General features: G+C 57.4%; 33 protein-coding genes, 1 tRNA gene and 1 pseudogene. 18 read left to right on the forward strand and 17 right to left on the reverse strand.

Features of this window, described 5'->3' with window-relative positions:
• The coding region (gene crgA, locus Tam1G_RS10370; RefSeq protein WP_101626458.1) for a cell division protein CrgA at nucleotides 1-412 on the reverse strand (412 nt) is incomplete at its 3' end.
• A gap of 89 nt (nucleotides 413-501) precedes the next feature.
• On the opposite strand from crgA, the gene Tam1G_RS10375 reads away from it, so the two are divergent.
• From Tam1G_RS10375 to Tam1G_RS10385, 3 genes are read left to right on the forward strand one after another with little or no spacing between them, the layout of a single operon-like run.
• Nucleotides 502-1,299 (forward strand): DUF881 domain-containing protein, encoded by a 798-nt coding sequence (locus Tam1G_RS10375; protein ID WP_101626459.1) that lies wholly within the window; start codon nucleotides 502-504, stop codon nucleotides 1,297-1,299.
• Nucleotides 1,300-1,301: 2 nt separating this feature from the next.
• Entirely contained in the window at nucleotides 1,302-2,540 is a 1,239-nt protein-coding gene (locus Tam1G_RS10380; RefSeq protein WP_101626460.1) for a class E sortase, read from the forward strand.
• A 53-nt stretch (nucleotides 2,541-2,593) separates the two neighbouring features.
• Nucleotides 2,594-3,238 carry an anthranilate synthase component II gene (locus Tam1G_RS10385; protein WP_101626461.1) on the forward strand — a complete coding sequence of 215 codons (645 nt, stop codon included), beginning with the start codon at nucleotides 2,594-2,596 and terminating at the stop codon, nucleotides 3,236-3,238.
• A 201-nt stretch (nucleotides 3,239-3,439) separates the two neighbouring features.
• On the opposite strand, the gene pknB is transcribed toward Tam1G_RS10385, so the two are convergent.
• From pknB to Tam1G_RS10420, 7 genes are read right to left on the reverse strand one after another with little or no spacing between them, the layout of a single operon-like run.
• Nucleotides 3,440-5,467 carry a Stk1 family PASTA domain-containing Ser/Thr kinase gene (pknB, locus tag Tam1G_RS10390; protein ID WP_423220495.1) on the reverse strand — a complete coding sequence of 676 codons (2,028 nt, stop codon included), beginning with the start codon at nucleotides 5,465-5,467 and terminating at the stop codon, nucleotides 3,440-3,442.
• Entirely contained in the window at nucleotides 5,464-6,414 is a 951-nt protein-coding gene (locus Tam1G_RS10395; protein ID WP_101626462.1) for a serine/threonine-protein kinase, read from the reverse strand. Before Tam1G_RS10395 ends, pknB begins: the two co-directional genes overlap by 4 nt.
• Nucleotides 6,411-7,877 (reverse strand): peptidoglycan D,D-transpeptidase FtsI family protein, encoded by a 1,467-nt coding sequence (locus Tam1G_RS10400; RefSeq protein WP_101626463.1) that lies wholly within the window; start codon nucleotides 7,875-7,877, stop codon nucleotides 6,411-6,413. Before Tam1G_RS10400 ends, Tam1G_RS10395 begins: the two co-directional genes overlap by 4 nt.
• Nucleotides 7,874-9,508: an FtsW/RodA/SpoVE family cell cycle protein gene (locus Tam1G_RS10405; protein ID WP_101626464.1), complete on the reverse strand. Its 1,635-nt coding sequence runs from the start codon at nucleotides 9,506-9,508 to the stop codon at nucleotides 7,874-7,876. The genes Tam1G_RS10400 and Tam1G_RS10405 overlap by 4 nt, the downstream gene beginning before the upstream one ends.
• Nucleotides 9,505-11,151 (reverse strand): protein phosphatase 2C domain-containing protein, encoded by a 1,647-nt coding sequence (locus Tam1G_RS10410; protein ID WP_101626465.1) that lies wholly within the window; start codon nucleotides 11,149-11,151, stop codon nucleotides 9,505-9,507. The genes Tam1G_RS10405 and Tam1G_RS10410 overlap by 4 nt, the downstream gene beginning before the upstream one ends.
• 4 nt (nucleotides 11,152-11,155) lie before the next feature.
• Nucleotides 11,156-11,683: an FHA domain-containing protein FhaB/FipA gene (locus Tam1G_RS10415; RefSeq protein WP_033891438.1), complete on the reverse strand. Its 528-nt coding sequence runs from the start codon at nucleotides 11,681-11,683 to the stop codon at nucleotides 11,156-11,158.
• A 29-nt stretch (nucleotides 11,684-11,712) separates the two neighbouring features.
• Nucleotides 11,713-12,414 carry an FhaA domain-containing protein gene (locus Tam1G_RS10420; RefSeq protein ID WP_033891437.1) on the reverse strand — a complete coding sequence of 234 codons (702 nt, stop codon included), beginning with the start codon at nucleotides 12,412-12,414 and terminating at the stop codon, nucleotides 11,713-11,715.
• A gap of 168 nt (nucleotides 12,415-12,582) precedes the next feature.
• Here Tam1G_RS10420 and Tam1G_RS10425 point away from each other — a divergent pair, with 168 nt between their 5' ends.
• The 8 genes and pseudogenes from Tam1G_RS10425 (at nucleotide 12,583) to yddG (ending at nucleotide 23,886) form a co-directional block, all read left to right on the forward strand.
• Complete coding sequence (locus Tam1G_RS10425) at nucleotides 12,583-15,114, forward strand: prolyl oligopeptidase family serine peptidase (RefSeq protein ID WP_101626466.1); 2,532 nt, start codon at nucleotides 12,583-12,585, stop codon at nucleotides 15,112-15,114.
• Nucleotides 15,115-15,137: 23 nt separating this feature from the next.
• On the forward strand, nucleotides 15,138-16,229 hold the full coding sequence (locus Tam1G_RS10430) for an alpha/beta fold hydrolase (protein ID WP_101626467.1): 1,092 nt from the start codon (nucleotides 15,138-15,140) through the stop codon (nucleotides 16,227-16,229).
• Nucleotides 16,230-17,770: 1,541 nt separating this feature from the next.
• Nucleotides 17,771-18,370, forward strand: a pseudogene (locus Tam1G_RS12055) (vWA domain-containing protein); the annotation flags it as partial.
• On the forward strand, nucleotides 18,370-19,170 hold the full coding sequence (locus Tam1G_RS10440) for a hypothetical protein (protein WP_242689689.1): 801 nt from the start codon (nucleotides 18,370-18,372) through the stop codon (nucleotides 19,168-19,170). The pseudogene Tam1G_RS12055 and the gene Tam1G_RS10440, both read left to right, overlap by 1 nt.
• The gene (locus Tam1G_RS10445; RefSeq protein ID WP_033891432.1) at nucleotides 19,167-20,273 is read left to right on the forward strand and encodes a substrate-binding domain-containing protein; all 1,107 of its coding nucleotides are present in this window, start codon (nucleotides 19,167-19,169) and stop codon (nucleotides 20,271-20,273) included. The genes Tam1G_RS10440 and Tam1G_RS10445 overlap by 4 nt, the downstream gene beginning before the upstream one ends.
• Before the next feature lie 48 nt (nucleotides 20,274-20,321).
• Nucleotides 20,322-21,503, forward strand: coding sequence for a toxic anion resistance protein (locus tag Tam1G_RS10450; protein ID WP_237746126.1), 1,182 nt, complete (start codon nucleotides 20,322-20,324; stop codon nucleotides 21,501-21,503).
• A gap of 423 nt (nucleotides 21,504-21,926) precedes the next feature.
• A complete protein-coding gene (locus Tam1G_RS10455) occupies nucleotides 21,927-22,442 on the forward strand; it encodes an Hsp20/alpha crystallin family protein (RefSeq protein WP_101626469.1) in 516 nt (171 codons plus the stop codon).
• 514 nt (nucleotides 22,443-22,956) lie between these two features.
• Nucleotides 22,957-23,886 (forward strand): aromatic amino acid DMT transporter YddG, encoded by a 930-nt coding sequence (yddG, locus tag Tam1G_RS10460; protein ID WP_242689690.1) that lies wholly within the window; start codon nucleotides 22,957-22,959, stop codon nucleotides 23,884-23,886.
• An 8-nt stretch (nucleotides 23,887-23,894) separates the two neighbouring features.
• Here yddG and Tam1G_RS10465 read toward each other — a convergent pair whose 3' ends face one another.
• Nucleotides 23,895-24,233, reverse strand: coding sequence for a hypothetical protein (locus tag Tam1G_RS10465; RefSeq protein ID WP_242689691.1), 339 nt, complete (start codon nucleotides 24,231-24,233; stop codon nucleotides 23,895-23,897).
• A gap of 51 nt (nucleotides 24,234-24,284) precedes the next feature.
• On the opposite strand from Tam1G_RS10465, the gene msrA reads away from it, so the two are divergent.
• Complete coding sequence (gene msrA, locus Tam1G_RS10470; RefSeq protein ID WP_101626470.1) at nucleotides 24,285-25,319, forward strand: peptide-methionine (S)-S-oxide reductase MsrA; 1,035 nt, start codon at nucleotides 24,285-24,287, stop codon at nucleotides 25,317-25,319.
• A 33-nt stretch (nucleotides 25,320-25,352) separates the two neighbouring features.
• Here msrA and Tam1G_RS10475 read toward each other — a convergent pair whose 3' ends face one another.
• The 4 genes from Tam1G_RS10475 to Tam1G_RS10490 all read right to left on the reverse strand — a co-directional run bounded on the left by Tam1G_RS10475 (nucleotide 25,353) and on the right by Tam1G_RS10490 (nucleotide 30,211).
• On the reverse strand, nucleotides 25,353-25,727 hold the full coding sequence (locus Tam1G_RS10475) for a HepT-like ribonuclease domain-containing protein (RefSeq protein WP_101626471.1): 375 nt from the start codon (nucleotides 25,725-25,727) through the stop codon (nucleotides 25,353-25,355).
• Nucleotides 25,727-26,308: a nucleotidyltransferase domain-containing protein gene (locus Tam1G_RS10480; RefSeq protein WP_101626472.1), complete on the reverse strand. Its 582-nt coding sequence runs from the start codon at nucleotides 26,306-26,308 to the stop codon at nucleotides 25,727-25,729. Before Tam1G_RS10480 ends, Tam1G_RS10475 begins: the two co-directional genes overlap by 1 nt.
• Nucleotides 26,309-26,468: 160 nt before the next feature.
• Nucleotides 26,469-29,597: a DUF3427 domain-containing protein gene (locus Tam1G_RS10485; RefSeq protein ID WP_242689716.1), complete on the reverse strand. Its 3,129-nt coding sequence runs from the start codon at nucleotides 29,595-29,597 to the stop codon at nucleotides 26,469-26,471.
• Between the two features lie 188 nt (nucleotides 29,598-29,785).
• Nucleotides 29,786-30,211 carry a (deoxy)nucleoside triphosphate pyrophosphohydrolase gene (locus Tam1G_RS10490; RefSeq protein WP_101626473.1) on the reverse strand — a complete coding sequence of 142 codons (426 nt, stop codon included), beginning with the start codon at nucleotides 30,209-30,211 and terminating at the stop codon, nucleotides 29,786-29,788.
• 154 nt (nucleotides 30,212-30,365) lie between these two features.
• Here Tam1G_RS10490 and Tam1G_RS10495 point away from each other — a divergent pair, with 154 nt between their 5' ends.
• Both Tam1G_RS10495 and Tam1G_RS10500 read left to right on the forward strand, forming a co-directional pair.
• Nucleotides 30,366-30,632 carry a hypothetical protein gene (locus Tam1G_RS10495; protein WP_101626474.1) on the forward strand — a complete coding sequence of 89 codons (267 nt, stop codon included), beginning with the start codon at nucleotides 30,366-30,368 and terminating at the stop codon, nucleotides 30,630-30,632.
• A 509-nt stretch (nucleotides 30,633-31,141) separates the two neighbouring features.
• Complete coding sequence (locus tag Tam1G_RS10500) at nucleotides 31,142-31,474, forward strand: putative heavy metal-binding protein (protein ID WP_101626475.1); 333 nt, start codon at nucleotides 31,142-31,144, stop codon at nucleotides 31,472-31,474.
• Here Tam1G_RS10500 and Tam1G_RS10505 read toward each other — a convergent pair.
• Nucleotides 31,471-31,974: a very short patch repair endonuclease gene (locus tag Tam1G_RS10505; RefSeq protein ID WP_101626485.1), complete on the reverse strand. Its 504-nt coding sequence runs from the start codon at nucleotides 31,972-31,974 to the stop codon at nucleotides 31,471-31,473. The genes Tam1G_RS10500 and Tam1G_RS10505 overlap by 4 nt on opposite strands.
• Nucleotides 31,975-32,192: 218 nt before the next feature.
• Between Tam1G_RS10505 and Tam1G_RS10510 the strand changes: the two genes are divergently transcribed.
• Nucleotides 32,193-32,849: a hypothetical protein gene (locus tag Tam1G_RS10510; RefSeq protein ID WP_133125010.1), complete on the forward strand. Its 657-nt coding sequence runs from the start codon at nucleotides 32,193-32,195 to the stop codon at nucleotides 32,847-32,849.
• Between the two features lie 98 nt (nucleotides 32,850-32,947).
• Here Tam1G_RS10510 and Tam1G_RS10515 read toward each other — a convergent pair.
• Together Tam1G_RS10515 and tgt are read right to left on the reverse strand one after the other, a co-directional pair.
• Nucleotides 32,948-33,033 (reverse strand) — tRNA-Leu (locus Tam1G_RS10515).
• Between the two features lie 213 nt (nucleotides 33,034-33,246).
• Nucleotides 33,247-34,557 carry a tRNA guanosine(34) transglycosylase Tgt gene (gene tgt, locus Tam1G_RS10520; protein ID WP_101626477.1) on the reverse strand — a complete coding sequence of 437 codons (1,311 nt, stop codon included), beginning with the start codon at nucleotides 34,555-34,557 and terminating at the stop codon, nucleotides 33,247-33,249.
• A gap of 206 nt (nucleotides 34,558-34,763) precedes the next feature.
• On the opposite strand from tgt, the gene Tam1G_RS10525 reads away from it, so the two are divergent.
• From Tam1G_RS10525 to Tam1G_RS10535, 3 genes are all read left to right on the forward strand, one after another.
• On the forward strand, nucleotides 34,764-36,773 hold the full coding sequence (locus Tam1G_RS10525; protein ID WP_101626478.1) for a S1C family serine protease: 2,010 nt from the start codon (nucleotides 34,764-34,766) through the stop codon (nucleotides 36,771-36,773).
• A gap of 411 nt (nucleotides 36,774-37,184) precedes the next feature.
• On the forward strand, nucleotides 37,185-39,287 hold the full coding sequence (locus tag Tam1G_RS10530) for a heavy metal translocating P-type ATPase (protein ID WP_101626479.1): 2,103 nt from the start codon (nucleotides 37,185-37,187) through the stop codon (nucleotides 39,285-39,287).
• 597 nt (nucleotides 39,288-39,884) lie between these two features.
• Nucleotides 39,885-41,336, forward strand: coding sequence for an FAD-dependent oxidoreductase (locus Tam1G_RS10535; protein ID WP_101626480.1), 1,452 nt, complete (start codon nucleotides 39,885-39,887; stop codon nucleotides 41,334-41,336).
• On the opposite strand, the gene Tam1G_RS11850 is transcribed toward Tam1G_RS10535, so the two are convergent.
• The coding region (locus Tam1G_RS11850; protein ID WP_207797865.1) for a hypothetical protein at nucleotides 41,309-41,583 on the reverse strand (275 nt) is incomplete at its 5' end. The genes Tam1G_RS10535 and Tam1G_RS11850 overlap by 28 nt on opposite strands.

The raw sequence follows: 41,583 nt of genomic DNA on the forward strand, positions 1-41,583 counted from the left end.
CCAGATTCCAGGCACCGATGTTAGGAATCGGCCAAGCGCCGGAGGGGGAGAGGTAGTACACCACGCACCAGATCAGACCAATGATCATGAATGCGCAGAATACCGGCACAAACCAACGCGGGTTGGACTTGGTGCCCTTAATGGTCTCCTCAACGCGCTTGGTGTTCTCGGCCTGGCGGCTCATCATGCGCTGCATCTGCGGGGTCAGCGTGGCCTTATCGGCGGTAGCGTTCAACACAGCCTGTACCTGGTCCATATCCACGCCGTAGGTGTCGTCTTCTTCGACGGTGCCCTCAGCAGTGTTCTCAGCGGGCTCGGCAGTATCAGCGGCCTTGGCGTCCTTGGACGAGACCTCGCCCTGCCAGTCCTTCTGGTCCTTCGAGTCGTTTTCGTGCAGCTCTTCGTCAGCCATCAGCGTATTCTCCATTCAATAGGCTAAAAGTCATAATAGTGGCTACACTCGAAACTGGTGAACACACCGTGTAAAAAGACGGGATTTTTATGGTCAGGCACCAAGGAAAACATAGCGCGCATCGCTCTCTGCTCAGTGGAGTCGCCGCGTTTGTGCTTATTGCCCTGACCGGCTTCCTGCTCAGCACCAATGTGCGCGTAAACCGCACCACCACAGTCAACAACGACACTGCCGATCTTGTGGAACACAGCGTGGCTGAGGTCTCTCAGCTGCAAAGCGATGTCAATGATCTGCAGAAGCAAGTCAATAATCTGACCGAAGCATTAGGATCCAAAGATCCCTCAGATGATTCAGCGAGCGGCAGCGATGAGAGTAATGCTGCCGATGGTGGTGATTCCAGCCTGATGCTGCCGGCTCTTTCCGGCGAAGGCATTACCGTGACGTTGGATGATTCGCCGCTGTGGGAGAACGCGGTGAACGACAACGGCACAACCGCCAATATCAATGATTACGTGATTCACCAGCAGGATGTGGAATCCGTGGTGAACGCATTATGGGCGGGCGGCGCGGAAGCCATGAAAATCATGGATCAGCGCGTACTGTTTAATTCCGCTGTGATCTGCTCGGGCAATGTGCTGTCCATTCACGGTAAGAAATACGCGCCACCATTCACGATTTCCGCCATCGGCGATCAGGCTTCAATGCGCAAAGCTTTGAACGATTCCAAGGCCATCACCATTCTTAAGCAATACGTCAGTGCATTCGGCATTGGATACAAGGTAGAGAACAAGGATAATCTTCAGTTCGAGGCCACCACGGCGTTGCTGCAGCAATTCAAATATGCCACGGTCGATACGTCGCAGACCAAGGACGAGGAGCAGAATTAGTCATGAGACACAGCAACAGCGATAACACGAAAACTCAGCCTGCGACCAGTCTGGATGATTTTGCGGTTTCCGAAGAATACAGCTCCGCCGAGCCGCGCCGCCGCCGAAGCCGTCACGCCCGCTCATCGTCTGCAGCATATGCGTCCAATGCAGGCACAGTTGCCGCACGCCGTGGCCCATTGTGGCAGGCGCTCGGCATTCTTGCCGAAATACTGCTTACCGCCGCGGCGATTTGCGCACTGTACATCGTCTGGCAAATGTGGTGGACCGGCGTGGAAGCCGAACAGACTCAGAACGAGACCACAAAGTCGGTGAACTGGTCCGATCCTGCAGCCAATGGCGGTGACGTGAAAATCGCCAAAGCTCAGGAAGGTGAGCCGCCAGTACAGCCTGAGAATCCAAAATATGGTGATCTGATTGCCCAAGTCTATATTCCACGTTTCGGCAAGCAATGGCATCGCAACCTGGTGGAAGGCACCACGCTGGAGCAAATTAACCGCCACGGCTTAGGCCATTATCAAAGCTCGCAAATGCCCGGCCAAATCGGCAACTTTGCACTCGCCGGACACCGTAATGGCTATGGCCAGCCGCTCGGCGATGTGGATAAGCTGCAGGAAGGCGACCCCATCATCGTGCGTACGCAGGATTACTGGTACGTCTACCATTACACGCGCTATGAGATAGTGCTGCCTACCGATATCTGGGTGATTGCGCCGAATCCTGAGAATTCCGGCGTGGACCCCACCAAGCGCATGATCACCATGACCACCTGTGAGCCGAAGTATTCCACGCCGACTCACCGTTGGATCAGCTATGGTGAGCTTTCCTACTGGGCCAAAGTCTCTGACGGTGTACCTAAGGAATTGTCCACTACCGATTCTTCCGGCGCGGTGAAATTCGCCATCTCCGAAACCCCGTCAGTGGCTTCGCGCATCGGCTCACTGGATAAAGTCGTGTATATGACGCTGGTGGCATGGGCGATTCTGTTCATCGCCGCCGCTGTGGCTTGGCGTTGGCCGGTAATGCGCGCCATTCGCCTGGGCGAACGCCGCCGCCCGGATGCCAGCATCTACGGCACACTGCTCAGACTCCAGCCCGGCGTGCTGCCGATTCGTTGGCTGCTCCTCATCCTGCTGCTGTTCGCCGCCGCCACGGCACTCTTCCAATGGACGTTCCCGTGGGCCGCTTCGAACATTCCGTTCCTGCGGGAGATGTCAAACTTCGTGGCCGTACCGGAGTAAATCCGGCCGAGCTGAAGTAGTATGGCATGCAAGTCGACTTCAAGGAGAGCAGCATGACCGATTCCGCGCACATTCTGGTGGTGGATAACTACGATTCGTTCGTCTACACGATTGTGGGATATTTGAAGACGCTGGGTGCCACGGTGGACGTGGTACGCAACGATGCCATTGACCCGGCTGCGCCCGGCGTGCTTGATGGATACGATGGCGTTCTGATTTCCCCCGGCCCTGGCGCTCCGGCTGATTCCGGTGCCAGTGAAGACATGATTCGACTGTGCGCAGCCACCGGAATGCCGATGTTCGGCGTATGCCTTGGATTGCAGGCACTCGCTGAAGTGTATGGCTGCACGGTGGACCATGCGCCCACGATCATGCATGGCAAGACCAGTTTGGTTGAGCACATCGATGATGAAATCTTCGAAGGTGTGGCCAATCCGATGACTGCTACGCGCTACCATTCGCTAGCCGTAGAGCCTGATTCGGTGCCGGATACGCTGGTCGTAACCGCATGGACGCAGGGCGATCATATTGTGCAGGGCGTGAAGGTGAAGGATAAGCCGATGTATGCCGTGCAGTTCCACCCTGAGTCCGTAATGACGCAGGATGGCTACCGTTTGCTGGCCAACTGGCTGAAGATCTGCGGTCAGGAGAATGCCGTAGCCAAGTCCGCAGGATTGCAGCCAAAGGTAACGAAGTAACCCAATAGTATTGCTTAAAACCAATAATGCCTTCGGTCAACAGCATTGACTGAAGGCATTATTGGTATTGATTTAGGCTCTGTTCAACCAAGATTGGGAACTACCCCTCAGTCGGCTTCGTCGCCAGCTCCCCTGACAAGGGGAGCCAGAAATAAGAGGCATGTCAATTTTGGTTTAACAGAGTCTTGATTTATTTGCGGCTTACTCTCCGGTATTGCTATTGTTACCGCCGTTATTGCCGCCTGTGCTGGTGCCGGCCTTGGTGGTAATGGTCACTGTAGAGCCCTTATCGACTTGAGAGCCGGCTGCGGGGTCGATGCTTTCCACGACAGTAGTGCTGTCAGTCGGCCCATTGGCGGCAACGGTCAATCCCACAGCTTCCAACTGCAGCTTGGCAGTGGCATAGTCGGTACCTGCGCTAATCGAAGGCACCGTGACCTTTTCCTTACCAGTGGATACCCAGATGGTGATGGTGCTGCCCTGCTCAATGTTGGCACCGGCAACCGGATCGGTACGGGTAATCGAGCCAGCAGCCACCGTGTCTGAGGATTCGGTTTCGACCACGAAGTTGAACTGTCCACTGTACTGCGAAATCACTGCATCCTTAGACTGGCCCACCAAATTCGGCATGCTGGTCATACCGGAAGACACGTAGATGGTAATCGTGGAACCCTTGGCAGTGGGAGAACCCGCAGCCGGGTCGGTACGAGTCACCTTATCTTTCTCGATGTCCGCACTGTCTTCGGTCTTCACGGTGGAGCTCACCTTGAAGCCGGCTTCTTCCAACTCGGCGCGTGCCGCTTCCTGGCTCATATCCTTCACATCCGGCACTGGCACGGACTGTGGGCCTGCAGAGAACCAAACGCTCACCTTGGAGCCCTTGGCCACCTTGGAACCGGCCTTAGGACTCATCTTGGTGCAGGTGCCGGCCGCCTCGGTGGAATCAGTATCCTGCTTTTCCACCATTTCCAAGCCGAGCGCCTTGAGTTTGGCCTCCAAGCCATCCTTCGACGTTGTGGCCGTGCATGCGGGCACTGTTACCGTTTCCACGGCATTCTTCTTGGCATTGTTCATGGCGAACACCACGCCCACCACAATGGCGATAACGGCAATGACGCCAATAATCGAGCCGATGATGATCTGCTTCTTCTTTTTGGCCTTGGCCGCCGCCGCACGCTGCTCGGCACGTGTCTTCAACGCATTCTGTGCAGCAGCATTCGGCGGAATCTGCTCGAACTGGCCGGTCACCGGGTTGAACGCCTGCGTGGTCTGAGACATCGGAACCGTAGGCTGCTCGCGTTCGGCTTCCTTGCGGGCCTTCACATTGGAAAGGTCGGTCAGCGGGTTGAATGCGGCGGCCACCGGCACGCCACCGTTCATGTAGGTCAGAATATCGTTCTTGAATTCACCGGCAGTGGCATAACGGTTCTGGCGGTCCTTCGCCATAGCCTTGGCCACAATGGAATCCCACATCTTCGGCAAACCGGGCACCACAGCACTCGGCGGTGTTGCCACCTCAGACACATGCTGATACGCGATAGCCACCGCGGAATCACCGGTAAACGGTGGGCGGCCGGTGAGCATCTCATAGAGCACGCAGCCTGCGGAATATAGGTCGGAGCGCATATCCACGGTCTCGCCGCGGGCCTGTTCGGGGGAGAGGTATTGCGCGGTACCCACCACGCCCTGAGACTGGGTCATCGTGGCGGCGGAATCATCCAAAGCGCGGGCGATGCCGAAGTCCATGACCTTGACCACGCCCTGCTCGGAAATCATGATGTTACCGGGCTTGATATCACGGTGGATAATGCCCATGCGGTGCGAATAATCAAGAGCGCTCAGCACGCCGAGCATCACCTGCTCGCAGTCGCGCTGGCTCAATGCGCCATTCACCTTGATGATGTCACGCAAGGTTTGACCCTTGACGTATTCCATCACAATGTACGGCAGACGCTCGGTATCGCCGGCATCCGTGGTGATGGTTTCTTCGCCTGAATCGTAGATGTTCACGATGTTCGGGTTGTTCATCTGCGCTACGGAGCGGGCTTCGCGGCGGAAACGGGCAAGGAAGATCTCGTCATTGGCGAGTTCGGCGCGCATGATCTTCACGGCGACGGTACGGCCCAGACGAGTGTCAAGAGCGATACGGACCTCGGCCATGCCGCCGCGTCCGATGAGCTGGCCCAGCTGGTAGCGTCCGCCGGCCAGTGCGTTAGGCATGTTGCTCATTGCTTATTTCCTCCCAATCTTGAGACAGGAGTCTCCAAAACGATGCGTGGCGTGCTCATCACCCTGCGGGGCAGTCGCGTTCCAGAAGTCACCATAGTTTGATCTGCCATTTCAGTCTGCTGATCAAGCAGTCGGCGTTCGATGCGTGCCAGCGTGCGGGATACCACCAGCGCGTCCTTCGGACGGTCGAGTGGATCCTTGGCCAGCATGGACATTACAAATTCACGAAGCTGCACATCCACCGTATCCGGCAGTGGCGGCACTGGATTATTCACATGAGCGGCGGCAATATCCACCGGAGTGGCACCGGTGAACGGGCGGTGCCCGGACAATCCTTCATATGCCACTACACCCAGCGAATAGATATCGGATTGCGGTGTGGCCTGCTTGCCTTGCGCCTGCTCAGGGGAAATGTACTGGGCGGTACCCACTACCATGCCGTCTTGGGTGATCTGGCCCTGACCGGTGGAATAGCTCACACCAAAGTCAGTGATCTTCACTTCGCCAGTGTCCGAAACCATAATGTTGGCTGGCTTCACGTCACGGTGAATCACACCGTGCGAATGGGCGATGAACAGGCCGCGGGCGGTTTGGATGAGAATCGGCAGCAATTCCACCGGGTCCATTGCGCCCTTCTCATGGAACAAATCCGCCAAAGATTTGGATGGCACATATTCCATGATGAGGAAGCCGATGCCGTCATGCTCATAGTATTCGAACAGTGCGGCGATATTCGGATGTGCAAGATTGGCGGAATTATGCGCTTCGGCACGCAAGCGGCGCAATTTGGCCTCCGCATTGGTGGCATCCGAGCGCAATGCCTTGATAGCCACCGGGCGTCCGAGTTGAATATCGTAGCCCTTCCACACTTCGCCCATGCCACCTTGCGCCAGACGAGAGTCGAGGCGGTAGCGGCGATGGATAAGCTGTCCTTCGATAAGTTTCATTGCTGCAGTGCCTCCTGAATCATCGCGCGCATAATCGGGCCAGCTGCGAGCGAACCAAGCAAATCGGTGTTGTGCACCATAACCGCCACGGCAATCTGCGGATCATCCGCAGGAGCGAAACCGATAATCCAGCCATCGATACTGGTATTGCCCACACCAATCTGTGCGGTACCGGTTTTGGCGGCAATCTTGATACCGTCAATCGCCAGCGATGGATTGGCCTCAGTCACCACGCTTTCCATCATGGTGGTGAGCTTATCGGCAGAATCCTTGCTGAATACCTTAGCCATCACCTGTGGAGTGGTCTGATTAATCACCGACAAATCTGAAGCGCGCACGCGATCGACCAGCGTGGGGCGCATAAGTTTGCCGTCGTTGGCGATGGCCTGAGCCACCATAGCCATTTGCAAAGGCGTGGCCTTGGTATCACCCTGGCCGATGGAAGCCAGTGCAAGCTTATCCGGCGTGGTATCCGTGGGGAATGTGGATGCCGTAGCGGTCATCGGCGTACCGGTGGCGGTGGTGCCGTCAATGGTGATTGTGCTGCCGAATCCCAGAGACGTGGCCATATCGCTGACCTTATCCTCGCCAAGGGCCACGCCCAGCTGAGCGAACGCGGTGTTGGACGAGTATGCGATGGCGTTCTGCAAGGTGATCTTGCCATCAGTGCCGTTGGCCTGCCACACGGCGTTCGGCAGCTGCGTAGTGGTGCCGGGCAGCGTGTAGGTGGCGCCTGCGGGGATTTCCGTATCGGTCTGATAGTTGCCGGTTTCCAAGGCTGTGGATGCCACAATGGTTTTGAACGTGGACCCAGGCGGGTACAGCTGCGATGTGGCGCGGTTAATCAGCGGACTGTTTTCGCCTGCTGCCAGATCGTTGTATGCCTTGGCGGCGGCATCGGCATCATGTGTGGCCAACTGGTTCGGGTCATAGCTTGGCGTGCTCACCATTGCCAGAATGCGGCCGGTTTTCACTTCAATGGCCACAGCTGCGCCATCGCGAGAACTGAGCTGATCGTAGGCCACCTGCTGCAGTTTCGGATCGATGGATGTTTCGATGGATGCACCCTGATTGGTGCCACCGGTGAGCATAGCCTTGGCACGCTGCCAAATCAGAGAATCAGCTTCGCCATTGAGCAGCATGCTGCGGGAAGCCTCAAGGCCTCGATCAGCGGTTTGATTGATGGAGAAGAAGCCGGTAACCGGAGCATACAGCGGGCCGTTCGAGTATGTGCGCTGGTATTTAAACGCATCATTCACCGGCTCCGATTGGGCCATTACCGTGCCATCCGAAGCCAAGATCGCGCCGCGATAGGCACCGAGCTGATGATAGAGCGAACGCGCATTACGCGAATCACTATTCAGCGAGTTCGCACGAATCGCCATGATGATGGACGACGACAAGCCAAGCACTACGAACAGGCAGACAACGGCGGTGAACAACTGACGCAAGTACTTATTCATGCGCGTGCACCTCCATGTCTTGGACCGTGATGATTACTGGCGGAATGATGGCCATGTGCTGGCGGAATCGGTGGAACCTGAGGAACCTGCGGCACCTGAGGAGTCGGAGGAACAGGCGGCAACGTGCCGGTTGGAGCGGTGTATTCCGCCGCGGCACCAAACGAGTCCGGCGCATGACGAGTCGTATCCACAATCTCTTCGAACGAGCTGGTGGAACCAGAGCTTGGCGACTGACGGACAATCGGCTCGGTGGCGCGTGCACGCTCCTCGAGTTCCTTGTCACGCAGCACTGCCAGCGCTTCATACTGGAAGGATTCGGATGTGAGCTCAGGCTCCGGCTGATTGGCCGCATCGGAAATCACAATCAGCAAAGCCGCAAGAACATAATTGGCAATCAAACTGGAACCGCCAGCAGCCATGTACGGCAGAGTCAAACCAGTCAGCGGAATCACCAGCGTTACGCCACCCACCACGGTGAACACCTGGAACGCCATAGTGAATACCAGACCAGAGGCCAGCAGCTTGCCGAAACCATCCTTGATTTTCATGGCGGCAATAAAACCGGAAGCAATGATAATCAAGTACAACATCAGAATGGCCAGAACACCGGCCAAACCCAGTTCCTCACCCAAAGCGGTGTAAATGAAATCGGAATTGGCGAACGTCGTCAACGCCGGGTGACCCTGACCCAAGCCAGTGCCCACCATGCCACCGGAAGCCAAGCCGAAGATGCCGGTGACCAACTGCCAGGAACCACCGTATTGCATGTTGTACTGCTCATCGCTGAACGGGTGCAGCCATGCATCAACACGCTGACCCACATGGCTGAATACGCTGGCCGCAGCCACGGCACCCACAGCGAATGCCAGCAAACCAATCACAATCCAGCTTTTACGGCCGGTCGCCGCATACAGCATCGCCACGAACATGGCGAAGAACATCAGCGAAGTACCCAAATCGTGCTGCATAACAAGCACGCCCATCGAGGCTACCCACACCACGATAATCGGGCCCAAATCCTTGATGCGCGGCAACTGCAGGCCGAGCACCTTCTTGCCGCCCACAGCCAGCTGATCGCGATGATCGAACAGGTATGCGGCGAAGAAGAATGCGAGGAACAGCTTGGCGAATTCACCGGGCTGGAACTGGCCAAGACCAGGAACCTTCACCCAAATGCGCGCGCCGTTGACCTCCTGGCCAAGCACCGGCAGCATCGGGGAGAGCAGCAGTACCAGGCCCACCACCATAGACACATAGGAGAAGCGGCGCAGTACGCGGTAATCCTTCAGGAACACGATAATCAGTGCGGAAAGCACCAATGCAATGCACAGCCACATCAATTGCCGCTGCGCCACTCGAGTGCTCATGCTCTGATCGATGCGCGCAATCATCGTGACGCCGATGCCGGTAAGCAAGAGCACGCACGGAATAATCGCCTGACTGGCGTACGGCTGGAAACGCACGGTCAGCGCCCACAGCACAAGGAACAATGCCGCAGCCACACACAATATGACGAGATAGTTCGACGGTATTGAGTTGGTGGTGCGCTCAAACATTTGAATGAAAGCAAGCGCGCTGATGGCCATAGAGATAAGCAGTAGGCCAATCTGACGTAAGCGGGTAGCGATCATTGATTGCCCCCTGTGGCGGCATCATTCGCCGCGCCAATGCTCGGCTGATCGGAGGACGAGCTGGAGTTGTTCGAGTCGCTGGAGCTATTGGAGCTATCGGTGCTGTTGGAATCAGAGGAGCTGTTCGAAGTATCGGTCTTCTTGGATTTCTCCTGCTCCTGCTGCTTCAGGAACTTATTCATTTCGCTGCGAATAATAGACACGTGAGACTGGGCTTCATCCAAAGAATCAACGGTAATGCCCTGATTGATCTGGTCGCGCCAAGTCTGCGGCAATTCAGACAGGGAAATCGTGGTGCTGCTCACCTCGTGGGAAAGTTCCATGCCGAAAATATTGGTGGGTACGCCTTGATAAATCGCAACCTTACCGTTGCTGTTACCCACGTAATAGCGCGTCTGACTCCACAAATACGTGCCGCCGCCCACGCCAAACAGGGCTGCAATAACCACCACGATGGTGAAGATCAGCGCAAGCCTGACCCGACGCTTTTTCACATGCGTGGCCTTGGTTTGCTGCGCCTGCTCCTTGCGAATGGCCTGTGCTACCACAGGATCGTTCGGGTCGGCCGAGATGCGGCCATCAGGGCGCTGCACCACCGGAATCTCACCGGTATCAGGATTTGCTCGTTCGCCGGTTTCCTCACGCACTGAGGATGGCTGCGCCACGCGTGCGCCGGAAGGTTCCGCAGTGGCCGGAGCTGGAGCCTTGTCATGTGCGCTGGCAGGCTGTATTAGTGCGGCAGCACGCTGTGCCGGAGAATTATCCACGCGCAATGCGGGAGCGGTGGCCACCGGTTCGTTGACGATATCGGCGATAGTTTCGAGACTATTGCCGGCAGCGCCACCCACCAATGGCGTCTGGTGGGGCAGGTCGAATGCGTCCGCATCCAAAGCGAGCGTGGCATCGGCAATGACTGCAGTCACATTATCCGTGCTGCCCGCGCGCAAAGCCATTTGCACCAGATTCTGAGCGCATTCACCCTGATCGGAGAGCGCAGTCATGGTCTCTTCGATAGTGGAATCTTCGAGCACGCCACACAAACCATCTGAGCAAAGCAACCAGCGGTCTGCGGGGTGAGCGCGACGAATGGAAATATCAGGATGCGGGTCGATGTCAAAATCGCCGAGCACGCGCATCACCACATTGCGCTGCGGATGGTTCTTGGCTTCGGCCGGAGTAATGCGACCGGTATCGATCAGATGCTGCACATAGCTGTGATCGCTGGTAATGCGGCTCAAATGGCCGTCGCGCAGCAGGTAGGCGCGAGAATCACCGATATGGGCGATGACCCAGTAGCCAGCCACCAAAGCCACGGCGGTTACCGTAGTGCCCATGCCGGCAAGCTTGCGTTCACGCTTGGCTTTGCCCACGATGGCATCATGCGCAGCCATCACGGAGGTTTCCATCATATGCGAGATGGCTTTTACATCACCGCCGGTATCGTCCTGCTCAATATGAGCCAATGAGCGGATGGCGATGGTAGATGCCGTATCGCCGCCCGCATGACCGCCCATGCCATCGCAAATGGCGATCAAATGCTCGCCGGCGAAGGAGGAATCCTGATTATTCGCGCGCACTGTACCCACATCAGACACAGTGGTGGAGTAGAGGAACAACGGTTGTGAAGCGGCGGAATTAGGCATGCGGCTACCTCAGTTCGAAGGTTGTGGCGCCGATGCGCACAGGAATACGGGCAGGAAGAATGGTGGGGCGATTAATGCGCTGCTGGTTCACAACAGTGCCGTTCGTGGAATGCAAATCCTCAATGGCCCACTGGCCGGAAGCGGCATCCAAGTACACGCGAGCATGATGCGAAGAGACGAACTCGTCATCCAACACCACGGTATTGGAAGCGGCGCGGCCCAAAGTAATTTCGGATTCGCCAAGCGGCACCGAGCTGCCGGCAAGAGGACCGTCGATAATCACCAGCAACGTAGGCTGCTGGCTGTGACGGCCCGCCGATGCCGCTGCGGAACTTCGCGCAGCGGCAGCTGGCGCACGCGGCGCCTCGGCCTTCACCTTGTGGGCTTCGCGCTCGCGGCGACGGCGAGAACGCGAAGGGCGCGGGCTGAACGTTTCGATGTCTTGGCGCAGCGAACGGACCGCAAGCCATATAAAAACCCACAGTAAGGCCAGAAAACCATACTTCAGTAGGGCAAAAGTCAATTCGGTCATATGAAGGACCTTTGAGCGGGGACTCGGGGCTACTCCTGCGCCTGTGCCGAGGCCCAGAACAGGATGCGCGTGCGGCCGATGGTAATGGTATTGCCGTCGAGCAGTGTTGCGGCGGGCACCTGATGGCCCTCCACATACGTGCCGTTGGTGGAACCCAGGTCGCGTGCGATAACACCGTTTGCCGTGATGTCAATCTCAAGATGCTTACGGGAGATGCCCGGATCATCAATCACAATGTCGCAGCCGGAGCCGCGGCCGATCACGGTCTTCTCTTTGGTGAGCAGATACTGGTTGCCGTTCACCTCAAGCACCGGGCTGTCCTCGGTTTGCGCATCCGTGGTGACGGGCACAGCATTGCCCTGCACGGATTCGGAAGTGAGGTTGAAATTGCCCTTGGTGAGGTTCAGATCTTCCTCAAAGATCACAACCACGGGGCCAACGAATGCGTAATGCTGGCTCTTGGCGTATTCGGTGAGGTTGTCGGCAAGCTCGTTGGCCAAAGTCTCGCTGCCCCATGCTTCGATACGGTCAAAGTCCGGGGTGCTGAGCTTGAAACGATATTCATTCGGGGCCACCGTGCGGTCGCGGCCCACCGGCATGGCTTCCGCGTCGATCTCACGCTCCAGGGCGCTGGAAAGATCAACAGGCTGCAGGTCTTTGGAGCCAAACTTGGCGAATACTCCGTTGACTGCACCCTCCACGCTTTTTTCAAAACGGTCGAGAACGCTCATAGTCCTCCCTTTCTAATCGTCACCTATCCTACGCGGCCTTGGGAATATGGTGCAAAAAACCGGCCAAATCACCAATTATGAGTGCAGAATTTCCAAAATTTAAGGGTGATTTTAGGGCTGGCGTGGGTGTGGCGCACCATCTCCGCACAACGGCGTAGGTTGTAAGGCATGAATGAAACGATTGATATCAATGATGCCATCAAGGATTTTCCTCGCCGTAAGGCGCGGACGTTGCGGTTCACCAGCGGCTCTCCGCGTTCGGCACGCGTTATAGGAGACGGTTCGACCGCGCTGTTTTTGCGTTCGGACGGTCCGGAAGATTTGGTGACCGCTTTGTGGCTGAGCTGGTTCGATGCGGCTGGGGAGCATCACGAAACCAAGCTCGCCGATCCGCGTGAATTGCTGGGGGCGGATGCGGATAGTGAAAACGTGCCCGCCGAGGAGCGCGCTCGCCGCGAACGCGCTCGTGAAGGCGGCACCGGCATTGTGAATTATTCAGTAGATGGTGCCGGCGATCGTGCGGTCTTTACGATTAATGGCCGTTTGTATCTGACGGAAATTGATTGGCAGGACGCAGTTGAATCGGTGGTTGATGCCGGCGATGCAGCTGCTGAGGAAGAGGAACCCAGTGAGACTGAGGTGGCCATCAAGGTTCCTGTGGCTCGCACCCGCGAGCTGGCCGGCGAATGGTTGGACGGAGATCCGGCAACGTATGCGCCTGTGTTGAATCCGCGCATTGCTCCGGATGGTTCTCATGTGCTGTACACGACTGGCACTTACCTGATGCTGGTGGATATTGGCGACTGGGATGCCGCCTCTACCGATCGCATCACCGCTATTTACGGCGTTAGCGTGGAAGACGAAGACGGCAACCCGGCTGAGAACACATGGAAGATCGGTTTGGCTGAATTCGTAGCCGGCGAGGAAATGAACCGATACGACGGTTTTTGGTGGTCGCCGGATTCCCACCATGTGCTGTTTGAATCCTTTGATACCGCCGACGAGCCGACTTGGTACATCAGCGACCCGGCCGACCCTGAGCACGCGGCTGCCGGTCGTCGTTACCCGCGCGCATTGACCCAAAATGCCGACGTGTATTTGACTGTAATCTCCCTGGCTTTTGATGAGAACAATCGATACGCCGGTATCACCGCAAACGCCGATGTGGACTGGGATCGCGAGGCCTACGAGTACGTTGCTGCCGTGAACTGGGCGGAAGGCCATGATCCACTGGTGCTCGTGCAGAACCGTCGCCAGACAGCCGATCAGGTGCTCGAGGTGGCCGTGGCTACTGCAGACTTGGCAAACGACGACGATGCTCCGCAGCTTGGTGCGACCCGCATACTGGAGGAGCATACGAACGATCAGTGGATCGACTTGGTGCCGGGCACTCCCGCCTATACGCCGAACGGCCATCTGGTGTGCGCACTGAACGATATGGAGACGGACACGAACCGTCTGACCGTGGACGGCCGCCCGTTCACGCCGGCTGGTTGGAATGTGCGCGAAGTACTCAGCGTGGATGATGGCAACGTGATGGCCGTGGTGCAGCGTGAACCTGATTTGGCTCCTGAAGTGCCAGCTGTTTGGTCCGACCGCGGCGGCGAACATGATGCGCGCAGCTTCGACGTGGTGATCTTCGATTATGACGATACCTATGGTGATGATTCTGGTTGCGCCGTGATTCCGGTCACCACACGCCCTGGTGTGTGGACGGCGTCCGCGGGCAAGTGCGGCATGGTGATTACCGGCCGTGACATGGAGCACGCCAAGGTCGAAATGACGCACGTGGTGGCATCAGGTCAAGTGACCGATGCGGTTGCCGATGCTGTATTGCACGGTAAGCTTCCGCAGGCGCATGGCGGTATCGCCAGCATCGCCAACTATGCCGATGAGCCCGGTTTCACGCCGAACGTGCGCTTCACGCGCCTCGGTGAGCATCGCCTTTACACCGCGATCATTGCGCCAAGCGCCGATAGCCCATACGCGAATGCTGCCAACTTGCCCGTGCTAATGAAGCCGTACGGTGGCCCTGGATTCCAGCAGGTTGTGGATGCGCAATCCTTCTATTGGGAAGGCCAATGGTGGGCCGATCAAGGCTTCCTCGTGGTCACGGCGGACGGCCGTGGCACCACCGGACGTGGCCCTGCTTGGGATCGCGCGATTTTCGAAGACATGAAAGACGTGACGCTCGCCGACCAAATTGAGGCTGTCAACGCTTTGCCCGAGGCGATAGCCGAACTCAATGTGGGTGACGATGCTGCTGGCATCCCCGCTCCCGACCTTGACAAAGTCTGCATGATCGGCTGGTCCTACGGCGGATTCCTTTCCGCGCTCGCCGTGCTCGACGCGCCGAACGTGTTCAAGGCCGCTTGCGCCGGTGCTCCGCCTACCGATTGGACGCTGTACGACACCCATTACACCGAACGCTATCTTGGCCTCGATCCGGAGGTGTATCGCCGCAACGGCATCATTCAGGATGCTCCCAAGCTGGAGCGACCGCTGATGCTCATCCACGGCTTTGTCGACGACAACGTCACCATCGCTCACAGTCTGCGCCTCTCCCAGGCGTTGATGGCGGCCGGCCGACCGCACACCTTCTTGCCGCTCACCGGCATCACGCACATGACCAACGATGAAACCGTGGCCGAAAACCTGCTCATTCTCCAGCGCGACTTCCTCAAGGAAGCACTGGCCTGAACGGAGGGTTTTACAATAAGGACATGCAGCTGACGATGATCGACGAAAACAAGTACGCCGAAACCATGCAGAATACCGTGTTGCCGGCACTTGAACAGTGCCGCGACGAAGGTTGGTTCGATCCTTCCGCCGCCGAGCGTGCGGCTGGGCTCGAACCGCTTTCCGGGCTTATGGATACCGGCGGTCGATCCGGTCAGCTGCACTACCTGTGTTATGACGCTGGCAAATTCGATGCCATCCGTGAAGAAGGCGCAACCGCCACATTCCGCGGTGCCATCGTGATTAGCCACGGCTTCACCGAGTTCGCCGAAAAATATGATGAGCTCGTCTGGTACTTCCTCCTCGCTGGCTACTCGGTGTGCGTGCTGGAACATCGTGGCCACGGCAAATCCGCGCGCGATGTGGAAAACCCCTGCATGGTGTGGATTGACGATTGGCGCCGCTACGTGGCTGATTTGGCTGCATTCGCCGAAACCATCGGGCAGCAGTATGCGGCTGGTATGCCACTGAATCTGTTCTGTCATTCAATGGGCGGCGGTATCGGTGCCGCAGTGTTGGAACAATACCCAACCCTGTTTGATAAGGCCGTGCTTTCCGCGCCGATGATTGCTCCCGCTACCGGTATGCCGCTGAATGTGGCTCGTGTGCTGGTCGGCACTTTGTGTGGTCTGGGCTTCAGCAAGAAGCGCGTATTCGGGCAAACCGACTTCACGCCTGAATTTTCAATGAAGGGCAATGAAGGCGCATCCGAAGCGCGCGAACGTTGGTACTTCAAACTGCGCTGTGATAATCCGGAATACCAGACTTATTGTGCGGCATTCGAATGGGTGCGTCAGGCGTTGAAGCTGAATCGTGCAGTGCTGAAACCTTCGGCCTGTGCGGAAGTGGAAACCCCGATTCTATTGTTCCAGTCTGGTCATGATATTTGGGTGCTGAATAAGCCGCAGAACAAGTTCATCCAACTGGTCAAAGATGGTGGCGGCGAAGCCAATCTGGTGCGCTTCCCTGAATCGCGTCACGAGATCTTCTCGATGCCCAATAGCACCTATAAGCCGTATTTGGATAAGATCTTGAGCTTCTACGACGACCCAATGATCGCCAGCGCCTCGTACTAATGGTGTTTCCTTGCGAATATATGGCATTTCCTCGTGGGTATGCCGCAGTGACCACATATCAGCGCAAGAAATTCCGGAAATAACTGGCTACTTCCCGAAATTCTTGCACTGACACTCACTCAGCGCAAGGATTTCCGGAGAATGGCGGTCATTTCCTGAATTTCTTGCACTGACGGTCGTTGAGTGCAAGAAATTTGGGAGGACAAGGGTTCTGACCCGAATTTCTTGCGCTCAGTGTGGCGGTTGTGCTTAATGATGTGGCGGTTGTGTTAATGAGGGATGTCGGTTGTGGTTGGTGACTGATAGATAATGGTTGGGGCTTCGGTGCTGATGCCCTGCGCCCATCGATAACTACGTAGCCGAGTGTAGTTCTTCATTGAGAGTTCATTTTTCTGTCACCTTGAGGTATAGCCCTCTTTATAAGGCGGGAGAAGAATGGAATTATGGGCATTGTCTCTTCTCTTCGTCGCCGCGCCGCAGCGGTTGCGGCACTAGTATGCGCCGGCGCGCTTGCACTGACCGGCTGCTCGATTAATGCTGGGCTGAATTCTAATAATGATTCCGCGGACGCCGCTAACGCAAACACGCAAACATTCACGCCATCGAGCAACAAGTCGACCGCTACGCTGAGCATCGCCTCCGGCTCAGAAAACAAGGAAGTGGCCACCGCCATCCAAAAGGCCGCCGATGAATCAAATGTGGCCATCACCATGCACTACATGGGATCGCTGGAAATCATGAATGCGCTCAAGAATGGCGGCGAGGATTACGACGCCGTCTGGCCTGCCTCCTCCATGTGGATTTCAATGGGCGACACCAAACATATCGTCAAAGACGCCACCAGCACATCCACCACGCCTATCGTGTTCGGCATCGCCAAATCCAAAGCAATCAAACTCGGCTGGGCAGATGACTCCGGGAAAACCAAGCCGGTCTCCACTGCAGACATTCTCTCCGCGGTCAGCAACGGGGATCTCAAATTCTCGATGACTTCCGCCACCCAATCAAATTCAGGCGCCTCCGCTTACCTGGCCTTTATGACCGCATTGCGCGGTGGCGACCAGCCGTTAAGCGAACAGGATTTGAGCAATACTGAGCTTAAGGATTCCGTGACCAAGCTGCTCTCCGGCGTGGACCGCTCCTCCGGTTCTTCAGACTGGCTTAAAGACATGGTGGTCGCCAAGCCTGATCGCTTCGATTCAATGGTCAACTATGAATCTCTGGTGATTCAGGCGGATAAGACACTGACCAAAAATGGTCACGATCCGTTGCTCGCCATCTACCCGTCTGATGGTATAGCCGTTTCGGATTCACCGCTGGGCTACGTGGACCGCGGCCAGAAGCTCAAGGACGCATTCGACTCGTTCGCCAAGGCGCTCAGCTCCAAGGATTCCAAGCTGGAGTTCGAACGTGCTGGTCGCCGTACCGGACTCGGCGGCGCACTCGCCTACGCATCGGATTCCCAAGTGCAGCAATCCTTCCGTGCTGAATGGGGCATCAATACTGATGCCTCCGCGCTTAAAACCATTCCATTGCCTGCAGCCTCGGTTATTAACAGCGCGCTGAACGTGTACCAGACCGTGCTGAGGAAGCCAAGCTGGACCGTGTGGGTGGTTGATTACTCCGGTTCAATGTCTGGCGAAGGCAAGGATGGTGTGGTCAAGGGCCTTAACGCCGCACTGGACCAGAACAAAGCCAAGGCCGCTTATATCGAGCCCGCGGATGGTGATGTGAACATTCTGATTCCGTTTGAATCCGAGGCCCATGATCCGGTTAAGGCCACTGGCACGAACACCGGCAAACTACTGAACGACGCGCAAGTCACCGAAGCCAGCGGCGGCACCGATATTTACGCCGGTCTCGAAGCCGCATTGCAGCAGCTGCCCAGTGAATCAGAAGCCTCCACATACACCACAGCCATTGTGCTGATGACTGATGGCCGTTCAATGACTGACAATCAGAAAGCATTCGAATCCGCATACCAGAGCAGTGGCCGCGATGTGCCGGTCTTCTCCATCATGTTCGGAGACGCCGATTCCAGCCAGCTGAAATCGCTCGCAAAACTCAGCAACGCCAAGGTATTCGATGGCCGCTCTGGTGATCTTGCCTCCGTGTTCCGCCAGGTTAAGGGGTTTAACTGATGCTCCAAGTAATCTGCGGATTCATAGCTGGGTTGGCGCTCGCCGGCTTCGGCTTCTGGCTGGCCGGCGGCGGCGTGGTCGGTGCCGGTGTGGCCGTGGTGCTGGCCGGCCTCGGTTATGTGGCCGTATCCACATTGACCGAGCCCGAGCGGCGCATCGGCAAGATGCTGGCCTCCGCGCTGCCGAATGGGCAGAAGGCCGCTGACGCCATTGACGCTGCCAACGCTCGGCTGCGCTCGATTGCTGCGCTGACCTCCCAAGTGCGCGATGCCTCCGTGCGCGCGGAATCCAACGATTTCATCGTGGCCACGCGCGACCTGGTGAACTACGTGACCCGCGACACCTCCGCCTATCAGACGCTGCGCCACTACATCACTGTGTACGGTGAGCAAACCGAGCAGCTGCTGCGCTCCTATGTGGATGTGGAAAGCTCGGGCGCGCGCGACCAAATCGCCAAAGCGCGCACAGAAACCATCGAGGCACTGCAGGTGCTTGAGCAGACCGCGGCCGGCGAGCTGAGCCGCGCGGTCAGCGCCAAAACCTTGGGCATCGCAGCTGATTCCGATGCAATCCAGCGCTTGGCGCGCATGGATGGGTACGATGCCGCGACGCAGCCGCAATCGCAGCAGAGGCCAGCGCAACGCAATGCACAGTCGCAATTGACGAATCAGCGTGAGCAATCGGATCAATTGGAGCAGTTTGATCGACTGAGCTGGGCGAGCGGGAATCAGCCCCAGCCGGAACCAGTGCGGTCCAAGCCGGCCCAGAAACCGGCAGAAGGGCGGCAGGAGCAGGAATGAAACTATCGAAATCGAAAATCATCGGACTTATCGCGCTGCTCGCAGTAGTGGCAGTGATCTGCGGCACCTTGGTTTGGCGACAAGCCCAGCCGAAGCCCGCGGCCCCTGTGGAACAAGTCAGCGTGAACGGTTACCTGGGCGGCGAAAAAATCGGGCTCTTCGATGATGCCAAATTTAAGGCGCTCGCCGCCGAGCAGGGCCTCAACATCGACTACCGCAAGGCCGGATCGCTGGCCATGATGGACGCCGACACCAAGGGCATGGATTACCTGTTCCCCTCCTCGCGTGCGGCCGTGGAATACGGCAAAGCCAAGGGCGTGAAGGCCGCGCAAAGCGACATCGTCTTCAACTCGCCGATTGTGCTGTACACGCATAAGGCGGTGGCCGAGGGGCTGGTGGCCAGCGGTCTGATTACCAAGGATGATTCCGGTGCGTACCACATGGACATGGCCAAAGCCGTGGACGCGATGGTCAACAACAAGACGTGGACGGACGTGGGCTACGCGAATGGTTACGGACAGTTCCGTATCGACTCCACCGACCCGGTGCAGTCGAACTCAGGCAACGAATACGCGGCGCTGATAGCCACCGTGATGAACGGTGGGCAGCCGGCCACCACGGATTCTGTGGCCCGCGACGGCGAGAAAATCAAGGCGATTTTCGCCAAGTCGGGCTGGATGGAAACCTCTTCGGAAGACGCGTTCAACCAATTCCTGACGCTCGGTGTGGGTTCGAAGCCGATGATGGTGGGCTACGAATCGCAACTGCTGGATTTGGCCGTAAACCAGCCGGACGCATTCAAACAAATCAAGGATGACGTGGTGGTCGTTTATCCCACGCCGACCGTGTGGAGCACGCACACGTTGATGGCGCTGGACGACAAAGGCTCCAAGCTGTTGAGCGTGCTGAAGAGCCAGAAAGTGCAGAAGCTCGCATGGGAGCGTCACGGTTTCCGTGCAGCCAACTTCGCCGGCACCGACTCCATCAAGCGCTTTGGCGTACCCGGTACCCTTGAGCAGGTTCCAGCCGTTTCCGAACTGCCCAACAACGACGCCATGCAGCAGCTCATCTCCACTCTGAAAGGTGTCGATTTACAGCAGTAGCTCTCTTTTGCTCCATCATCAATCGCAGCCGTTACGAAAGGAACCCAAATGACCACACAAATCACCCTCGCAGACCTCGCCAAGGGCAGCACCGCCGCTGTCACCAGCCCAGCGCTGAGCGCTGGTACTGGCGCGGCGAATGGAGTATTAGTGCCTACTGCCGCCGAGGCACAGGCCGCCGCAGCGTTGACCCCGGACCAGCAGATCGCCAAACTGCCGGAAGCAGACCAGCAGCAGGTCACGCAGATGGCCAGCAGCATCGACTTCACGCGCGAAGGCATCGAATCCTCCTACGGCAAGGATGCCCAGCGCGCCACCTCCACATTCGCGGACGAAATCCTGTCTGAAACCCGTTCCAAAGACACAGGCGAGGCGGGCGAGCTGCTCAACACCATGCTCGTGACCATCGATGAGGCCGAGCTCGGCGGCTTCCGTAAGATTCCGATTTTGGGACAGGTCGCCGTCTCCATTGATAAGCTGCGCCGCCGTTACCAGAAGGTTGATGCGCAGATCGACGAGATTATCGTCAAGCTTGAGGCCGCACAGTCGCGCTTGGTTGCGGACATTTCCATGTACGACACGATGTACACGCAGAACGCACAGCAGTATCGCGAGCTAAAGATCACTGTGCTGGCCGGCAAGAAGGCGCTCGCTGACTTCCGTGCCACTCAGTTGCCTGCTTTGGAGGCCGAGGCACAGAAGAGCGGCGACCCGATGCAAGCGCAGCTGCTGAAGGACTTCAAAGCCAAGCTGGATCGTTTCGAGAAGCGTCTTGACGATCTCGACCGTATTTCCGTAGTGACGTTGCAGACCGCGCCGCAGATCAAGATCATCCAGAACGCGGACCAGACCATCGTGGACAAGATCGACACCACCATCTCCACCACGATCCCGGTGTGGAAGAGCCAGATGGTAATCGCGCTGGGCCTGTCCAACCAGCGCAAGGCCCTGGATCTGCAGAACAAGGCCGACGATGTGACCAACAAGCTATTGCAGAAGAACGCGGCCGCCCTGCACAAGGGCGCGGTGGATGCCGAGAAGGCCAACCAGCGCTCCGTGGTGGAAATCGAGACGCTGGAGAAAATCAACTCCGAGCTCATCGCCACCCTGAAGGAAACCGTGCAGATTCAGAAGGAAGGCAAGGCTAACCGCGAGGCCGCGCAGGTCAAGATGCGTCAGATCGAGTCTGACCTGAAGAATGCGCTGATTGAGAACGCCCAGCAGATGTGAGTTTGCGGAGTTTTCCGAGTTTCGTTTGCGCGGTTTTTCGGAGTTTTGCGCCCGTATATTCCGCGTAGCCTGGCTGACTGTAGGATTTTGCACGTTGACTGTAGGGGAATGAACACTGACTGTAGGGATTCCAACGAAATACGTTCAAAAACCTACAGTGAATGTCTAAAAACCTACAGTCAGCGTTGAAATTCCTACAGTCAAGTGCGCACACTGTCTGCGGCTCGTAATCCTGATTCTGCACAATTTCACTGTGGGTAAAACTTCGGAATGATTGCCGTCGTTGGGAATTGGGTGAAGTGAAGGTCAAAGGTTGAGAGCCCGGGAGGGTTCCGGAGCCTGCCACGATAACCGCTGCAAGCCCCGCATAGAGCTTGCGGTTGGTAGCCAAACAGGTTCTCTCCTAGTTGAGGAGTACCGATTATGGCAATGTTTCCGGCTTTGATGAATGACACGATGTTCTCTGATCTGTTCGACGATCCGTTCTTTGAGGGTTGGCGCAACATGGATAACCAAGTGGCTGCGGCCATGCCGGCGAACATGATGAACACGGATGTGCGTGAGACCGCCAACGGCTACGATGTCGACATCGACATGCCTGGCTTCAAGAAGGACGATATCAAGCTCGAACTCAACAACGGCTATCTGACCGTGTCCGCATCTCGCAGCAGCGAGCATGAGGATAAGGCTCCTGAGTCCGCGAATGGCGAGAACGCTCAGGCTTCCGATCAGAAGTGCGCTTGCGCTTCCGATGAGGGTCGTTGGCTGCGTCGCGAACGCTACATGGGCTCTTGCTCTCGTAGCTTCTACGTTGGCGACGACGTGAAGGAATCCGACATTCACGCCAGCTACAACAACGGCACGCTGTGCATCCAGGTTCCGAAGATGCAGGCTCAGCCGCAAGTCGAGTCCAAGCACCAGATCGCGATTGAAGGCTGATGACGACTGAATAGAACTTCGTTCTGAAGCTCAGCTGTGAAGCATATGGCCCGACGGCATCGTTCGTCGGGTCAGCCTCCGAACGAGGAGACAATCGACTGGGCTGAGAGGAATCGAAGTTCCCGTGCAGTTAAGCAGTCAAACTTGTTCCCTGCGCTGCTCGTTCTACGTTTTCTACGCTGACTAGTCAACGGGCGGCGGGAAACATAGTCAATAAAAAATGCCGAGTGAGGCAATGCCTCGCCCGGCATTTTTGTTTGTGGGCGAAGATTGTTCGTATGTTCGCGTGATTACGAGACCCGCGCGAACATACGAACGTTTTGCCCATCGAAATCGTTCGTAAGTTCGCGGCGGCTTCGTGAATGCGCGAACATACGAACGGCAAGAATGGCTCCCCCCATGATGAGTTGCGTGATCGTTGCACCATCCTTTCCGCGGAACCGCTAATTGTACGTGTTGTACGTGTCCAGAAGGTAGAGTGGCCGAGGAATACACGGGGATAGAAGGGGCTGCTGTGGCGGAGAATAAGGAAAATAAGCTGGCTGGCGGTCATGTGGTCTCCTCAGGTGCAACCGTTGTCGGTCTGATGGCCATTGTGCTGTGGAGCTTCATGGCCGGCACGGTGCGCATCGTGTCCGAAGGCTTCGGTGCCACGCTCGGCTCCGCGCTAATCTACACGTTCGGCGGTATCCTGCTACTGATTTTCCGTCGCCCGGCACCACTTAAAGAGTTTCCGCGCAAGTATCTGATTGGCGGCGGACTGCTGTTCGTGTTCTATGAGTCCTCGATTTCGCTTTCGCTCGGTTTGGCGTCCACCGATGCCGCATCCGTTGAGGTGAGCTTGGTCAACTACCTGTGGCCAACAATGATGGTGTTGCTCGCTGCCGGCGTTTCACACCGCAAGCACGCGGTGGCCAAAGTGTTGCCGGGCGCGGTCGTGGCCACGGCCGGCGTGGTGCTGGCGGTCGGCGGCAATTCCGGGCTTGACTGGCATGCGGCGGCCGCGCATATCGCGGAGAACCCGCTGCCATATATTCTGGCGTTCCTAGGCGCGTTCGCGTGGTCAATTTATGCGGTATTCACGCCGGCGTGGTCCAAGGGCGTGGATGGCACTTCGGTGTTCTTCCCGTGCGTGGCTGTGGCGTTGTGGATTATTCATTTCGCATCCGGCCAGGGAATGCCGGCTCAAGCGCCGAGCTTCAAGTCATGGTTATTCGTGGCGATTACCGCCGTGGTGATCGCGGGCGGCTATGCCTGCTGGGGCTACGGCATTCTGCATGGCTCGATGGAACGCTTGGCCATCGCCTCCTATGCCACGCCGGTACTCTCCACCGGTGCCAGCGCCGCACTGCTCGGCCTCGCGCTATCCGTGCCGTTCTGGTTTGGCGCGCTGCTTGTGGCCGCTGGCTCCGTGCTGAATTACTTGGTCAGCGCGCGCAAATAAGCGATTGATTACTTCCCGCGGCGTTCGCTGGGCCTGCGCAACGGGTCGAGCAAGGTGTCCGGGTTGGAGATGCCGAGCATACTGCGCCCGCCAGTCGATTCCGGGTGCTTGGCGATGATTGCCAGCGAAATCGCACCAGGAACCATAATGATCACCGCAATCGCCGCCAATCCCCAGCTCACAAAGAAACCAAGCCCCAGCGCAATGAGCACTACGGCAACGGTCGTAATCGCAATGGTCAGTCGTGCCTGCTTCGGACCGGATGCCTGAGTCCATGTTGCTTTTGACTGCTGCTGCGGCTTGGCTGCTGCAGGGGAGTGATGTGCTTCATTATTCGCGTTGCTCATAATCTCAAGCATATTCCGTGCAGAGTAGTTGTTCAGAGTAACGTGAGGCGTATGAGCGAGAACGTGAACACTTTGAATAATGCGGACGCGAACGTAAGCGCGACCGCTTCGCAGCAGTCCAACACCCAGACTGCATACTTTGCAGGCGGCTGCTTCTGGGGTTTGGAGCGATACTTCCAGAACGTGGATGGTGTAGTGGACACCACGGTCGGTTACGCGCAGTCCACGGTGGAGTCGCCCACCTATGAGCAGGTGTGTGCCGGCGAAACCGATGCCGCCGAAACGGTGAAGGTGGTGTTCGACCCGGCTCAGGTGAGCCTGCGCACGCTGTCGCTGCTGTTCCTGGAGGTGATTGACCCGTTCTCCGTGAACCAGCAGGGCGAAGACCGTGGCCGCCAGTATCGCACCGGCATGTTCTATACGGATGATGCGCAGAAGGCCGTGTACGTGGCGGCGCTGGAGCAGCTGGTGGACCGTCAGCCGCAGCGCCCGGCTGTGCTGGTGGAGCCGCTCAAGAACTTCTACCCGGCCGAGGCGCATCATCAGGATTATCTGATCAACAACCCCGGCGGCTACTGCCATGTGCCAATCGCCGCAATTGCGAACGTGAAGCGCCGGCAGAAGTATGTGGAGCACATCTGGGACCTGACGCTGGAGCAGTTCGCGGTGACGCAGCTGGCCGCAACCGAGCGCCCGTTCGTCAACGAATACGACGAGGAATTCGAGCCTGGCATTTACGTGGACATCGTCAGCGGTGAGCCGCTTTTCTCCTCGCGCGACAAGTTCGACTCCGGCTGTGGCTGGCCGGCGTTCTCTCGCCCGCTGAAGGGCTCACTGCTTACCGAGCATGAGGATCATCGCATTCCCGGCCGTGATCGCATCGAGGTGCGCACCTCCGAAACTCAGATTCACCTGGGCCACGTGTTCGAGGACGGCCCGGCCGACCGTGGTGGCCTGCGCTACTGCATGAATTCTGCCGCTCTGCGCTTCGTGCCGCGCGCAAAGATGGCCGAGGAAGGCTACGCCGCTTGGATTCCTGCCGTGGATGGAGATACGGAGGCAGACGGCAGCATTAAGAAGTCGTAGCAGTTGAGATGGTTTGGGCCTAATATATGTTGACTAGTCTTCGATAGCGTCGACTAATGGCTGCAATTGTGCAACGAGATGTGGTGCATCCTTGGTTACGGTATCGTACAGTGATTCAACATCGATTTCGTCATAATCATGGACGATTACGTTGCGCAGCGCACGCAATTCATTCCAAGGCAGATTTGGCATTGTGCTGCGGAAGCTATCTGAAAGTTTGCGGGCACATTCCTGTACTTGTGTCATTTCCATTGCTACGGAGTTAAAGCGTATGCGGTTATCTTCTAGCGCTGCAGATGATGGTATGTCGCCGATGTCGTTGATGGCGTTAATGAGATGATCAAGCAAGCGGATGAGCGTACTTTGATCTCGGAATACTTGGTCGTGATGATGAATCGTAGTTTGCATTATGCCACCTTAATGAGGTCAGGCGTGATGTGGTCGAGAAAGCGTTTGCTAGCGCGGCTGCGCTTGGCATGGCGCAGTAAAGAGTCATAAGAGATGAGGGATACTGTTCGTCCAAGCGTGGATTCCAGATCATCGATGAGCTGCTGTTTCTCCATGATCGAGTAAGATGCTCCAGGTTTGAGACGGTAGATCAGATCCACATCCGAGTCTGGTCTTGCATCTCCGCGTGCTACTGATCCATATACATACATTTCAGCAATGTGATGCCGCTCTACAAGACGAGACACAATAAGTTTAAGCGTAACTATTTCTAGAGTGCTGTTCGCTGGTGCGGTGGGTTGCGAGGCATTCGCGGCTCCTGCTCCAACATTCGCATCTGCGTCAGTCGTTTTGTGTGAGAGAGCATGTCCGGCCAGGGTCGCTAGTGCGCGCTCATAACGCTGCAGAAAATCCTGCGTCGGATTGCCTTCGCGTTCCGCGCGTGAAAGCGCCGACTGGGTGGTGCCCATCGACCTAGCCGCCTCGCTCTGGCTGATATGTGAGCGTACGCGTTCCTCGCGCAATTCAGCAACCGTCTTCATGACTTCAATATAGCATATATGCTATATAAAATCGCTTTGAGCAGTTTTTCTGCCTCATTTCAGCGCAAAATGATGCAGAAAACCATCTGATGATGCAGAAAATGAGGCAGAAAACACGTCATCTGTGGCCCTACGGAAAGACCCGCCTAACAGCGCAGGGCTAGCCAATCAAATGCCGATACAGTTCCGGATCCAACGGCTTCGCCAGTCGCAATGTAGACAGTGTGACCTTGACTGGCTTCTCTCCTGAAGCGTCCGGCTTCGTAGTAAGCGTTGGATGCTCAACAGCTGCCACGCGCCCCACGTAGTAATACTTGGTGTCCTTCGCCTCGGCTTTGCGCATTACGAATAGCGGAATGAAATGGGTATCTTGCCAATCCGGCCCTTCACCGTCGCGCGCCCAGCGGAACTCTCGCGATTGTGGGCTGCGACCATTCTTGCTGTAGTACTTCATCTCCTGTGGGCTGAGGAACTCGTCCTCATATTGGCTGGCCGCATACTTGACGAAAATCGGCATCGTGCCGCTTTCCTCATCAAGCAGATATCCGCCCACATTTTGCGGGGTGTTCTCCTTCTTCCAACCGCACAAACGCATGACATCCGCCAAGGAATACTTATGCTCATACAGGAACGCGCGATCAAACGAGCGCTGTTTCTCCGCAGACTCCTGGAACATATCGGCGCAGTTCAGTAGGCCTACACGCAGAGTGTCGGCAAAGAAAATGCGGAAGGTACGATTCTCCGTAAGCAGAGACGCGAACTGCTCGCTCAGACGGTAACTCGGGTTCGCAGATTCGCCGTCAGTGGCTTCAACCAAAGGCATCCCACCAAATCGTTTGCGATTTGGCTCAGTGAAATACGAGTAATCAAGCACGCTGATTGCGGAGCCAAACTGGGCATCAGAAAGGTCGGCTTGTGGATACTGCTCGCTGAGTGCTGCTATCAATGATTCGCGTGTAACCGCTTCTGCTGGCTTCCAATCTGCCGCAGTGCCGGCGCCAAGGCACTCGCGCATGAAACCGCATAGCTGCTCAAGAATCACCAATTCATGAGGCCTCAGTCCCGGTAGCAGCAACTCGGTAGCCATCTTCAGAATCGCATCTTCGACTTCGGATACAGGTTCCAATTGTTCAATGAGATTGGATTCGGGGTGTTTGCCGGAGCTTAGACTGCGCTCGCGAGAACGGACGAAATCAAGATAGTTATTCTTTTTGGTGGCCATCGTGAACGGTAGCGAAGGATCGTGCGTATAGATGTCTTCCAGCATCGGGATGCGTCCAAGCTCATAACGCACTTGACGGTACTGCTCGGACAGCCGTTTCATATCCGACCAATCAGCAGTATCGAGTGACTTCAACACACGCTCTTTAGCGATAGGGTCAAAGCTGATGGAAGACAATCCAATCGACTGACGCTGCAGGTTTTTGCGTGCGCGATCGCGGTCACCGGTATTGCCGTACAAGGCCACTGGAATCAGGTAGTTATTGTTGTAATTGCCGATGAAGTCGATGACCACAACACTGTCTTTGTATGGGAATTTACGCAGTCCTCGGCCCAGCTGCTGCGTGAAAATAATGCTCGATTCCGTGCTGCGCAGCATGACAATCTGATTCACCGCAGGGATATCGATGCCTTCATTGAACATGTCGACGGTAAACAGGTAATCCAGCTTACCTTCCGACAGCTGTTTGATGTAAGCCTCGCGTTGCTCCTGCGAGATCGCGCGACCGTCGGCATCTTTACTGGTGACTGCTGCTGTCCGATATGGTCGCTCAGCTTGCTGATTCATATGCTGATTGAATAGTCGCGAAAGCTCATGCGCCTCTTCTTGGCGACTGCAGAAGACCAAACCAGTAACCGGCAGGTTGAATTGTCCGTATTCCTGCAGTTTGTCAATGATGTAGCGCACGCGCTGTTCAGTGGCGAGCTGAGAGATTTCATATTTCAGTTGTGCATTATCCGATTCAGAAGTTCCGGAAGTGACATCAATGCGATGCGCTGCCTGATCCGGATCATCATCGGAGCCGAGATATTCTGCTACGCCGTAGTAATGGAACGGGCAGAGCATGTTCTCGTCCAACGCTTTCTGCAAGCGAATCTCGTACGCAATGTTATGACCGAAGAGCTCAAAGATGTTGATACCGTCGGTGCGCTCTGGCGTGGCTGTCATGCCGAGCATGAAGTCAGCGTCCTTGAAATGCTCCATCACGGTTTGATAGCCCGCAGCACCGGCATGATGCACTTCATCAATAAGGATGTAATCGAACTCATCGGAGGCGAATTGCCGCAGTACTTCCGGCTGACGCATGGTCTGCACAGTGGCGAACACATATTTGCGGTCCGATTGCTTACTGGTGCCGGAGTAGAGGCCAAGTTCGGACTCATCGCAACCTAATACGCGCTGGTATGATTCCATCGCTTTGGTGAGAATCTGCTGCTGTTGCGCAATGTACAGCATGCGTCGAGGCTGGTATTCGCGGACATCGAATGCGGAAAGATAGGTTTTGCCGGTACCGGTTGCGGAGATGATAATCGCGCGGTGTTCACCTTGCTCACGCAACTGCTTGAGATTCTTCAGCGCCTCCTGCTGCATACTGTTGGGCTTGATTGATTTGCCACTGAGCGATTTGAGGATTTCTTGGCGAGGCGGAGCGTACCGTTTGAAGTCTTCCTCGTACTGGCGAATCCAATCCTCAGTAAGCGGTGTTGAATCAGCCACCTGAGAGTCAAGTTCTTGACGAACCTGGTCTACGAGATTGCCTTCGGCTAACGATGAGACTTTGAGATTCCATTCACGTTGACGACTCAAAGCAAACGACGTGAGATTTGAGCTGCCCACATACAGGTTGTAGTAAGGGCGGCCATCCCGCATATGGCGAGCGAACACATAACCTTTGGGATGGAATGGTTGACCTTGGGCAGACGAAGATTGGTACTCGTTTGCTGCTTCGCTCCAAATGCGTACGTCGACTCCGGTGGCTTGCTTCAAATGCAGCAGCTGCCAGAAGGCTTTGGGATCGTTGAAATGATTCTTGGTGGAGGTGATTAAGCGGCTTTTGGTATGTGGATTTTGATTCTGATGATGGCTGCGAAAAGCCTCGAACAGGCTCAGAATGGCCTCCGAAGACATGAATGCCACTGATACGTCAAAGCTGTCGCTGTCGCTGATTTCCTCATTCAGCGCATCGTACATAGTGAGGCCGGGTCGATTGGCGATGAGCATCGGTGCATATTCGCCGAGATTGTCGCGTTGCGGCTGAATCAGGCCGGAAATAACATCTTCGAGCATGGAGTGTGGTGCGGTGCTGATGTCAAGTGCTACGGCATTATTGCTCTCTGTAGCAGTGGCCGTGGCGCTATTTTGATGGTTGTCTGCCATTACGTCAGTCATGATGATGTTGCCTTCTGATGCGGTGGCTGAAAGTTGCTGGAGTTGAGTGAACGTAGTTCGCGGGGATTGCAGAGTTGGTTGGCTGCTTATACGTTGGCTGACTTTGTGGCAAAAGTTCGTGTTGCAATCAGCTTGGCTGCTGCTCTATCAACAGGTGCCCAATTCAGTTGTGGCATGGCTGCGGGTTCCATCCACTGGATTGCCGTGTGCTCGGTCAGGCGCGGAGTGCCGTTATGCAAGTGACAGATGAATGTGGTGAGTCGGACTGTTCCGAAGTCGTAGGCATATTCGCTGGTGCACACTTCATCGGCGACCTCGATATCGCACAGCAATTCCTCTTCGATCTCGCGGTGCAATGCCTGCCGCGGAGTCTCATGTGGCTCGATTTTGCCGCCGGGGAATTCCCAATAGCCAGCGAGCGATTTGTCTGGACCGCGTTGTGCGCACAACACTGTGCCATCTTTGACAATTGCCGCCCCAACAACGTTGATGATTTTGCGTTCCGAATCCATGCAGCCAGGATACAACGGGCTTAGCGAGGAATCGTTGTAGATCGATCGTGGATCTCGGGGATGGAACGCGCTCAAGACCTTTTGTGCTGATCATGATGAAGTTCGACGAAGGTGCGAGCCTTCAGCGTGTATCTGTCTACGAGAAAGGTCAATCATGTACATGCATATTGGAGCGTGCATCACGCTAGCTATGCCGAACGGTGCGCATGTTCGCTGGCTGTGCAAGGCGGTGGAGGCGGAGAAGGCGGACGGCACTTGCATTGATTCGCGGGATGATCTTGTGCAATTGCTGCGCGAGGATACGCCGCAGGTCAAGTCCATCGCATTCGTTCCTGAGGATTTAATTCCGCTGCTTCGGGCGGCGCTCCAAGGGGATGATGCAGCTGCGGAGGAGTATGCGGGTTTGACTGAGGATATGTAAGGGTCTTTTTTCTTGTCCCGATAGACCGAAAGTGCGTTCTGGCAGTATCGGGGTGGATTTCTGTGCCACGCAAATGCAGTTCAAGGCATTTTGCAGTTGCATGGCAAGAGCACGTTGGAGAATCGCTTCGAATGCGCAATTCCTTATGGGGAGAATGGCGGAATTTCAGGGATTTCTAAAATTGAATATTGCTCGATACGTGTGCTTGGACGGAAATCCGTGTCACGCAACTGCAAAATGTCTCGAATTGCAGTTCCGTGGCACAAATCATTGTCCCGGTAGCGAGCTGAAACGTTGTATCGCACAATCGGGGCAGACAATCGACAGCTAATCAGCAAACGAGCGCCGGGAATACCCCCGCTGACTCACGGATGCCGTCATCTGAACATAATCGCAGGGCTTTCGGCCGATTCCACGGCGATATAGGATTGCAGTAGTGGGCCAGCGACTTGGCCCGGTAGGTGCGCCTGCGAACAGAGCGGCACAATCAAAGCCAAAGGAGACTCACCATGATTCTTGTCACCACCACGCCATCGGTCGACGGTTACGTCATCACCAACTATCAGGGCATTGTGTTCGGCGAAGTGGTCGCCGGCGTGAACATGTTCCGGGACATCGGCGCGAGCTTCCGCAACGTGTTCGGTGGTCGCAGTCAAGGCTATGAAGAAGAGCTGACGAACGCGCGCAACGAAGCCATCGCCGAAATGCAGCAGCGCGCCGAGGCAATGGGTGCGCACGCGGTGGTAGGTGTCGATATCGACTATGAAGTGCTCGGCGCGGACGGCTCCATGCTCATGGTCACCGCATCCGGCACCGCCGTGCAGCTCGCACGCCAAGCCTAATTCGCGCCGCCGCCAACAATCTGCGCGTACAGCTTGCCCAGCCGCTCCTCGCGCGTGGCTTTCGCAAGCTCGCATTCCCACACCACGATGACGTGCCACCCGGCGGCTTCAAGCTCGGCATGCTGGGCGGCGTCGCGCGCTCGATTACGCAGCAGCTTCGCCGTCCAGAACTCCACGTTCGACTTCGGCATGGAATGCTTCGTGCAACCTTCATGCATGTGCCAAAAGCATCCGTTCACGAACACGATCGTGTGATACTTCGGCAACACCACGTCCGGGTGACCGGGGTATCGTTTGTCGTTCTTGCGGAACCGCAGGCCGCGGCGGAACAGGTAGCTGCGCACCAGCACTTCAATCGACGTATCCTTGCCGCGAATATGCGACATCGTGTAGGACCGCGTGCCGCGCGCGTATTTCTCGGGCTTGGTGGATCTCCGAGGCTTTCGCGATTTCCTATGCTTTGCGGATTGTCTCGGTGGTGCAGCTGTCGCGGTTGCCATCGATGCGGCCGATGCGTTGTCAGAGTGCTGCTCGTGCGCGCTGTCGCTGCTTGCAGTACCCATCGCATCTCCCTCCCCGCGCTTTGCCGGCTTTCCCACCATACTGATCAGTACTGTCTACAGCAACAATGCCGGCGAAGCAGCGTCACTTATGCGAATTCATGCAGTGTTTACTGCTGCCGCGCGATTGTCCATCAGCGAGCCGCCATAATCGGACTATGGATACCGATGCATATGCGAACGCAAGCAGCGGAGCTTGGTTTGAGGGCAAGGAAGACACTGCGCGCGAGGCGTGGGATCGTGTGCGGCCGGCGAGTGGAATAGCGTCGATGCTGTTGTTCTTCGCCTGCTGGGTGATTATGATCGCGGTCTCCTGGGTGATTCCGTATACGCAAATGATTTTTGCGGACTTCGAAAGTCATAAATTCGAGGCTGCAATACTCGCCGCTGTGACGTTTGTGCTATCGCGAGTTGTGGCGAACCTGCTCGTGCTATGGCACCGTGGGCATATGCCAGATGGATTGATTGGCGTTGAGACCGCGCTGTTCAAGCCACTGGGATATGAGATTGTGGGCGGAGGAGACCACAGCGATCCCAAGGATGACAGCATGTTTTCGCGCTACCTTGCGCGTCCGGTGAAAACGCTGCTGTTCCGCCCGGTGGCATGGGATCGCAGGATTGATGTGCTGGCCTATCCCGCAGGCAGCGAGGTCGGTGAGCGCGGCAAGGCTGAGGAGATCACGCTACTGATTTCCGGCACGCGCGTGCGGCTCGAGGGCGTGGCCGCGGGGGAGCGGCTGAATCCGCGACCGAAGTACCGGGAGAACGGCAAGTATTTGCTGGTGGAGGATGATGCGAATACATCTATGATGTGAGCGGGCTCGCCGGCGAGCGTTGTCGTGAGCGCCGTTCCAAGTGCCAGTGTCTGGAAAGCAAAAGAGCTGGAACCATTCGGTTCCAGCCCTTTATTTACTGGTGCGAGTGGGGGGAGTTGAACCCCCACGAGCATACACTCACTGCCACCTGAAGACAGCGCGTCTACCATTCCGCCACACTCGCAGACAATCGGCTAATTTACACCCGCAGGCTCGATTGCACAATCTCCGGCGTGTCGCGTTGTGCTTGGGGCAGGCTTGGCCGGCCCGTTCATTCGCTCGCGGGGGAGTTGAGCCCCCACGAGCAGTTAGCGATATCCGATTCAGGTTGTTGCGCGCGAAAGCAGTACTAGGTGTGTATGCCTACCGTCGCAGTCTCCGCTCGCTGCTCCGGGTCTCACAGGCCGGGCTTGCGCTCGCCGTTGCCGTAGAAGTGGGCCAGCGCCTCATCGCGGAACTCCTCGAAGTAGCCGCCATCGATGGACGCGCGAATATCATCAAGTAGCTTCACGAAGAAGTGCTCGTTGTGAATCGTGGCCAGCGTGAAGCCGTTGAACTCACGGGCGCGCAGCAGATGATCCACGTAGGCGCGCGAATAATGCTGGCAGGTGTAGCAGGTGCAGCCTTCCTCCAGTGGGCCGAAGTCGAACTTGTGCTGCGCGCGCTTGATATTGTAGCGGCCGTTGCGCGTGAAAATCGCACCATTGCGGGCGCAGCGGGCGGGGGCCACGCAGTCGAATGTGTCGCCGCCGTTCTCCACGCAGGCGAAAATATCGTCCACGGAAGCGATGCCCAGCACGTGACGCGGTCGGCTCTCCGGCATCGCGTCGCAAATCCAGGCGCAAGTGTCGCCGATGATGCGCTTCTCGATCGCGCCGCCGATGCCCACGCCGTCGAAATCAAGCGAGGCGATCTGCTCAGCTGCGTGACGGCGCAAATCCTCATAATTCGCGCCCTGCACCACGCCATACAGCGCCTGATACGGCTTGCCCAGGCGCTCGGCGGTCAGTCGCTCGTGCTCGGCCACGCAGCGCTTGGCCCAGCGGAACGTGCGCTCCACCGAATCCTCCTGATAGGAGCGGGTGTTCATCAACGTGGTGAGCTCGTCGAACGCGAACATGATGTCTGCGCCCAGCTTGTGCTGGATGCCCATCGAGATTTCGGCGGAGAAGCGGTGCGAATCGCCGTTGAGCGGGGACTTGAACGTCACGCCGTCCTCATCTACCCAGGCCATGCGTTCCTTGCCTTTGGCGATGATGTCGTCCGACTTCATGCCGGTCACGTCCATCGCCAGCGTCTTCTTGAAGCCGACACCCAAAGACATCACCTGGAAGCCGCCCGAATCGGTGAAGGTCGGGCCATCCCAGTTCATGAAGCGCGCCAGTCCGCCCGCGGCGTCCAGCACGTCTTCACCGGGCCGTTCGAACAGATGAAACGCGTTGGCGAGTAAGCATTGTGCACCGAGGTCCTTCATCTGCTCGGGCAGTACGGCTTTCATGGCCGCCTGCGTGCCCACTGGCACGAACGCTGGGGTTTTGATATCGCCATGAGGGGTGTGGATGATGCCGGTGCGGCCGTAGCGTGCGCCGTCACGTCCAAGGCCGTTCGCCGTGGACGAAAGTCGTGTGATGGTTTCAAAGCTGAATGCGCTGCGGTCGCCGGGCTGGCCGGGTTGCGCGCCGCGCGGATGTTCAAGAAGGCTTGTCATGGTTTCACTTTAGGCAAAAGGGCGGGAAAAGAACACGGATATCCATATGACTCTGCGAAGATTACGCATAGACTTTCAACCAACATTCAGAAAACCTCCAGATTGGATGCCTTTACTACAGAGGTAGAGCACGAGAGGTGCAGGCCAGCCGGTGAACGGTGAGACCGACACCAAGAGACGTAATAGACATCATCGAAGGAGCAGCAATGGCTGACGAATTCAACCCGCAGGGCGTCGACCAGACCCCGCAAGAATCGCAGAACGATTCGCAAAACAACACGCAACCCACTCAACCGCAGCCGGCCGCCAATGAGCCGGCTTCTGCTGGTACCGGACTGGACGCTACCCAGCCCATCGCCAGCCCGGACGTCACCGCCACCGCTCCGCAGACAGCGGTAACTGAACCGATTCCGGATTATGCGTCCGCCAAGGGCGAGAGCACGGTGGTTTCCTCTTCGCCTTCTACTTCGGCCGGCGCTGGCACGGACGCAAACGCAAATGCTCCGGCTTCTGACCCAGCCTCCACAACCCCGCTGTACCGCCCGGCCCCTGAGTTCGGCGCGTATGGTCCAGTGCCAACCGCTAACCAGCCCAGCCAGCAGCCCACACAGGGCGCTCAGCCTACCCAGCCGCTGCCATTCGGCCAGTCTGCACCCCAGCAGCCGCAGCCAGGCAACCGCAACCCGTACTTCACCAACAACCCGCAGCCGGGCACGCCGTCCAACGGCAACCCGTTTGCCCCGCAGGGTGCTCCGCAGAACGGACAAAGCAACAACAATGGCTCTCATGGGTTCTTTGGCTTCGGTGCTCGCAACAATGCGAACAACGCCAATGCTGCTGGTACTCCGGGCACTCCGAACGGTACGACGCCGGGCGCCCCGGGCTTCCCTCAGCCGGGCGCGGGCTCTCCGCAGACGGCAACTAAGGCTCCGAGCAAGGTTGCAACCAGCGTTATTTCCGCGGTGATTGCAGCCGTCGTGGCCGCCGCCCTGTGCCTCGGCCTCGGCTATGCCGCCATCACCTACGGCTGGGTGACCGTGCCGACCTCCAGCTCCTTGGCCAATGTGACCTCGAACAAGTCCGGCTCCGGCTCCGCAACCGCCAAGACCGGTGAAGCGCCTGACTGGCAGACCGTCGCCAGCGACGTTTCCGGCTCTGTGGTCTCCATCCAGACCCAGCTGAGCAACGGCACGGCCAAGGGCTCCGGTGCCATCATCAGCACCGAAGGCTACATCGTGACCAACAACCACGTGATCTCCGGCGCCCAGCAGATTCAGGTGACGCTCGCCAACGGCACCATGTACACTGCCCAGCTCGTCGGCACCGATACCACCACCGATATCGCCGTCATCAAGCTTGACAATGCTCCGAGCGACCTGAAGGCCGTGGAATTCGCCGATTCCGACAAGCTCGCCGTCGGTGAGAACGTGATGGCCATCGGCAACCCGCTCGGTTACGACGACACCGCCACCACTGGTATCGTCTCCGCTCTGAACCGCCCGGTGACCGTGACCGATGACAGCAACAACGAAATCGTCACCAACGCTGTGCAGATTGACGCCGCTATCAACCCTGGTAACTCTGGTGGCCCGACCTTCAACGCTGCCGGCCAGGTGATTGGCATCAACTCGTCGATTGCATCCACTGCAACCTCTTCTGATTCCGCAGGCTCCATCGGTATCGGCTTCGCAATCCCGTCCAACCTGGTCAAGCGTGTGGCTAACGAAATCATCAAGGATGGCTCGGTGACCCATGTGGCCCTCGGCGTGACCATTAAGTCTGACACCGTTGAGGCTGACGGCGTAACCCGTGGCGGCGCCACCATCACCAAGTCGACCTCCACCGGTTCTGCAGTGGTCTCCGGCAGCCCGGCCGACAAGGCGGGCCTGAAGGAAGGCGACACCATCGTGGCCTTCAACGGCAACGCAGTGAACAACAACTACTCGCTGCTCGGCTTCGTGCGTGCCGCCGCCTTGGGTGACAAGGCAACCCTGACCATCGTGCGCGATGGCAAGACCATGGACGTTGACGTGACGCTCGACCAGGAGGAATCGTCCGTAAACGGTTCGTCCAGCTCCAACTCGAACAACAACGGCAACAGCCAGAACAATAACAACAACCAGAACGGCAATGGTTCCAATGGCAGCGGTAACGGCAACAGCGATGGCGGCACTGGTGACGATGGTGGCTTCACCGATCCGTTCGGCCTGTGGTAAAGCCGACTGAACGTCACATGACGTTGGGCGGCCACCGCTGAACGCCATGTCGGACAATCAAAGGACCGTGGAGGGCATGACCCCCCACGGTCCTTTTGCGTTGCTACGCGTGAGGTAGACGCGCGCAATGCATCGGCAGATTCCGGCACGCGCAGTGCCAAAGTCCGCCGTATGCGGCACCATAGCAAGTGCAATAACTGAATATTTCTTTACGCCGTGTATCGGAAAGTTGCGCGGAGCAGTTGAGAACATGGGCATGTCAGTCCCATATCACCGACTGCCCGGCATAGACGCCGGTGGGTTAACAAGGCGTGACCATGTGCCGATTTCGGCTGGCCACGCGCCCGCATACCCACTTCCGCTCGCGCTCGCTGCTGAATCGGCCCCGTATACGAGCGTAAGGAGTATGAGATGCACAATCTCTCTCAATTCTTTCCCCGGCTACTTGCCGCAGTCATCCGCGTTTGCAAATTAGTGCCGATGCTGCCGGTAGTCATTCTTTCTGCAATCCCACTGGCTTTGCTGGATGATTGGCGCCCATGGGGAAGCGTGATCAATCTGCCGATTCTGAACAATCCAGGCCTTGGCCAGTGGCTGGTCATCGCGCTGGTGCTGATCATCGTGATCGACACCGTCCGCGGCATGATTGACGATATTCGCCACGGCCAACTTGGCGTGGACCTGCTCGCCGTGGTGGCGATTCTCTCCACGGTGGCTGTTCATGAATACTGGGCCAGCTGGGCGGTAACGCTGATGATCACGTCCGGCGAAGCCATTGAAGAGTACGCGCAAAGCAAGGCCGAGCGCAGTCTGACCGCACTGATGAATGCCGCCCCGCAAACCGCGCACGTCGTCAACCTGCCGGGCGTGGGCCGCGGGTTTGCTGCTGATAAGGGCGATTTGTCCGACGGCTTCCGGCGTGTGGGCTCGGCTTTGATGGCAGCAAGCGCGGCGCAGCATTTCGCCACGGTCCCGGTCGCCCAGGTCCAGCCGGGCGATGTACTGATGGTGCTGCCGGGCGAGACTGTGCCGGTCGATGGCGAGCTGCTCTCCGGCGAGGCCACACTTGACCTGAGCGCGATTAATGGCGAGCCGGTGCCGCGCACCGTGTTCGCCGGCGCGCGCGTGATGTCTGGTGCAGTGAACGGTTCGGCTGCGCTGACCATGCGCGCCACTCAGGCAGCTGCTGATTCGCAGTATCAGCGGATTTTACAGTTGGTTGAGTCTGCTCAGGATTCCCGCCCGGCGGTAGTCAAAACTGCGGATCGATTGGCGGTACCGTTTACGATTCTTTCGCTGGCAATTGCTGGTATTGCTTGGGTTGTGTCTGGTGTGCCGACTCGATTCGCTCAGGTACTGGTCCTGGCCACGCCCTGCCCGCTGCTGATTGCTGCCCCTGTGGCGTACATCGCTGGTACGTCTCGTTTGGCTGCTGCCGGCGTGCTGATTAAGACGCAGGATGTGCTGGAAAATCTGGGTCGCGTAACGCAGGTGTTCTTTGACAAAACCGGCACGCTCACGGTGAAACAGCCTCAGGTGGTACGCGTTGAGATGCTGCCGGGGGTGGAAACTCAGCTCAATGAGGACCATGTGCTGATGATGGCCGGTGTGGTGGAAGGCTACTCGGTGCATATTCTGTCTAAAGGTATTGCCAAGGCTGGTGCGGAGGCGATGGCTCGCTTGCGCGCCCGGTTTGCTGCCGGTCAGCGTGACTGCCCGGAGCCTGAGGCTAGTACGCCGGGTCATGGTCGTGATTATCCGGTGGTGAAGAACATTCGCGAGGACACCGGTAAAGGCGTGTCTGGTGAGGTGAACGGACATGCCGTTCGTGTCGGGCGACTGGCGTTTGCGGCGGCCGGGGACGATGGCTTCTTGGCGACGAGTCCAAGCGATGTGCGCATGCGATTTGGCATGCTGCAGCCGGATGAAATGGCCTCCTATGTGTCTGTTGGCGGCCAGTTGATTGCCCGCATAGTGCTGCGAGATGTGCCTCGCGCCAACACCAAAGCCGCGCTCGCGAGGCTGCATGAGTTGGGGGTTTCCAAGCTCACGATGCTCACTGGAGACAAGCGTGCCTCCGCCGAAATCATCGCCCGAGAGGTCGGCATTGACGAAGTGCACGCCGAACTGTTCCCGGAAGACAAGGTGGCGGCGGTGCAGGCGGCCGACCCGGTCACGATGATGGTGGGGGACGGTGTGAACGACGCGCCCGTGTTGGCGGCCGCCGACCTCGGCGTGGCCATTACGGACGGCACATCTACTGCCGCCTCGGAAAGCGCTCAAATCGTTATCATGAACGACGACATCGCCGCTGTACCGCGCGCCATCGCCATCGCCCGCCGCACCAAGCGCATCATGCTGCAGGCCGTGATTGCAGGCCTCGCGCTCGCGGTCGTCGGCATGCTCGCCGCCGCCTTCAACCTGATTCCGGTGGTGGTTGGCGCCTTCCTGCAGGAGGCCATCGACGTGGTCAGCATCCTCTGGGCCCTCACCGCCGTGCTAGACCGCGACTGAGCGCGGCGCTTCCTCGGCTAGTTCGAGGTTTTGCTCCTGCTGGTGGTTAGTCAGCGGGGCAAATCATCGGGCGATTAGTGGATTCGCTCCGCTGACGGCTGATTAGTGGGGTGATTCCTCGGGCAGATCGAGGATTTGCCTCACTGGCGGCTTCTGAGTGGGGCGAAGCCGCGATTAAACCTAGGATTTACCTCGTTGATGGCCAGTTAGTGGGGCAAATCCCCGGTTTAATCGAGGTTCTGTTCCCCTGACAGCTTGTGAGTGAGGCGAAACCGCGCTTAGACCGAGGTTTTTGCCTCGTTGGTGGCTTCTCAGCGGAGCAAAGTTGTGGCTAATCTGTGGTTTTGCCTCGCCGGTGGTTGGATTAGCGGGGAAGAACCTTGGTCTGCCTGAGGAATTGCCTTGCTGATGATATGCAGGTGAGGCGTTTAATCGGGTGAGCCGAGGTTTTGCCCCTGCCGGCGGCCAGTCAGGTGTGCAGCTGCAGGTGCTCCTGCGGTTGCACGCCGGTATTTCCCGCCCTCGCACCGCAAAAACACAGAATTCGCACCATTTGCCCCCTGTTGCAGCGGCAGGCTTTGCGATAACCTGTAACGCGTGACTGAATCTGTGAATAACGAATTGCGTATTGCTGTTATTGGCGCTGGCCCGGCCGGCGTCTACTCTTCCGATATCTTCCTGCGCCAGCTCAACAAGCTGGGCGAGGAACTCGGCCTCGGCACCAAGGCTCGTATCGATTTGTTCGAGAAGCTGCCGGTGCCGTTCGGTCTGGTGCGCTACGGCGTGGCCCCTGACCACCCGTCCATCAAGTTCATCGCCTCCGCGCTGGAGAAGACGCTCGACAACCCGGACATCCACCTCTACTGCGATGTGGAATTCGGCAAGGACGTAACCCTCGAAGACCTTCTAGCCCGCTATGACGCCGTGCTGTTCGCCACCGGCGCGGTCAAGGACAAGCCGCTGAACCTGCCTGGTGCCGACCTTGAAGGTGTGTACGGCGCTGCCAAGTTCGTGGAATGGTACGACGGTTACCCAACTGGCGCTCGCGAATGGCCGTTGACCGCCGAGAACGTCGCCGTGATCGGCGGCGGCAACGTGGCTATGGATGTGGCCCGCGAGCTGATGCGCAATGCCGACGATCTCAAGGCCAAGACCGACATTCCGGACAACGTCTACGAAGGCATCGGCCAGAACAAGGCCAAGGTGCTGCACCTGTTCATCCGCCGTGGCGTGGCCCAGGCCAAGTTCAGCGTGCAGGAGCTTCGCGAGATGGAGAAGCTGCCTGGCGTGCAGCTGATTATCAACGAAGACGACTTCGATCTGGATGACGGCACCATCGAGGTGGCCGGCAAGGACAAGCTCACCCGCCAGATGGTCGAGGAGCTGTTCGCTGTGCGCGAGATGGCCGAAGACATGGAAGACGACGGCGATGTGGACTTCGAAGGCAATCCGGCCGATCGCAAGTACTACATCCACTTCAACTCCGCTCCCACCGAGATTCTCGGCGAAGACGGCAAGGTGAAGGCTATTCGCGTGGAGCGCACCGAAACCGGCGCTGACGGCAAGATGCATCGCACCGGCGAATTTACCGACTATCCGGTTGAGGCTGTGTACCATGCCATCGGCTACAAGCCGGCTGAAGCTCCGGGTATTGCTTATGACGAGCACGGTGCTCATCTGGCCAACGCTAATGGCGACGGCCGTATCACCACCGAAGCTGAGGGCGGCGAAGTGCGCGATCGCCTGTATGCCACCGGTTGGGCCAAGCGCGGCCCGGTGGGTCTGATTGGCTCCACCAAGTCCGACGCACTGGCCATCGTGACCAACATGCTCGAGGATCTGGCCAAGGCTGCCGAAGGTGGCCGCGTGGCAGAAGACCGCGACCCCGAATCCATCGACCGACTGCTCGCCGAGCGCGGTGTCAAGCCGATCAACTTCGCCGGATGGAAGAAGGTCGACGCTTTCGAACGCGCTGAGGGCGCCAAGGAAGGCCGCGAGCACAAGAAGGTTATCGAACCTGATCAGATGCGCGAGCTTGCTCTGGCCTGAGTCGGGCTGATCGGTACTATCTGCACCACAAAAGGGCGGCTGGGATTTCTCTCAGTCGCCCTTCTTGCATATTTCCATTCCTCGACTGTCGGTTTTCCATCGTTGACTGTCGGTCTTTCGACATCTTCTGTAGGTTTTCCAACACTGACTGTAGGTTTTCCAACGTTTTTTGTCGGATCTCCTACAGTTAGTGTTCGATTCCCTACAGTCAGTGTTGGAAAACCTACAGTCAAAAGGAGAAAGAGAT

The sequence above is a fragment of the Bifidobacterium imperatoris genome (assembly GCF_002860405.1).
In the GTDB taxonomy this organism is placed as follows: Bacteria; Actinomycetota; Actinomycetes; order Actinomycetales; family Bifidobacteriaceae; genus Bifidobacterium; species Bifidobacterium imperatoris.

What these genes read in the sequence shown, in the direction of transcription:
- Tam1G_RS10375 (WP_101626459.1), top strand. Translation starts at nt 502, where the DNA reads ATGGTCAGGCACCAAGGAAAACATAGCGCGCATCGCTCTCTGCTCAGT.
- Tam1G_RS10380 (WP_101626460.1), top strand. Translation starts at nt 1,302, where the DNA reads ATGAGACACAGCAACAGCGATAACACGAAAACTCAGCCTGCGACCAGT.
- Tam1G_RS10385 (WP_101626461.1), top strand. Translation starts at nt 2,594, where the DNA reads ATGACCGATTCCGCGCACATTCTGGTGGTGGATAACTACGATTCGTTC.
- pknB (WP_423220495.1), bottom strand. Translation starts at nt 5,467, where the DNA reads ATGAGCAACATGCCTAACGCACTGGCCGGCGGACGCTACCAGCTGGGC.
- Tam1G_RS10395 (WP_101626462.1), bottom strand. Translation starts at nt 6,414, where the DNA reads ATGAAACTTATCGAAGGACAGCTTATCCATCGCCGCTACCGCCTCGAC.
- Tam1G_RS10400 (WP_101626463.1), bottom strand. Translation starts at nt 7,877, where the DNA reads ATGAATAAGTACTTGCGTCAGTTGTTCACCGCCGTTGTCTGCCTGTTC.
- Tam1G_RS10405 (WP_101626464.1), bottom strand. Translation starts at nt 9,508, where the DNA reads ATGATCGCTACCCGCTTACGTCAGATTGGCCTACTGCTTATCTCTATG.
- Tam1G_RS10410 (WP_101626465.1), bottom strand. Translation starts at nt 11,151, where the DNA reads ATGCCTAATTCCGCCGCTTCACAACCGTTGTTCCTCTACTCCACCACT.
- Tam1G_RS10415 (WP_033891438.1), bottom strand. Translation starts at nt 11,683, where the DNA reads ATGACCGAATTGACTTTTGCCCTACTGAAGTATGGTTTTCTGGCCTTA.
- Tam1G_RS10420 (WP_033891437.1), bottom strand. Translation starts at nt 12,414, where the DNA reads ATGAGCGTTCTCGACCGTTTTGAAAAAAGCGTGGAGGGTGCAGTCAAC.
- Tam1G_RS10425 (WP_101626466.1), top strand. Translation starts at nt 12,583, where the DNA reads ATGAATGAAACGATTGATATCAATGATGCCATCAAGGATTTTCCTCGC.
- Tam1G_RS10430 (WP_101626467.1), top strand. Translation starts at nt 15,138, where the DNA reads ATGCAGCTGACGATGATCGACGAAAACAAGTACGCCGAAACCATGCAG.
- Tam1G_RS10440 (WP_242689689.1), top strand. Translation starts at nt 18,370, where the DNA reads ATGCTCCAAGTAATCTGCGGATTCATAGCTGGGTTGGCGCTCGCCGGC.
- Tam1G_RS10445 (WP_033891432.1), top strand. Translation starts at nt 19,167, where the DNA reads ATGAAACTATCGAAATCGAAAATCATCGGACTTATCGCGCTGCTCGCA.
- Tam1G_RS10450 (WP_237746126.1), top strand. Translation starts at nt 20,322, where the DNA reads ATGACCACACAAATCACCCTCGCAGACCTCGCCAAGGGCAGCACCGCC.
- Tam1G_RS10455 (WP_101626469.1), top strand. Translation starts at nt 21,927, where the DNA reads ATGGCAATGTTTCCGGCTTTGATGAATGACACGATGTTCTCTGATCTG.
- Tam1G_RS10465 (WP_242689691.1), bottom strand. Translation starts at nt 24,233, where the DNA reads ATGAGCAACGCGAATAATGAAGCACATCACTCCCCTGCAGCAGCCAAG.
- msrA (WP_101626470.1), top strand. Translation starts at nt 24,285, where the DNA reads ATGAGCGAGAACGTGAACACTTTGAATAATGCGGACGCGAACGTAAGC.
- Tam1G_RS10475 (WP_101626471.1), bottom strand. Translation starts at nt 25,727, where the DNA reads ATGCAAACTACGATTCATCATCACGACCAAGTATTCCGAGATCAAAGT.
- Tam1G_RS10480 (WP_101626472.1), bottom strand. Translation starts at nt 26,308, where the DNA reads ATGAAGACGGTTGCTGAATTGCGCGAGGAACGCGTACGCTCACATATC.
- Tam1G_RS10485 (WP_242689716.1), bottom strand. Translation starts at nt 29,597, where the DNA reads ATGCTCGAAGATGTTATTTCCGGCCTGATTCAGCCGCAACGCGACAAT.
- Tam1G_RS10490 (WP_101626473.1), bottom strand. Translation starts at nt 30,211, where the DNA reads ATGGATTCGGAACGCAAAATCATCAACGTTGTTGGGGCGGCAATTGTC.
- Tam1G_RS10495 (WP_101626474.1), top strand. Translation starts at nt 30,366, where the DNA reads ATGTACATGCATATTGGAGCGTGCATCACGCTAGCTATGCCGAACGGT.
- Tam1G_RS10500 (WP_101626475.1), top strand. Translation starts at nt 31,142, where the DNA reads ATGATTCTTGTCACCACCACGCCATCGGTCGACGGTTACGTCATCACC.
- Tam1G_RS10505 (WP_101626485.1), bottom strand. Translation starts at nt 31,974, where the DNA reads ATGGCAACCGCGACAGCTGCACCACCGAGACAATCCGCAAAGCATAGG.
- Tam1G_RS10510 (WP_133125010.1), top strand. Translation starts at nt 32,193, where the DNA reads ATGGATACCGATGCATATGCGAACGCAAGCAGCGGAGCTTGGTTTGAG.
- tgt (WP_101626477.1), bottom strand. Translation starts at nt 34,557, where the DNA reads ATGACAAGCCTTCTTGAACATCCGCGCGGCGCGCAACCCGGCCAGCCC.
- Tam1G_RS10525 (WP_101626478.1), top strand. Translation starts at nt 34,764, where the DNA reads ATGGCTGACGAATTCAACCCGCAGGGCGTCGACCAGACCCCGCAAGAA.
- Tam1G_RS10530 (WP_101626479.1), top strand. Translation starts at nt 37,185, where the DNA reads ATGCACAATCTCTCTCAATTCTTTCCCCGGCTACTTGCCGCAGTCATC.